This window comes from Flavobacteriales bacterium (assembly GCA_016699575.1).
GTDB lineage: Bacteria > Bacteroidota > Bacteroidia > Flavobacteriales_F > PHOS-HE28 > PHOS-HE28.
The window spans coordinates 345033-402703 of record CP064979.1; the positions used below are offsets into that span (position 1 = coordinate 345033).

Below are 57671 nucleotides of genomic sequence, written 5' to 3' on the forward strand. Positions count from 1 at the left end.
TCAGTTGGCCATCATCGCGGACGGCGGCAGCTCGGTGTTCATCGTCACCGTGCCCTACGAACTGAACGAACACGCGCGCATCGGTACGCCATGCACCATCGAGCTCCCCGATTCCACGCAGGTGCGCGGCACCATCACCACGCGACTTTCCACGGTGGACGCCTTGGCACAGACCCAGGGCTTCGTGGTGAAACCCACCAACGGCGCATCGTTCCCCGAAGGGCTCATCGGTACGGTGCGCTTCAGTGTGCAAGAGCACCCGAACGCACAAGTGGTGCCCGCAACCACGGTGCTGGGCAATGAGGAGATGACTGCGTTCTGGGTGATGCGCTTGATCGATGACAGCACGGCCGTGCGCGTACCCATCGAACGCGGCATCGCTGCGAACGACCAAGTGGAACTGCTCACGCCCACCTTCGATCCGGGCGATCGGCTGCTCCTCACCGGTGGCTATGGCTTGGGAGATACCGCGAGTATAATGTTACCCATTCGTTGAACTTGAGCTGCATAGCATGGTCACGTTGAACGCACGAAAATTGTTGGAAAGGCTCATCCTGTCCGCGCTTGCCCTGTCGGGTCCCGAAGTGCTGTTTGGTCAAGAGAGAGATACGCTTTCGTTCATCCGGTCGAAGCGGCTTTCGGATGCGGATCTGGCCAAGAAGCGGGAAGGAAGGTTCATTACAGGACTTCCTGATGTTTCATCGGACCCGGTTACCGGGGTTGGATTCGGCGTTCGAACCAACATCTATTGGAACGGCACCCGTGACAATCCGCTCTTCGCGCACACGCCCTACTTGATGAAACTGAAGGCCAATGCTGCTTACTACACTTCCAATGCCAGGGAACTCATCCTTGCGTTGGATATCCCCTACTACAAGGGGTCGCGGTGGCGGTTCAAGATCGATGTGAAGGCACAACAGAATCCGACCAATCTCTATTTCGGCTCCACGGCTGCCACGCTCGGCCCGCTGCGGCTTCCATCAACATCGGAAGGGGGTCCCACCTTCGCCACTTATGACGAATTCGACCGTGCGCGCAAAACGCTAAGGCCCGGTGGCCCAGGCGAAGCGGATTTCGTGACCGACGCCTTGTCAAATCGGTTCAGGGAGACCGAGTACATGCTTAACCTGAAGGCGGACTATGCGCTTGGGAACGGCAAATGGCGTGTGATGTCCGGCTATGAGATCCAGCACCTGGGCTATGACACGTTCGAGGGCACGCAAGCGGAAGCTGTCGATCCCGCGACGGGGGAGTCAGTGATGGCTCCGAACGGTACGTCGTTATTGCGCCAGGACTTCGTGCAGGGGGCGATATCGGGCTTGGATGGAGGTCGAGTTTCCATTCTCCAAGCCGCGTTGATCTATGACACGCGGGATCTGGAGCCCGACCCTTCCAATGGGCTCTATTTCGAGATCGCCAATGAGTACGCTGGTAAGTACATCGGTTCGCAATTCGACTTCAACAAGCTCTTCGTTCAAGCGCGCGCCTACCGAAAGCTGCCATGGGGCCGTCGCACCGTTCTTGCTTTCCGTTCAGCAGCCGGCAACATTTTCGGTAGCAACGCGCCGTTCTTCGAATTCCAGGACCAATGGAGTCCGGATGGCAGCGTGAACGCACTGGGAGGAAAGCAGTCGCTGCGCGGATACCGGGCCAATCGATTTCTGGCGCGGTCCCTCTGGTTCGCCAACATTGAACTGCGCATCCGGGTCGCGGAGACGCGCTTCTTGAAGCAACTGTTCGCGTTCAGCATCACACCGTTCTACGACACGGGTACGGTAAGGGATCGCTGGCAGGATCTGAACTTCCGTGATCTGCGATCCTCCTATGGAGGCGGTGTGCGCATCGCTTGGAATCAATCCACCATCATCTCCCTCGACATCGGAGCTTCCCAGGAGGATAGGCTGCTCTATTTCGGTATTGGTCAAGTGTTTTGAGCATGGTATACATGAGCTGCTTTTCCCAAGCGAATGATGTCCCGGTTACTTGGATCCCGCGCAGCGGGATGGTCGTCGTTGTAAATGGATCCTTAACCCAATGAAGGACTTCTTCGTCCGGTACAAGAACCCGGTAGCCGTGGTGTTGGCGCTCATCCTCATGGGCGGCTTGTTCGCGTATTCCCGTTTACAGTCGTCCTTGTTCCCAGAGGTCACCTTTCCCAAGATCAAGGTGATCGCCGACAGTGGCTTGCAACCCGTGGACAAGATGATGGTGACGGTGACGCGCCCACTGGAAGCCGTCATCAAGCGCACGCCGCACCTCAAAAACATCCGCAGTGTCACCAGTCGCGGCAGTTGCGAGATCAGCGCCTTCCTCGATTGGAGCGCCGACGTCGACCTGGGCAAGCAACAGATCACCGCCGCCATCGACCAGGTGCGCAGCGAACTGCCGCCGGGCACCACCATCGCCGTGGAGAAGATGAACCCCTCCATCCTTCCGGTGATGGGCTATGTCATCGGCGGTGGCGGCAAGAGCGACATCGAGTTGGACCTCATCGCCAACTACACCGTGAAACCTTACCTCGCGCAAGTGGATGGCGTGAGCGACGTGCGTGTGATCGGCGGGCGCAAGAAGGAATACCGCATCACCCTGCGTCCCGAACGCATGAGCGCCTTGGGCGTCAATCCCGATGCGATCACCGCTGCATTGGCCCGCACCAACTTCATCAACAGCAACGGCTTCCTCTTCACCAACCACCGTATGTACCTGAGCGTCACCGACGCCACCGTGGGTTCGCTGGACGAGTTGCGGCAATTAGTGATCTCCAACGATGGCAAACGCATCAAGCGCCTGCAAGACCTGGCGGAAGTCGGTATCGCCGAGGAACCGCAATACATCCGCGTCAACGCCAATGGCACCAACGCCGTATTGCTTGCGGTGGTGAAGCAGCCCGCCACCAACCTCATCACCCTTTCCGATGATGTGAAGAAGCGCGTGGACGAGTTGAACAACGGCCTGCTTCCAAAGGGTGTAACACTGTCACCCTACTACGTGCAGTCGGAATTCGTGAGCGAGTCCATCAAGAGCGTGCGCGATAGTTTGCTCATCGGCCTGTTGTTGGCCATTGCCGTAGCGGTGGTCTTCCTGCGATCGTTGCGCTCCAGCCTCGTCCTGCTCATCACCATTCCCATCACATTGGGCCTGTCGCTGGTGGTGATGTACGCGTTCGGCTACACGCTCAACATCATGACCCTAGGTGCGCTCGCTGCTGCCATCGGCCTCATCATCGACGATGCCATCGTGGTGGTGGAACAGATCCACCGCACCCACGAGGAACATCCCGGCAGGCCCACGCGCGAGTTGCTCAGTGGTTCCGTGCGCTACCTGCTTCCCGCCATGGTCGGCAGCTCGCTCAGCACCATCGTCATCTTCCTGCCCTTCATACTGTTGAGCGGCGTGGCGGGCGCGTACTTCCGCGTGCTCGCGGATACCATGATGATCACGCTCGCCTGTTCGTTCGTAGTCACTTGGATCGGCCTGCCTGTAGTCTATCTCCTGCTGCCCGAAGAGCGCAGGTCGAAAAAGGTCGTTGAAGAAGCTCCGGATCCCGAAAGCGAAGACACGGAGCGCAAGCCCGGCGCATGGGTGGGCTGGTTCATCCGCCGTCCGTGGTTGAGCGTGGGCTTCGTGGTGCTCGTCGGTTTCTTCGCGTGGATCGCTTCGCGCCACCTGGAAACCGGCTTCCTCCCTGAAATGGACGAAGGCTCCATCGTGCTGGATTACACCTCACCGCCCGGCACTTCATTGGAAGAGACCGACCGCATGCTGCGCGAAGCGGAGAAGACCTTGGCCGAGGTGCCGGAAGTCGAGAGCTACAGTCGGCGCACCGGCACGCAGATGGGCTTCTTCATCACCGAACCCAACTACGGCGACTACCTCATCCAACTGCGCAAGGACCGCAAACGCACAACCCTCGACGTCATCGACGACATCCGCCGCCGGTATGAAGCATCACAACCCGCCTTGCGCATCGACTTCGGCCAGGTGATCGGCGACATGCTCGGCGACCTCATGAGCAGCACCCAGCCCATCGAGATCAAGGTCTACGGCAACGACCAGCACCGCTTGCAGGCGCTTGCTCGCGAAGTGGCGCACGTTGTGGAACGCACGCCGGGAACAGCGGATGCGTTCGACGGCATCAACATCGCCGGACCGTCGGTGAACGTGGAAAGCAACGATCAAGCCTTGGCGCAGCGCGGTCTTTCACCACAGGACTTGCAAAGCCAATTGCAGACACAGTCCCAAGGCACTCCCATCGGGTCCTTGTTCGAGCGGCAGCAGCTCACACCCGTGCGCATGGTATACCCCAACGCGGCGGGCGCTTCCTTGGACGACCTGCGCGGCGCGCAGCTCTTCCTCCCGGATGGCCGCTTGGTCCGCGCTTCGGAAGTCGCGTCGATCACCGTCGGCCCCGGTGAAGCGGAGATCGAACGCGAGAACCTGCAACTGATGGTGCCTGTGACCGCGCGGCTGGACAACCGCGACCTCGGCAGCGTAATGGCCGACATACAGCGCAGCATTGCGACCGATATACACTTGCCCCAAGGCTACCACATCACCTACGGCGGTGCGTTCCAGGAACAGCAACAGTCCTTCAGTGAACTGCTGGTGATCCTGCTTGTCGCCAGCCTCCTCGTGTTCACCGTCCTGCTCTTCCTCTTCGGGGAATTGCGCGTGGCCTTGCTCATCCTGGTGCTTGCGGTGCTCGGTGTCAGCGGCTGCATCCTGGCGCTCTACCTCACCAATACCGCGCTCAACGTGGGCAGCTACACGGGCATCATCATGATCATCGGCATCATCGCCGAGAACGCCATCTTCACCTACCTCCAGTTCGCGCACAACCGCGAAACGCTGGGCGTGGATGAGGCGCTCACCTTCGCCATCGGCACCCGCCTTCGCCCCAAGTTGATGACCGCCCTCGGTGCCATCATCGCCCTCATGCCCATCGCGCTCGGCATTGGTGCCGGTGCGCAACTGCACCAGCCGTTGGCCATCGCTGTGATCGGTGGCTTCTTGGTGGCGCTACCGCTGTTGCTGCTGGTGTTCCCCAGCATGTTGCGGGTGTTGTTCCGGAAGTAGCGGCTTGTCGAGTAGTGGTTCTACTTCGTGTGCGCCGGGGTTTTCTCCTTCCTCCGAAGTGGAGGCGAACAGTAGCCGGTTGATAATCCACCGAGGTCGAAACGGCTGGACCGATTTATCATTGTGAAGCTCAAATCACACTCGCGCGACATATGATCGATGCACTTAAGATATCGCGCATCCTGAACTCCAAGCATCTCGTCACCGGGTTGAGCCACAACCTCTACCGGTACCCCGCGAGGTTCAGCCCTCGGTTCGTGCGCGAGATCATCGCCAGCCTGAGTCAACCAGGTGATCTGGTCGTGGATCCTTTCGTTGGTGGTGGTACTTCAGCCGTTGAAGCGCTCTCTTCAGGCCGCAACTTCCTTGGCTGCGACATCAATCCGATCGCGGTCTTCGCCTCGAAGGCCAAGGTCACAACGTTCTCTAAAGAGACCCTGTCCGAGGCATTGCGGCTCATCAGTGCGAGGGAAGAGCAAGCCAACAGCGGAGGCTTGGTCCCCAAGCACTACCTGAAAGATGGATACTTAAACAATGTCCCAAGAAGGTTCCAGCGACTGGTCGCACCTATCCTCACCTTGACCGAGGACAACGGGGATCCAGAAGTAGAGTTGTTCATTCGCTCGGTGCTGTTGAAGACCAGCCAATGGGCGCTTGATTGTCGGGAGCATACGCCAACGGGCCGAGCTATTCGTGCCCGCCTTATCCTGGACGCGAATGCCGTCTATGCGGGTGCAAAGGCCTTCACTCAACAATGCGAGTCGAGCGCTTCGCGCTTTGGTGTCGATCCCGTGGCCCAAATACACTTGAGCGCTGCCCAAGAGTTACCCGCCAAATTGCTTGTTACTAGCAGGGAGTTGGTGAAGGCGAAGCTCATCGTCACGTCACCTCCGTACGCAGGCACCCACATTGTCTATCACCAGTGGCAGATCAAGAGTAGAAGGAGGACTCGTGCTCCTTTCTGGCTCATCAATTCAATGGATGGGATGGGAGCACCGTACTACACGTTCGGGGACTACCGGACGCATACGCGGTCGAAGTACTTCGAGGAAGCCCTTGAAGTCTATTCTTCGATGAAGACCATGCTCGATCCCACGGGCACACTGGTGCAGTTGGTCGGCTTCTCGAACCCTAGGGCGCACTTGCCGAGATACTTGGAAATGATGGCGGCGGCGGGCTATGAAGAGGTTACTGATCGCGATTCGCTTGGACGCGCCCACCGCGTTTGGCGCAATGTCCCGAACCGGCGTTGGTACAACAACACGGGTTCGTCACCTGCGAATGGCCGGGAAGTAATGTTGATCCATAGACCTGCATAGCATGTCAGACCAAAGTGCCCTTCTCAAGCGACTTCTCGACGCGACACGATCCAGCGAGATCTTGGCCATCCTAACAGAATTGGGTGACCACCCTGAAAGGGGGATCCGCAGTCCGTTCGGCACTTCTCAGTTCTTCTGGGAGCCATACGACGGGAATGCGTTCAATATGGGATCCATCGGGTTCGGATCCAAGTCCGGTCGCAGCTTGACCGAACGCATCACCAACGCGATCGACGCGTTGATCGATGCTCGGGCATCCGCCGCTCCCATGCCCAAGCCGAACTCGCCACAGGACGCGATGTCAACTTGGTTCGGCCGTCCAGTAACAGGACCCGACAAGGGATTGTACCAATGGGACTACACCAGTGATGGCTACGACCGGAGGATCCATGTGATATTGCAACCGAGCGACCTGCCCGATACACCTACGATAGACATCCTCGATTCCGGAATAGGGATCACGCCTGCTGAGTTCCCCAAGACCATTCTCTCCCTTCAACGCGGTAACAAGATCACGAAGAAATACTTGGCTGGTGCATACGGCCAGGGTGGCGCATCAACCCTTCGCTTCTGTGACTACGTGCTGATCGTATCGCGTTCAGAATCGTCGCCATCCAAAATCGGCTTCACCCTTGTGCGCAACGTGCGCTTGGGCGAAGAGTACAAGGAAGACTGCTACGCGTTCCTTGCTTGGACAGACGCATCGGGTACCACGGCAGTGCTTGAATCGGACGATTCTTCACCGCTCGTGATCAAGACATCGGAGTCGCTCAAGAGGGACTACGTCCTATCCACGGGTACGCTGGTAAGACACTATGGATTCCAGTTGTCCAACACGGCAGGAAAGCTCGCTCCACAGCCAGGCAATCTGTATCACTTCCTGCACTACTCGATGTTCGACCCGCTCTTTCCCTTTAGGATCGTGGACAATCGGGATAGCACCTCAGGTCGGGAGGAACTTGTGCGCGGTAGCCGCAATCGCCTGATGGACTATGCCAAGGCACCTGAAGCGGACGATGAGAATTCCCGGACGCAGTTGAAGCATTACCGCTCGATGGAATGGGTGACTCCGGCGGGTAGCGCGATACCATGCGTGGGCGTGGAGTACTGGGTGATATTCAACTACGAGAAGAAGAAGGAGACCTATCACCTTCGGCCGGACTCGAATGCACTCTTCGTGCAGAAGCGTCATCCGATCGTGTTCACTTTCAATGGCCAGAACCAAGGCGACATTGGGAACTATATCTTCAAACAAGCCAACCGGCCAATGGTGGCGCGGCATGCCATAGTGCATGTTGATGCGTCGCGGGTCGGCAAGGATGTGCGCAAGGGCTTGTTCACCTCAACGCGTGAAGGCTTGATCGAGGACGGACCTGTGGTGAAGAGCATTCTGCAAGAGATCTCTCGCATGATATCAGAGGACGAGGTGCTGGATCGGCTGGAGAAGCAGCTCGAAGAGGCCGTTACGCAAAGGACTTCACAGGAAACCGAGGATGAAGTGCAGAAGCAGATCTCCGCTCTGTTGAAGGAAGCAGGGTACGAATCGACCGAGAAGGCTGAAACGGATACGCCGGGTGCGAATGACGACGGGATAAGGCCGCGCACCCCGCGTCCACCCAAACCACCACAGGAGCCGCTTCCTATTCTGCCCTATCCGGAAGTGTCGTTCGTGAAGATCGTCTATCCCGAGAATGCATTCGAGCTTGAGCTGAACAGTACGGTTTCCGTCCTGGTACACACGGACGCGGATGCACGGATGCACGAGCAACTGAGAGTTCGTTTCGAGCCTGACGTTCTTGATGTAGCCTCAGTTAAGCCGCTCAGCGGCGGTCGTGCTCGTTGGCGTCTCAAAGCCAAACAGGGGTCCACTGCTGGTCAGTCGGGTAACGTAGTTGTCACAATGACACGCTTGGACGGATCGCAGCTTACGGATTCGATCGACTTTGCTCTCATACCGCCGAAGGCGCAACCTGCCCAACAGGGCAAGGGGAAGATCCCACCCTTCGAAGTCTTGCCGGTGAATCCGGAAGATCCGGAGTGGGACACCTTGTGGGACGAGGAAGACTTCAAGGACAAACACGCGGTCGCCTACAAGGCGCTCAAGACACAAGGCAAGATAATCGTTTACTACTCGACGGTCTTCACGCCTCTGGCCCAGACGTTAGCGCGGCTCAAGGTCCAGAGCGAGCACAAGATGAAGTTGTTCACTACCAACTACAAGGTCTGGATTGGTTACCATGCCATTATCCAACTCAAGGGACAGCAGAACGAGGACGCCGCGACCAGTGATGATGGAGTTATTGAACTTGAGCGTGACCATGAGCGTGTTCGGGTTGCCCAGCTCCAATTGAAACAGGCAATGGCTATGACCGAACTTATGCTCAAGGCGAGCAAGGCCCAAGAGGCCGAACGTTAGTGTCCTTTCGGTCGCTATAAATGGCCAAACCGCCGTCGGCGGATTTTTGGTGGCACTACCGCTCTTGCTGCGGGTGCTGTTCAAAGCTGGGAGTTGAATGCAATGTGCGGTCCTTAACAAGCGATAGCAGGTGTGTTCCATGTCTCGACCCGCGATACGGACCGTGCTGACTACATTTGCCCCCGCAATGCGCCGCCTCCTGTTCCTGCTCACACTTGCCGTCTATGGCTTCAGCGCCATGGAACTGCATGAGTGGGTGCGAGTGCCGCAAGTGGTGCTGCACCTGTTGGAGCATCATAGTGATCTGGGCCACCATGATGAGGAGACCAGTGATCATCATGATCACGATGGCGACCACGACCCGTTCGGCAAGGGTTGCCACGGCGAATTCTGCGCGTGCAGCGGCATGATCGCCCTACCTACGGATCAACGGGCGTCGATCGTTTGCCTCCTTCCGCTCACCACCACCTTGGGCGAGGCCAAGCTCCCCATCGCGCTGGGTGCCTTCGCCGGCGGCGTCTGGAACCCTCCCAAAGCCTAAGTTACCACCGCGTGTGGTGATCCCTGCCTGTTCCGCTTGGGCGGATCGGGCCCGCCTGCCGGAGGCAGGCCTGCCTGCGTTCAGCGGGCAATTACTCGCTTCTCGTTCCATACCGAAGTCCTTTTCCGCATGATCGACCGCATCATCACATTCTCCGTCCGCAACAAGCTGATCACCGGCTTGATGCTCCTGGCTCTCATTGGCTGGGGTTCGTATTCCGTCACGCAGTTGCCTATTGACGCGCTGCCCGATGTGACAAACAACCAGGTGCTGGTGAACACCATTGCCCCCAACCTCGCCACGCAGGAGGTGGAGCAGTTCATCACCTTCCCGCTGGAGCAGGCTTTCAAGAACCTGCCCGACGTGGTGGAACTGCGCAGCATTTCGCGCAGCGGCCTCAGCGTTGTCACCGTGGTGTTCAAGGATGAGGTGCCCGTGAATGTCGCGCGGCAGCTCATCGGCGAACGCATCACGCAGGTGCAGGATGCCATACCGCCCGGCTATGGCAGGCCGGAACTCGCACCGCCAACTACTGGCACCGGCGAAATCTACCAGTACACGCTGGCGGTGGACAGCGCCCACAAGGACAAGTACGACCTGTTGGAACTACGCACCCTACAGGACTGGATCGTGCGCAAGCAATTGCTCGGCGTGCAAGGCGTGATCGACGTGAGCAGCTTCGGCGGCCTGCTGAAGCAGTACGAAGTGAGCGTTGATGCGCGGCGATTGGCTGGTGCGGGCCTCACGCTCATCGACGTGTTCACCGCGTTGGAGAACAACAACGGCAACACCGGCGGCAGCTACATTGAGAAAGGGCCGAACATCTACTTCATCCGCGGCGAAGGCATCGTGACCTCCTTGAAGGACATGGAGAATATCGTGGTGAGCGCGCGCGGTGGAAGTCCGGTGCGCATCCGCGATGTGGCCGAAGTAAAGTTCGGTCATGCCGTGCGCTACGGCGCCATGACGCGCAATGGTGAGGGCGAAGCCGTGGGCGGCGTTGTGCTGATGCTGCGCGGCGCGAACGCCTTGGCCACTGTGAACGCGGTGAAGGCACGCATGGAAGATGTACAACGCAGCCTGCCTGAAGGCGTCCATGTGGATGCTTTCGTGGACCGCACCAAGCTCGTGGGCAAGACCATCGGCACGGTGGAGGAGAACCTGATGCTCGGCGCGCTGATCGTGCTCGGCGTGTTGATCCTGATGCTGGGCAACTGGCGCGCGGGCCTGATCGTGGCCAGCGTGATCCCGCTCGCTTTGCTCTTCGCCATCGGCTGTATGGTGATCGCCGGGCAGAGCGCGAACCTGATGAGCATGGGGGCGCTCGATTTCGGCCTCATCGTGGATGGCGCCGTGATCGTGGTCGAAGGTCTCATGTTCGCCCTCCACCAACGCTTCGCCGGTCAGCGCCTTTCACACGCGCACATGGACGACGAGACCATTACCGGTGCGGGCAAGATCATGAAGAGCGCCGTGTTCGGCCAGGTGATCATCCTCATCGTGTACGTGCCCATTTTCGCATTGATCGGCATCGAGGGCAAGATGTTCCGCCCGATGGCCTACACCGTGAGCTTCGCTATCGTAGGTGCGCTGCTGCTCAGCCTCACCTATGTGCCTTGGGCCGCATCGCTCTTCCTCAGCCGCTACATACCGAAGAGCGAAAGCTGGAGCGAGCGCATGATCCATCGGGTGCAGAAATGGTATGCACCGAAACTGACAGGGCTCCTGCGCCATCGGGCGCTGGTGCTGGGCAGTGCCCTTGTATTGCTGGTGGTATCGGTGCTGGTCTTCAACCGCCTTGGTGGTGAATTCATTCCCGAACTGGACGAGGGCGACTTCGCCACCAACGTCACCATACGCCAAGGAAGCAACCTCTCGGAAAGCATCCATGTTGGTGATGAACTTGCCAAGATCCTCCTGAAGGAATTCCCCGAAGTGACGGAGGTCGTGGGTAAGATCGGCGCGAGCGAGATCCCCACCGACCCCATGCCCATCGAAAGCCAGGACCTCATCATCGTGATGAAGAGCAAGGACGAATGGACCACAACCAAGGACCGCGAACACATGGCCGAACTGATGAATGAGAAGATGAGCGTGATCCCCGGCATGAACCTCAGCTTCGAGCAACCCATCCAGATGCGCTTCAACGAACTGATCGCGGGTGTGAAGAGCGACATCGCCGTGAAGATCTACGGCGACGACCTGGACCTCTTGTTCAAGAGCGGCAATGAAGTAGCCGCGCTGATCGGCACCGTGGAAGGCGCCACCGACATCAAGGTGGAACAAGTCGTGGGCATGCCGCAGCTCGTGGTGGACTACGACAGGGAGCGCATCGCGCAATACGGCCTGAACATCGCCGACCTGAACCGCGTGCTGAACACCGCGCTCGCTGGTGGCAAGGCCGGTGTGGTGTACGAAGGTGAACGCCGTTTCGACCTGGTGGTGCGCATGGCCGACATGCGCGACGCCGATGCGGAGAAGGTCAAGAACATCCTGGTGCCGCTACCAAATGGCGCGCAGATGCCCTTGGGCCAACTTGCTGATATCGGCTTCCGCAGTGCACCCGCGCAAGTGAGCCGTGAAGGCGGTGCGCGTCGCATCGTGATCGAGACCAACTCGCGCGGACGGGATATCCAGAGCGTGGCCATGGACATCAAAGCGGCTATCGAGTCCAAATTGGAATTGCCCACCGGCTACTACGTGGAATACGGCGGCACCTTCAAGAACCTGCAGGAGGCCAGTGCGCGCCTCACGCTCACCGTCCCGCTCGCCCTTGCCTTGATCTTCGTGCTGCTCTTCTTCACCTTCGGTTCGTTCAAGGAAGCGCTTATCATCTTCAGCGCCGTCCCGATGGCAGCGGTCGGGGGTATTTTCGCGCTCTCGTTGCGCGGGCTGGACTTCAGCATCAGCGCGGGTGTTGGCTTCATCGCGCTCTTCGGTGTTGCGGTGCTCAACGGCATCGTGCTCATCAGCTACTTCAACCAGTTGCAGAAGGAAGGTATCGACCATGTGACCGATCGCGTGGTGAAAGGCACGCTCGCCCGATTACGCCCCGTGCTGGCGACCGCCGCCGTGGCCTCGCTCGGCTTCCTTCCTATGGCCCTCAGCAACAGCGAAGGCAGCGAAGTGCAACGTCCTCTTGCCACAGTGGTGATCGGAGGCTTGGTCAGTTCCACCTTGCTCACGTTGGTGGTGTTGCCCGTCCTCTATCACCTGGTGTTCTCGCGCAGGCGGAAGAAGGACAGTGGTGGGAGCACACCGTTGGTCGTAGCATCCATCGGTCTGTTCCTGTTGATGGGAACGGTCGCACAAGCACAGGCGCCGGTCCTATCGCTCGACAGTGCCGTGAGTCGCGCCGTGCGCACGCACCCCGCCATGACCGCTGCGGAGCTGAACGTGCAGCAACAGGATGCCTTGCGAAAGACGGCTTTCCAGTTGGATCCGATCACCGCCCAATACCAGCACGGGCAGATCAACAGCGGCTTCCGTGGCGACTACAACCTGCAAGCCACCACTGGCATTCCCTTTCCCACCACCATCGCGCAGCGCGCCAACTTCCTCAAGGAGAGCATGCGCTTGGCAGAAACGGAACAGGTGAGCACGCGCGCTATCGTGAAGGAGAGCGCGGGCGGTGCCTACCTTCAATGGGCCATGGGTGCCGAACAGGTGCGCATCCTGCAACGGCTCGATAGTTCATACGCCGTGCTCGCGGCCTTCGCGGCGCGCAAGTTCGATCTGGGCGAGACCGGTCGCTTGGAGAAAGTCTCAGCGCAAAGCAGCGCCGATGGTGTTCGTGTGCAATTGCGCCAAGCAGAGGGCAACATCACTGCATACGCCGCCGAAGTGGAACGCTGGACCGGTGCACTGGACGGTGCCCAACCCGAAACGACCGCGCTTACTTCCACTGCCCGCGCACCGGATCCCGGCGGTGGTGTCGATCCTATTCTCGCTGCCGAACAACAACGCGCGTTGCTCGCTGAGCAGCAATGGAAACTGGAGCGCAGCCAATGGGCACCGACCTTGCAAGGCGGCGGCTTCTACCAGACGCTGGACGGCGCATCACCTTTCACCGGCTACTTGATCGGTGCGGCGATCCCTATTCCCGGATCGGGTCAAGGCGCGCGTACCAAGGCAGCGCGCTTGCGCAGCGAGATCGCCGTGCAACAGCTCGAAGACCTACGCCGCACCCGCGTGAGCGAAATGGCCCGCACACAAGCGCAACTCGCACAGCTGCGCGCCAGCCTCGCCTACTACGAAAGTACCGGCGCTTCCTTGGCCACCACCCTGCGTAGCGATGCCGAACGCGCGTACCGCGCTGGCGAGATCGGCTATATCGAATTCACCCAAGGCATCGAGCAGGCCTACCGCATCGATACCGAATACCTGCGCGTCCGCTTCGAGCTCGCGCTCACCGTCCTTCACCTCCGTGCCCTTCAGGGCCTCTAAGAACAGATCACAATGAAACAGCATAGCATTTCCAAGCGCGCGATCCTGCGCACCCTTCCTTTCCTGGTAGCCATCGCATTGCTCACCGCCTGCGGTGGCGACGCCAAACCAGCCGTAGCCGCAGAAGAGAAGCATGAAGAGCACGGCGAGGAGCACGGACCCGAAGTGGCACTCACCGCTGAGCAGATCAAGGCCGTAGGGCTCATCACAGGCACCATGGAGCAGCGCGGCCTGAAGACCTCGCTCAAAGCCAACGGCCGCCTCGTGCTCCCACCGGACAAGAGCGCGCAAGTGAGCGTGCTCATCGGCGGCATCGTACGCGACATCCCCGTGCAGGAAGGCCAGCGCGTGGAAAAGGGTCAGGTGCTCGCCACCTTGGAGAACATCGAGTTCCTGCAACTGCAACAAGATTATTTGGAGACCCAAGCGAACCTTATGGTGCTCACCGCCGACCTCAAGCGCCAGCAAGACTTGCACACCGACCAGATCAACGCCACGAAGACTTTGGAACGCGCGCAAGCGGAACTCACCGGGGCGAAAGCACGTGTAGCCACCATGGCAGCGAAGCTCCGCATGTTCGGCACCGATCCCGCGCGACTTTCACCCGAGGCCATCAGTTCCACCTACGCATTGCGTGCGCCTATCAGTGGCAACCTCACCCACATCGCCATCACCCTAGGCCAGTTCGCCGAACCGAACAAGCCCTTGTTCGATGTGGTGGACAATCGCGGCCTGCACATCGACCTCAATGTGTTCGAGCAGGATCTCGCGCGGGTGCAAGTGGGCCAGAAGGTCGTCTTCGGCCACGCGGGCGAACCCGTGGGCCAGCATACCGCCACCATCTTCGGCATGAACAAGGCCTTCGAGAGCGATCAGCAAGCCATCATCGTTCACGCCAAACTGGACGATACCTCCGAGGAGTTGTTGCCCGGAATGTTCATCGAAGCCCTCATCATGACCGACAGCACGCAAGCCTGGAGCCTGCCCAGCGAGGCCGTGGTGAGCAACGGCGATGAGCACTACATCTTCGTGGAGGACGAACCGAATACCTTCAAGCAAGTCGCCGTGCGCATAGGAGCGAGCGAGTTGGGCTACACCGAAGTGGTGTTGCTGGCTGAACTACCGCCCGATGCCAAGGTGGCGATCAAGGGCGCGTACTATCTGCTCAGCGAGTTGACGAAGGGGAGCGGGGAGCATGACCATTGAGAGAGCCGCACACCGCCCGGCGGGTCTTGACCTGCCGGGCGGCACATGCACCAACACGATCAACATGACCGCAACAGGTTACCACAAGGCAATGGCGCAGCGCATCAATGAGCTGTGGAGCAAGGGCGAAGAAGCGCGGATCAATGAGAACCTCGCTTCCATCTGCCGCGCGTTGGACGACTTCCGGCCCCGCATCAAAGCGAATTTTGAACACGGTGCTTTGCTCACCGGCGTGGAAGAATCACAACAACACGGTTCACCGAAACCTCTAACAACACTCCAACTCAACACACCTTCATCATGAACAACCAATGTGCTCCTCGTCGTTCCACGAACGGCGGATCCCTGTCAATGGCCGTTCTTTCCATCTCGTTGTTGCTGGGCACCGCTTCCATGGCGCAGTCCCCGGCACAGCGGGCCCCGCACGGTGGTGCGTTGGTAAAGACCGAAGGCGGCTACTACATCGAAATGCTGGCTGCCGGCGATGCGCTGCACTTCTACGTGTTCGATAAGGCGATGCAAGCGTTGCCGACGGAGGGCATCACCGGTAGCGTGGTTCTACAATTCACCGATAGCACCAGCACGAACGCGGTGCTCGAAGCCCAGCCGAACGGCTACTATCGCATGGTGGTGATGAACTCCAGTGACTTCGTCGCGGTGGCCAACTTCAAGGTGAAAGGATCGGTGCAGTCGGCACAGTTCCCATCCGGTCCGCGTACACGGCGCACGGGCTCGCATCAGCACAACCCTGATGGTAGCCATGTGCATTGATGGCGGAACCGATCAGGATGTTCTCATTTTCCTCCACTCAACTAGACTTCGATGCACGCATCAACGGATGGATCCAACCGACCGCCGGATAGGAGATCGCACAAGGGAAGGGGCTTACTGCTCGTGCTACTTGTCGTGATCGCCTGTTCGATCCCGGAAGCTGCGCTGGCGCACGGCGTCTCCAAGTCCGACGCCTCGTTCCTCACTGGTAATCAGGGTTCGGCTTGGCTCGCGTTCCTCTACCTGGGTGCAAAGCACATGGTGACGGGCTATGATCACCTGCTCTTCCTCGTGGGTGTCATCTTCTTCCTCTACCGCCTGAAGGATGTGGCCATCTACGTGAGCCTCTTCACCGTCGGACACAGCATCACCTTGCTTGCGGGCGTGCTGGGCGGCATCCATGCCAACGCCTACATCGTCGATGCCATCATCGGGCTTTCCGTGGTGTACAAGGCTTTCGACAACATGGGCGGCTTCGAGCGCTTCCTCGGCGTTCAGCCCAACACGAAAGCGGCGGTGGCCATCTTCGGTTTGTTCCACGGCTTCGGGCTCGCTACGAAACTGCAGGAGATCAACCTGTCGCCTGAAGGGCTCGTGACGAACATGCTCAGCTTCAACATCGGCGTGGAGATCGGCCAGTTGTTGGCGCTCTCCGCCATCCTGATCGCGCTTACGGCATGCCGCCGTCACACGAGTTTCCTGCGGCATGCGTTCGTCACCAACACGCTGCTGATGATCGGCGGATTCCTCCTCATCGGTTACCAGCTCACCGGCTACTTCACGCAATAATACCATGAACGAACCCACACAAGCCCATCCCCTGCATCCGAGCAAGGGATCCATTCTCAAGGCCAGCGCCATCGCCCTCGTGGTGGCGCTCGTGATCCTGTTCACAGCCGTACTTCCAGCGGAATACGGCATCGACCCCACCGGCGTGGGAACACGGCTCCACTTCACGCGGATGCACTCGGCGAAAGCGATGCAAGGAGGAAGCACGGACCCGCACCACCCGGAAACGCATGCCTACCAGCAGAAAACGGTGGTCCTCCGCTTCGAACCCGGCCAGGGATTCGAGTACAAATTCCGGATGGGGCCCGGCCAGGTGCTCGTGTATTCATGGAGCGCCACCGGCCCGGTGGAGTACGATTTCCACGGCGAGATCGAGGGCGACAAGTCAGGAGCGTTCACGAGCTACGAAGCGAAAGTCGCAGAGTCCGCCAAGGGGTCCTTCACCGCCGCGTTCGATGGCGCGCACGGCTGGTACTGGTTCAACGCCACGGCCAACCCTGTGACCATCACCCTGAACACCGCCGGGTACTACACGATCAAGGGCGTGATCGGCGCTCCGGAGGATGTGATCGTACGCGATGGACAAGAGCCCACGATACCCGCAGCGCCACAGCCGCACACGCATTCTCATGGGGAGGAGCACCAGCACTGAGGCTTTGGTCATGCCGAAACGCGATTTCCACCGTGCCATGAAGCAACTCATCAATCAGCTATGGTCCAAAGGCGAGGAAGCGCGCATCAATGAGAACCTCGCTTCCATTTGCCGCGAATTGGATCGCTTCATGCCCCGGATCAAGGAGAACGTTGAACATGGGGCTGCTCTCACCGATGAAGAGACCAAGCGCATCCAACAATTGAACGATGCCTACAATGCCAACATCGAGCGGTACAAGCGGTTGAAAGGGTTCAAGTAGTCGCTTCGGTATCGCCAAGAGCATAGCTCGAATAACGTTTCCCAATTCCAGTGACGACGATGGCAGCCACAGCAGTACAAACTCCCGCCCCAGCGAAGACCAACTGGAGCGCCTTGATGACCCGCGAGCGCTGGATCGAGGTCGCGCGCATCGTCCTCACCGGCATCATCATCCTGTTGCACTGGCAGGGTGTACTTCCGCTCTGGTGCTTGTATGTTGCCGTTGCCTTCGGCCTTTATCCGCTTGCCAAGAAGGGCATTCTGGACCTGTTCCGCGAGCGGAAGATCGGCACGGAGATCTTCGTCACCATCGCCACCTTGATCGCGCTCTTCGGCGGCGAAACAATAGCGGGTGCGGTGCTGATGGTGATCATCCTCATCGCGGAGTTCATCGCGGACCTGAACACTGATCGGGCGCGCGCGTCGATCCGTGGCTTGATGGGGTCCGCTCCACGCACGGCCGTGATCCGGCTGTACGGCAAGGAGCGCACCGTGGACATCGATCAGCTCAAGGCGGGTGATATCGTGTTGGTGCGCGCGGGCGAGAAGATCCCCGTGGATGGCGTCGTAGAAGCGGGCGATTCCTCGGTGAACGAAGCATCGATCACGGGCGAAAGTCTTCCGAAGGAGAAGCTCGTCGGAGATCCGGTCTTCGCGGGCACGATCGTGGAGAGTGGCGCGCTGGACGTGCGCACGGAGAAGATCGGCGCCGATACCACCATCGCGCGGATCGTGAAACTGGTGGAAGAAGCGGAAGGCTCGCAGGCCCCCGTGCAGAAACTCACCGATAGGGTCGCGGCCTGGCTCATCCCGATCGTGCTCGTCTTCCTCGTGATCGTATTCATCATCACTCGTGATGTGCGATTGATCGTCACGCTCTTGATCTTCACCTCTCCTGCCGAACTCGGCCTTGCCACACCCATGGTGATGATCGCCGCGATCGCACGGGCCGCACGGAGCGGCATCCTGGTGAAAGGAGGTGCCCACTTGGAAGCGCTGGCGAAAGTGGACGCCATGGTGTTCGACAAGACCGGGACGCTTACGGTGGGCAGGCCAGTCGTCCAAAAGCTGGAGGTGTTCGGGGGTGCGATGGTGGAGAACGAGTTGCTGCGCCTGGCTGCCGCTGCGGACCGGCGCTCGGCGCATCCCTTGGCCAACGCTGTACTTGAACACGCCGCGAAACGGGGCATCAGCTATCCGGAACCTGAAGCGTTCGCCTCCATCCAGGGTCGCGGCGTGGATGCGACCGTGGAGGGCAAGCGCGTGTTGGTGGGTAATGCAGCCCTGCTTGCGGACAACGGAATTACACCGCCGCAAGGCGGCGATGCCGGGATGACGGTCGTGTATGTGGCCGTGAACGGCCAAACGGTCGGGGCATTGCACATTGCCGATGAGATCCGGCCTGGTGCGCGTGAGGCCATCGCCAAATTGCGCGCAACCGGTGTGAAGCACATCGTGATGCTCACCGGCGACAACAAGAGCACGGCCGATGCCATTGCCGCGCAATTGGGGATCGATGAGGTGCGCGCCGAGTTGTTGCCCGAAGCGAAGGTGGAAGCGATCAAGCAATTGAAGCTGCATCCGCACCGCGTAGCGATGATCGGCGACGGCGTGAACGACGCTCCTGCGCTGGCCGTGGCTGACGTGGGCATCGCCATGGGCGGTGGCGGCACACAGGTGGCGCTGGAAGCCGCGGACATCGCCCTGATGACCGACGATCTGAACAAGATCGTGATGGCCCGCGCCATTGCCCGCCGAGCTTACCGCACGATCAAGGAGAACCTGATCGTTGGGGTTGGCGTGGTGCATGTACTGGGCATCACCGCCGCACTGCTGCACTGGATCGGTCCGGTGCAAGCGGCGTTGATCCACTTGGGGCCTGATGTGCTCGTGTTCCTCAACTCTATAAAACTCTTGCATGTACGCATCAAGGCTTAGCTCCAGCAAAGCACCAAGCGCCTTTCATGATCGTGCTGTGCAGCACGACGACGAATAGCGAATATGCCCGGACGCATCCGCGCTGCCTCACAACATCCAACACCGCCATGACCACCGACCCCAAAACCGTCCTGCAGGAATTCGGTATTGAAGTGGACGGCAAGGACCCCGACGGCCAGTACCAGTGGAAGATGCTCTCCCTGAAAGCGGGCAGCGAAGAGCGACAGCGTTTGGAGAAGGCATGGTCGGCGTTCGTGCTGGGGCGCAAGGCGGTGGATGTTCCGAAGCCCGCCAGCGCGAAGACGGGACCGGGTGCACGGGACTGGATCAAAAAGCACTGGATGGTGCTGGTGCCAACCGTGATCGGCATCGGTGTGCTGGGGTGGCTGCTGTTCGATCATCTTGGTCACCACGTCGCGGCGGATCCGAATGCAGCGCAAGAAGCCGCAGCAAGTGAATGGCTACCGAAGTACGAGGCGGTCAAGACCATGCTTGACACGAGCGGTCACCGGAGCGAGCACCACGAAGAATTCGTGCTGTTGGCCGAGGCCACCAAGGCTGCGATCCAGGCCGGGCAGGGCGCGCAGATGTTGGAACGGTTGAACGCCGATCTTACTGCTGAAAGCACTGGGAGCGGGCCACAACGCATTTCGGAACTGGCATCGCATACCGCCCAGTGGAAGATCATTATCCAAGCGCTCGTGATGAACAAGGCAGAATTGCTCGATCACGAAAAGTTCAAGGGGCATCACGAGGGGGAGTTGTAGAAGTCCTTTGTCCATGCCGATAGCAGCGCATTGCATATGAGCACCGAACACGATCACGCTGGCACGCCGGGTACTGAACAAGCACCAAAGGCATGGCGCGCCTATCTGCCCGCCATCACTTCGTTCGTCCTGCTCATCGGCGGCATTGCCATAGACCAGCTTGCGCCGCACTTCTTCCCATCCGAATGGAAACGCTTCGTGTGGTACCTCGCAGCGTACTTGCCTGTGGGCCTACCTGTGCTGATCAAGGCGATCAAAGCCATCGCCAAGGGCGATGTGTTCAGCGAGTTCTTCCTCATGAGCTTGGCCACCATCGGCGCCTTCTTCATCAAGGAATATCCTGAAGGCGTGGCCGTGATGCTCTTCTATGCCGTGGGCGAACTGTTCCAGGATGCCGCCGTGGACCGTGCCAAGCGCAACATACAAGCACTGCTCGACGTGCGTCCTGATACCGCGAACGTGATGCGCGATGGTGTCCCGGTGGAAACGCCCGCCGCCGAGGTGAAAGTCGGTGACACCATCCGCATCCGCGTTGGCGATCGTGTACCGCTGGACGGCAAACTGCTCAGCGATCAAGCCTCCTTCGATACCGCAGCGCTCACCGGCGAAAGCGTGCCGCGCACCATCGTGAAGGACGCAGCGGTACTCGCCGGCATGATCGCCACGGACAAGGTGGTGGACATGGAAGTGACCAAGCCCTTCGGCGAAAGCAGCCTCGCACGCATCCTCGATCTTGTGCAGAACGCCGCGAAGAGCAAGTCGCCAACGGAACTCTTCATCCGCCGCTTCGCACGCATCTACACGCCTATCGTGGTGGCCTTGGCCGTGGGCATCGTGCTGGTGCCCATGCTCATCGTGGATCCGTATGTCTTCAACACATGGCTCTACCGCGCGCTCATCTTCCTGGTGATCTCCTGCCCGTGCGCGCTGGTCATCAGTATTCCGCTGGGCTACTTCGGCGGTATCGGCGCGGCCAGTCGTAAAGGCATCCTGTTGAAGGGCGGCAACTACCTCGATGTGCTCACCAAGGTGAACACCATCGTGATGGACAAGACCGGCACGCTCACCGAAGGCGTGTTCGCCGTGCAGGAGGTGAAGCCCGCTGCGGGCATCACCGAAGGCCACTTGCTTGGTGTGATCAAAGCGATGGAAACGCACGGCACGCACCCCATCGCGCAGGCGGTGCTGAAACATCCGCAGGGCGCCGCCGTGGGCGATGCGATCAACGTGGAAGAGATAAGCGGCCACGGCATGCGCGGCACCGTGGATGGTCAAGAGGTACTTGTGGGCAATACCAAGCTGCTCCGCAAATACGGGGTGAGCTATCCTGCTGAGCTGGACGTGGTCGAAGAGACGATGGTCGTGGCGGCGGTCGGGGACAAGTACGCAGGTGCTCTCACCGTGGCGGACAAGATCAAGAGCGATGCGAAGCAGGCGATCAACGAATTGAAGGCCCAGGGTATCCGCGATATCGTGATGCTCAGCGGCGACAAAGCCGCCATCACGCACCGCGTGGCCGCGGCGCTCGGCATCAACAAAGCTTACGGGGACCTTCTCCCGGAAGACAAAGTGACCAGGATGCAAGACGTAAAGAAGGATCTCACCGCCGTGGTGGCCTTCGTGGGCGACGGCATCAACGATGCACCGGTGCTCGCCCTCAGCGATGTGGGCATCGCCATGGGCGACTTGGGCAGCGATGCGGCAATAGAGACCGCCGACGTGGTCTTGCAGAACGACAAGCCAAGCAGCATCGCGGAGGCCATCCGGATCGGCAAAGCCACCAAGCGCGTGGTGACACAGAACATCGTGCTCGCATTTGGTGTGAAGGCCATTGTACTGGTGCTTGGCGCGGGTGGCTTGGCCACGCTATGGGAAGCCGTCTTTGCCGATGTGTGTGTGGCGCTGGTCGCGATACTGAACGCGAGCAGGATGCGGTAGGAGCTACTTCCACACCAGCACCACCAAGCCTGCCAGGATCAACGACGCCCCCGCTGCAAGCCTCCACGTGAACGGCTCCTTCAGGATCCAGCGATCAGCGCTGGCGCGGTGCATGTCGTGAAGTGCGCTTTGTCGGGCCTGCACTTATGGTGCTATGGTTATCCTCAATATCACTCGGATAATTGTTGAGACAGGGGCTGAAAATACCTCTTCAGTACTCTTCAGAGAGGCCCACAGGAAACCTGCAACTAGCAATATTGCGAAGACTAGCAGAAGCACTTGAACGGCGGTTAGGAGTCCACTAACGCGCTGATGATGAGCCTGCGCAGCAGCAAGAACACGAAGCAGCCTCTCCTGCTTGACCGTCTTCTTCTCCTTCTGATCCGCCTCAAAGTCGTCCAACGCGCTCTTCACGTTCGCGAGCGTCTTGCGCTGATTCAGGATCAGCACGAACACCAAGGCGAAGAAGGCCAGCCCGCCTAACAGCAGGAGTATGTTCTGGAAGGTCCAGCTACCACTCGCATTGAACTTCTCCGCGATGAGGAAGAAGCCTATCGGTACAGCAACCAGCGCCGTTTGAACAGCGGCGAGCACCTGATTCAGATTGCCTACGAACTCCAAGCGCTTCGCTTCAAAGTTCTTCAGCAGATCCTCGAACGAGTACCGCTCGAGATAGAGCGAGTAATCCTCCTGTGCCCTTTCGAGGACAAGCTTTGCGTTCTTCAGGAGCGATCCGAGTCGAGCATCCTTCAGGGTGTCGTGGAAAAGTCGGATCAACGCCTTGCGGAAGAACGTCCATCGCGCATCCGCATCAAGTTGGTCTTCGTGAAGAAATTTGGCAATTGCCGAAAGCTCTACCGGCAACGCGATCGTGTCGGCGCCTTTGAAACCAAGTGTGAACTCGACGACTTGACCTTCAACAACGAAAAAGGCATCATCGGTCCACACAACTCCCTTCTTCCTAAGTATCTGAAGAAGCTCAACGGCTGATCTGTAACCGGCGTCAAGTTGTTGGTCGTCCTCCCATACACTGTAGGTCGATGGAACATCCGCTGGCGATGCTTCAATCAGGGCGTCATAAGTTTCGTAGTAACCCGGAAGGTTGCCCAAGTCGATGACGACTTCATAATCCGCCTCTTCCGACCCGATGACCGTTACCAAGGCCCCGTCCTTTCGCACGGTCTGAATTGCTCCCGTCTCGAGCAAGTGCTGCACATCCTCGCGTAGTTGGGTATTGGAAGCAGCTATCCGAAGCTCACCCCTGAGCAGTCTGCTATCCTCCGTGCACGCAGTGAGTTGTGCTCGGACCCGCTTGAAGATGTCAATGACCTCCGACATGACCTATTGAAGGTCTTCCGATCTCAACTCGATCTCGCGGATGGTGAGTGTCTTCTTCTCCGCGTTGTAGCGCACCCTATTGTTCAGCAGTCGTTTGGCGAAGTTCAGTCGTATGCCGCCACCCTTCTCTGAATAGACCACACGCTCCCATTTCTTCAGGGAACGATGGTCCAAGTGGAACTCCGCCGAGAGCCCTTGTGCATTGGCTCGTTCAAAGAAGGCCTCATGTTGCTCGGGGTCAACGAGCCTAGCAAGCGAATCCAGCTCCAGGGGTTCAGTGCCCCGCTTCTTTGAGTAGACTATTATATCCTGTCGGACCTTCTCTCGATTCTCTTGCTCAAACGCACGCTCCTCCATCCATTCATCTGCTAGGTCTCGGAACTTCTTCGTAGCCTCTGTATTCGAACGTGGCTCGTGCAACCCGATGAAGTCCCGGAAGTAGTTTGAGACTTTCTTCCGTCCTCGGATCAAACTGACGGGCTCAGGTTTGGAATTCTTCCAGTCTGTCAGGTTGATCTGTGCGGTCAAGTCCAACTGTTCCATCTGGAGACTGATCGACTTCGTGAGGCTCAAGGTGGCCGCATCTACTGCTTGACCTTGCTTCTGGCTTAGCATGCAGATAAGCAGTATGTCATGCCCATCCTCAATGAAGCGCACCGCAAAGAAGAATCCCCCGGTCGCCGCCGGGATCTTGTTCATCTGACTTGCCAACAGGTGCGCAGCTTTTTTGGAGAATCCCAAGAAGTCGCCATCCTCGACGTAGGTTCTCAGAAGTGGAGGAAACGGGAATGCGACCGCGTCCGACTCGAACTCACCGAACAGCCGACCTGATTGATGTCGCTTGAACAAGTCCGTCACCTCATCTACGAACGAGGACTCGTCAGCGGCTGGTATTATGGCCTTCTCTCGAAGGCGCTCGGTGGTCAGTGTGTTCTGCTCCTTGCGCAGTTCATGAATGATGAAGCTGATGTCCGTCTTCATTCCTCGTTGGATTTGGATGACGTGTTTGCCGTCATCATCGGTCTGGTAAGGTAGCGCGCCAGCATATCGGTTGTATGGCATTTGCTCGCGCAGGCTCTGCGCCTCGGTTCCGTGCGGTCACCCCTCAACCAAGAGAACCAGGAGTCCAAGGCGTGTGCATTTCTCACTACTTCCACACCAGCACTACCAAGCCCGCCAGGATCAACGACGCCCCCGCTGCAAGCCGCCATGTGAAAGGCTCCTTCAAGATCCAGAACGAAAGCAGCAACGTTACCACGATGCTTGCCTTGTCGATCGTGGCCACCACCGATACGTTCCCATCCTTCATGGCCCGGTAGTAGAACAGCCACGACAGGAACGTGGTCACGCCGGAAAGCCCCAGGAACAAATAGTCCTTCCGCGTCAGCAGGTTCAGCGCATGCACATGCCGGAAAGCGAAAGCGTTCAACCACACCAGCCCGAAGATCAACGAGGTGCGCACCACCAGCGCGGTATCGCCGCTCACGTTCTTCATCCCGAACTTGGCCAGTACGGAAGTGATCCCGGCGAACAGCATCGAGATCAGCGCGTACAGGATAGTGCGGTCCATAGGGCGAAGATCGCGTTGCGCTACCATACGCATGTCGCAGACCTCCGTCGAAGCCCCGGTAACCAGTCCGGGGCTTGTTCGTTCTTGCCCTATCACCCCCAACGCCCCGCACAACGCACTCCTCTTCTCGATGCGCAACCTGAGAGTGGGCTGTGAGGAAGCGGCCGCCTGCCAGCGCCGTGAATCCGCCGCCGAATCGCCGACCGACCCGCGATCCGGACGGAAGATTTGCATCCTGGCGAAGTCCAATAGCATGAGCGCCTTCGCAGTTGTTGTCACCTTGCGGTGCAGCTCGGCCATATTGCCGCCACGCAGCATTTCGGTCTAGCCAATGTTGGGATGGCCATTACACTGCTGCGCGAGCCGTTGTGCTCCCTTTCGGTCAGGGCATCCGGGTGGCCCGCTAAGATCCAGGAAAAGGCAAGCGCCGTTTGACACCTATTTGACACCACTAACAACCACCGCTGAATGAAAGGGTCCCAGAAAATGCTGGGACCCATTACCATTCTAGCGGAGAGGGAGGGATTCGAACCCCCGGTACCCTTGCGGGTACTTCTGTTTTCGAGACAGACCCGATCGGCCACTCTGGCACCTCTCCGGGCCTTCCTTTCGGAAGGGCGGCGAAGATAGATGCCGCCTCCGGGCCGAAGGAGGACTAGTGGGGTGCCGTCGCCAAGGCTGTCTCGCTGTATGCATCGCCTACCAGGTCCTGGTAGAGCATGCTGGCGTTCCCCTCAACACCAACGATGATCTGCGTAACACTAACGGTGCGGAGGCTGCTGCCCCGGCGCATCACGAAGGCCTGCTCCACGTCATCGAGGTGGGGTGTACCATGGAAGGCCCAGAGCTCGGCAGGCGCGGGCACGCCTTCGGCACATAGCACATCAAAACGCCGCTGCCTTTCGGCCCGTACGCTTTCCTCATACAGTGTAGTGCTGCTCCTAATGATGGGTTGCAAAGGGTCCAGTTCAACGAGCGTTCGCGCAGTACCGCTCCATTGCAACATCCAAAGCCCATCCTCGGCGGAACAAAGCAACGTGAAGGGATGCACCCCTACCAATTGACGCTCATCCGGAGCCCAGTGCGGACCGCTGTTGGTCAAAGCCTCCAGCAAGATCATCCCGCGGCTCCGCGCAGGCACGGCAGCGAAGTGCATGATGGCATCGGATCCGTTCAACAGCACGGCTTGACGACCGTTACTGGCAGCGGCGATCCAGGTGGTACCCGTTGCCCCATCGGTTGGGGCCAGCACGGTAACGGCACCAACTTGGCGCAGCATAGGAGGCCCACCGTGCCGCTCCACGGCCTCATCACGGTTGCTCGTAATGACATGGCCACCACCGGCTATTGGAGCGAAGGACACTGTGCACATGGGCACCAAAGGAACAGCCCTTCGGAACGTGCCACCACCAACCTCCCTGAGTTGGTCAAGCCACTTACATGTCCGAACCGCCAATTCGCACTGCCACCCGTCCACGTCGCCCATCCATTGGCATATTGCCGCCCGTACTTAAGAGGCGGACCCAACCCGTAATAACCGGCTTCCGCCCCATCACCCCCCCACAATGGACAGCGATCCTTCAGCTCGGAACGGACACCCAAGCCCCAAAACGGCCGAACTCCCTCCGATCGTTGAGCATTCGAAAAGGCAGTTCGACGAACTACAGCGGCTGGTGCATGCTCTGACAGCAGAGCAATACCGTAAACCCGCTGCAGTGCTGAGCAACGCCAATATCGGCCAGCATATGCGCCACGTACTGGAGTTCTATCTGTGCATTTTGAACGCCGAGCACAACACTGTGGACTACGACGCCCGCAAGCGCGACAAGGCCCTTGAGACCGACCGCGTTGCCGTGCTCGGCACGCTGGACGCGTTGAAGGCATGGATGGAAAGCCTCAGCGACGATGCGGACATGTCCATGATGGTGGACCACAGTACGGACGGGAGTGGCAGCACGCGCATGCGCACTTCGCTCTTCCGCGAACTGGCCTACGCTTTCGACCATGGCATCCACCACTTGGCGCTCTTGCGCATTGCGGTGGAACAGGAACACAGGACGGTGCAACTTCACCCCGACTTCGGTGTGGCCCCAAGCACCATACGCGACCGCAGGAAGCAAAACGCATAGCCGCAATGCGACGGACCAACAGCGAGCATGACGGCTGGGCCGCGGCGATCGCGTGGCCGGAGACCTGGTGCAAACGCGCAGGTGCATGGTACGATGCGGTGATGCGCGCCGTGGCCGTGAACCGCGACGGGTATTACCAAGTGGGCCATGCAGCGCTGCTCGTGCTGCGCAACGGGGATGAAGAACCGATCTACTTCGACATGGGGCGCTATCATGCGCCGGGAGGCACGGCGCGTGTCCGCAGCGCGGTAACGGATCACGAACTGCGTGTGTCGACCAAATGTGTTTGGAGTGCGTCACGGCCGCAGAACCTGCCTTCCATCATGGAAGAACTGGCCAACAACCCCGCATGTCATGGTGCGGGTCCCTTGCATTGGGCTGCCACACCGGTGAACACTGGAGCTGTGATGGCCAAGGCGCAAACCATGCAGTACACCGGCTTCCATACCTACGGGCCCTTCGCGCCGGGTGGCAGCAATTGTAGCCGGTTCGTTTGCACAGCGCTGCTGGCCGGTAGCACGGCACTTCGCACCCGCACCGGCCTGCTTTTCCCTTGGACGCTTTCGCCCACGCCGTTGGCCAACGTGAGGGCTTGCGCACGGACGGGACCAAGCGGCGTAGCGCTTCCTGCCGTAAGCACTGGACCCATTGCGGTTATTGCGTGAAACGCCACAGGACCTTGCCCGCACCGCTGCGCCCGGCGCATGTGCCCGCCGACGCACAATGGCTCGCCGGTGAAGGGGCAGGCTCGTGGTTCGTGCTGCGGTGGAGCGATGGTCTGTTGCATGCGGAACGACTTTCCCCTTGCGGAGACACCGAATGCCAAGGCCTCTACATGCTCAGTTGCGCGGACATGCCGGACCTTTCCGAACGGGTGGAGGTCACCTACCCGAGCCATTGCGCGGTGATCACCGTGCTCCAGTCGGGGCGCTCGTTCACCTACCGGCGTTCGGACCCTAAGGTGAAGTAGCATTGCACCATGCTCGCATCCGGCCGCATCAGCCTCGAACGTTTCCTCCATTTGGTGGTGGTGGCCGTCACCGTCTGGGCGGCCATCTGGGTGCTGAACAGCCTCAGCGCAGTGCTCATCCCGTTCATCCTCGCGCTGATCCTCGATTACATCATCGATCCGCTGGTGGACCGCGTGCAGCGCTTGGTGAAGCACCGCGTGGCGGCCGTGCTGCTCACCATGCTCGCCGTGCTCATCGTGGTGGGCGGCTTGCTGGCCATCGCCATTCCCATGGTGGGCAAGGAGGCCAAGCATTTCGCCGACCTGGTGCGCGAGCAACTGCCCGCTTTGCAAGCCCGAGTGCAACACACGCCATGGCTGCACAATGCGGTGGTGAGCCTCGGCGGCATCGACTATCACAACTACCTTACCACCGATAACCTGATGGCACTGGGCAAAAAGGCCCTGCCGGGGTTCTGGAGCGGTGTGGGCAATGTGTTCGGCTGGCTCTTCGGACTGGTCGCCGTCTTCACCACGTTGCTCTATATGGTGTTCCTGCTGGTTGACGAGGAAGAGCTCGCCGGTAAGTGGAAGACCCTGCTGCCCGAGGATTACCGCGCCCCAATGACAGCATTGGTGCACGACCTGCAACGCGTGATGAACGCCTACTTCCGCGGGCAGTTACAGATAGCCAGCATCCTCACGGTTGTGTACATCATCGGTTTCAACATCATTGGCTTGCCGTTGGCCACGTTGTTGGGCGTGCTGGCTGGTGCGCTCGGGCTCATCCCCTACTTCGGCCTGCTCAGTATCCTGCCGGTGGCCTTCAGCGTTGGCATTTACTGCATGGAGCACCACACCGGGTTCTGGGGCGTGATGGTGTGGGTGGTGGTGGTGTACATCGCCGCGCAAGCGTTGGAGGGCCTTGTGCTCACCCCACGTATACAAGGCAAGAATACGGGTTTGCGACCGGTCGTGATCCTGTTGGCGTTGAGCATATGGGGAAGCGTGCTCGGTCTGGTGGGTTTGCTCCTGGCGTTGCCGCTCACCACGCTCCTGCTGTCCTATTACCGGAGGTTCGTGCTGGGCGAGACCGAGGAGGAAGAAGGACCTGCCGTAACACCACTTTCAGCAGAAGCGACCTCCACTCCCACGGATCCGGCATAGGGCATCCGCACCACTATCGGTCGGTTATGCACATGACGGAGGGCTCGCCGGGGGTGGGCCGGTAGTTTGGCCGGTATGATGAGACCCTACCCCACACCCACCCTCTTGCTCGCGTCCTTGGTCCTTGCCCCGGCACTGAGCGCTCAAACGGCCGATCAGCATCCCAGCGATGTGCCGAACGCCTACTTCAAGTACACCTACATCCTCTGCCCGGGTACGCCTGGCATGAGCCCGCCCGTGAGCAGCCGCGCCTATGGCTACATGGGCCTTGCCGCCTACGAGAGCATTGTTGACGGTGTGCCCGGATGGACCAGCCTGGAAGGCGACCTGCCCGAGCTTGGCACCCTGCCTGCCACCAACCCGGACAGCGTTTACCACTGGCCCACCTGCGCCAACTACGCGCTGTGCTGCATGGCGGACAGCCTGTTCTACAACGGCAATGTGACCGTGCTGGGCGACCTGCACATGATCCGTGACGGCTTTGATGCACAGTTCGCAGGGGAGCCTGCTGATGTTCTAGCGCGCAGCCGCGCCTTCGGAACGGCCATTGCCAACGCTGTGCTGGACATGGCCCGCACGGACGGCGCATACCGGTCGCAGACCACCAACTTCGACCCGAACTACTTCATCCCAGCAGGACCTGGTTTCTGGCAACCTGCTCCCGGCCAGAACGCACTTCAAGCGCACTGGGGAAACAAGCGTCCATTCATGGAGGCCGACACCATGAATGCGCTGATGACCGTGGTGCCCCCGCCCGTGGACAGCGTACCTGGCAGCGCTTGCTACGACGCGGCATTGGAAGTTTACCAACGCTCACAGACCCTTACCGCCACGGACACGCTGACAGCGCGTTACTGGGCCGATGACGTGAAATCGCCGCCCACGCACTATGTGCAGCTCACCGAGCAGCTCATGCGCCGCGAGGGCAAGGACCTGGCCTTCGCAGCGCGGGGATACGCGATCATGACCATGAGCGTGGCCGACGCCTTCGTGGCGTGCTGGCGCTGGAAGTACATGCACAACTGGCACCGCCCCCGGCACTACATCCCGCAGTACATAGATGCGAACTGGATGCCCATCATCAACACACCGCCCTTCCCCGAGTTCACCAGCGGCCACAGCAGCGGCAGCGGTGCCTGGGGCGAGTCGATGAACGAGGTGTTCGGCACCAACTTCGCCTTCACGGACAGCACGCACGGTGCGCTTTTCGGCGGGCCACGCAGCTATCCCAGCTTCGACAGCGCCGCGGCCGAGTGCGCCAACAGCCGTCTTCTCGGTGGCATCCACTACACGTTCTCGAACATCAATGGTCTGGAGAACGGCGCGCTCATAGCTCAGAACATCGTGGCGTTGTTCGATGGCCTCATCACCGCGGTAGAACCCACTGTGGTGGGCGCACCTGCAGACATCCGCTACGATGCCACCAACGGCATGCTCATTCCGGGTGCCAGCGTTGGCACGGAGCACATCCGCGTCGTTGCCGTTGGTAGCGGCATCGTGGTTCGCAACTTCCGCGGCGGTGGTCCTTACGCCTTGGGCCGCCTACCAGCAGGTGCGTATGTGGCCGAGGTGATCGGTGCTGAGCGCACCATCATGCGATTCGTGCACACCGCGCAGTAGTCCTTCTTGTCATTCTCGGCAGAACGCCGTGGCCTGGGTGAATGCGGCCACGGCGTTCTGCTTTACAGGCCGTGTAAGCACCCCCTGAAACAGGTGCAGGTGGAAGTAGAACCACCTAAACTTGATCAGGATGAGAAAGAGCAGATTCACCGAGACGCAGATCATTGCGATGCTGCGCGAGCATGAGGCAGGCAAGAAGGTCTCGGACGTGTGCCGGGAACATGGCGTGAGCCAGCCGACGTTCTACCAGTGGAAGGCCAAGTACAGCGGCCTGGACGCCAACCAGCTCAAGGAGTTCAAGGAGCTGAAGGCCAAGTATGCGCGCCTTGAGAAGATGTACACCGAGGCCCAGATGGACCGCCAGGTGCTCAAGGAGATCATCGAGGGAAAGTTGTAGGCCCGGACGACAAACGAGAGGTCGTGCGCCGACTGGTCGAACAGCGCCAGTACAGCGAACGCCGGGCCTGCAAGCTGTTGAACTTGAGTGCGAGCGTGTATCGCTATGCGCCCAAGGAGAAGAACGATGCGGAAGTGATCGAGCACATGATGCGAGTGGTGGATCAGAACCCCACATGGGGGTTCGGTCTGACCTTCGACCAGATGGTCACTGAGGGGACCGGGGCCAACCACAAGCGGGTGCACAGGCTCTACAAGGAGGCGGACCTGCACTTGCGCAGGCGTACGAAGCGCCGGGTGCCCGAGCGGGTGAAGGACCCGATCGTGCTGCCCATCGGCCCGAACATCACTTGGAGCATGGACTTCATGAGCGATGCGCTGGTGACCGGTCGCAAGTACCGCACTTTCAACGTGATCGATGACTTCAACCGGGAAGCCTTGTGCATAGCGGTCGACACCTCTCTGCCTGCTGCACGCGTGATCCGTGAGCTGGACCAGCTGATCGCCTGGCGTGGTAAGCCCGAACGCCTTCGCATGGACAATGGCCCGGAGTTCATCGCACACGCCATGCAGGAATGGGCCACATCCAACGGGATCGCCTTCACCTACATCCAGCCGGGCATGCCCATGCAGAACGGCTTGGTCGAGCGCTTCAACAAAACGTACCGGACCGAAGTGCTCAATGCGTGGATCTTCGAACGCCTGGACCAAGTACGCACCATCACGCAAGAGTGGATGTGGCGCTATAACAACCAGCGCCCGCACAGGTCGTTGCTGCGCTTATCGCCCCGTGCGTTCCTGTTGAAATGTGGACAACTCCCTGCCCACTACACAGGCTCACGCGCGGACTTCCCCACAGTTCAACAGGACATCCACAACACCACCACACTCAAAAGTACCTTTACAAACCGCTGCGCCTAAAATGGGGGTGCTTACAGCCGTTCGTCGAAGTCCTATTGTTGCATGGCCGCAGGGTAAGAGCTTCGCAGCACATGCGCATTGCCTTTGTTAAAGCCAAGGACTGCTGGTCGTTGCGCCATCAAGTGTTACGCCCGCACCAAACTTTGGAGGATTGCGATTACCCCAACGACCGCAACCCGGACAGTTTCCACTTGGGTGCGTTCGAAGGCAAGCAGTTGGTGGCCGTCAGCTCCTTCTACAAGGAGCGCCAACCCACGGTGCTAGGGCATTTCCAATGGCGCCTGCGCGGCATGGCGGTATTGCCCGATTTCCGTGGGAAGGGCATTGGCCAGCACTTGCTGCGTTTTGCCTTTGATGAGCTGGAGGCCAAAAGGGCCGACGTGCTCTGGTGCCAGGCACGCGAGAAGGCGCTCGGGTTCTATGCGAAGCTCGGCTTCAGCACCAAGGGCGAACCATTCGCGCTGGAAGGCTTCGGTGTGCACCGGATCATGTACCGTCCGCTGATGGGCTCGGCATAGGTCCACACGAACCGCGCTGGGCCTCGGTTCGCACCCCAGAGGGTGCACTTCGCACAATGGGGGCCCGTGCGTCGAAGTGCGGGACGTTTCTTGCGCTCATGCGCAAGTCCCTGCTTCTGATGTTCCTCTTCTCCACCGCTTCGCTCGTTGCACAAGAGGGCACTGACACAACCAAGGTCCGGACTCTGCCGGGCACCGAAGTGAAGCGCATCATCCGCAACGATATCTACCGCTTGGAACCCGTGCAGGGCACCTATCTCTTCAGCGGCCGCAAGAACGAAGTGGTGGCGTTGGCCGAACGTGATGCGGCATTGACCGAAAAGCTCGGCCGCCAGCTCTTCGCGAAGATCCCGGGCGTGTTCGTGTACGACATGGACGGCACCGGCAACCAGATGAACATCTCCACCCGGGGGCTAGACCCGCACCGCGGCTGGGAGTTCAACATCCGTAAGGACGGCATCATCACGAATTCCGACATGTACGGCTACCCGGCCAGCCATTACAACGTACCCATGGAAGCCGTGGAGCGCATTGAACTGTTGCGCGGCACGGCATCGTTGCAGTACGGCGCGCAGTTCGGTGGCATGCTCAACTTCGTGAGCAAACAGGCTGACACCACGCGCTGTTTCGCTTTCGAGAACATCAGCACCGTGGGTTCGTACGGGCTGCTGAGCACCTTCAACCGTGCCAGCGGCAAAATGGGCAAGTGGACCTACAATGTGTGGATGCAACGCAAGGGACTTGATGGCTATCGCGACAATGCGCGCTCCGACTTCCAGTCGCAGAACGTCACCATCGGCTTCATGCCCAACCCGCGCCTGAGCTTCCGGGCAGAGTGGACCCGCTCGGACTACGTTGTGCAGCTGCCCGGTCCACTGAACGATAGCATGTTCCATGCGGACCCGCGCATGAGCATCCGCACTCGGAACTACTACCAGCCTGATATCCATATTCCATCGTTCGTTGTGGAATGGGGGCCGAACGAACGCACTGTAGTGCGCTGGGCCACATCCACCGTGCTCGGCCGCCGCAACAGCGTGCTCTTCGACAGGTCGAGCAACATCGCGGATGCGCTGGACACCACTACGCTGGCCTATGCTCCACGTCAGGTGGACATCGACCAGTTCAACAGCTACACAAGCGAGCTGCGCGTGCGCCGCCACTACACCTTGTTCAACCGCACTAGCACCTGGTCCGGTGGGGTTCAGTACATGAACAACGACCTGCATCGGCGCCAGCAAGGCAAAGGCACCACGGGCACGGACTACGACCTAACCCTCAGCACATCGGGCTTCGGCCGCGACCTGCACTTCCGCACCACCAACCTGGCTGCCTTCCTGGAGAACCGATGGGCCTTCACCGACCGCCTGTCCATGACCACGGGAGCACGGTTGGAAATGGGCAGCAGCGACTTCACCGGTGATATCACCTACTACAGCGATGAAACACTACCCAATACGATCGAGCACAACTTCCCGCTCTTTGCGGTGAGCGCGGAGCACACCTTGGGCCAACGCGCCAACGTCTATGCCGGTTGGTCGCAGGCCTATCGACCGGTCATCCTCAAGGACATCATTCCGGCCACCGTGTATGAAGTGAGCGACAAGGATCTGAAGGACGCTTACGGCGACAACATGGAGATCGGTGTGCGTGGTTTCTCGCGCTGGTTCAAATGGGACGTTAGCGCGTTCCAAGTGCAGTACAACGACCGGCTCGGCACCCTTGCCGAGCAGGACAGCGCTGGCGTCACGATCATCCGCCGCACCAACATCGGCAACTCGGTGACGCGCGGTATGGAGTGCTTCCTGCAGGCGGATGTGCGAGCTGGAGCGAAATGGGGCTTATCGGTGTTCACATCCACCTCGTACATGGACGGTCGCTATCGCGATGCAATCATCCGATCAGGTTCCAACAACGTGGACATCAGCGGCAACCGCATCGAGAGCGTCCCGGAATGGATCAGCCGCAACGGCGCGACCTTCCGCTACAGGGGCTGGCGCCTCAGCGTGCTCTACAGCTATGTAAGCGACTCTTATGCGGATGCGCTGAACACCGAACAGCCCAACGCAACTGGCACGGTGGGCGTGGTGCCTGCGTACGGTGTCCTGGACGTGAACACAACTCTCCATGTGAACGACCACCTGGAACTGAGGGCCAACCTGAACAACCTGCTCGATGAGCAATACTTCACCAAGCGCCCGCAGTTCTATCCGGGCCCGGGCATCTGGCCGTCGGACGGGCGCAACCTCTCCTTCACCGTGGCCATGCGCATCTGAACGGGGGCCGGGTAGCTTCGGCGCCCATGGCCCGTGCTGACCGCTACGTCCTGCTCGCGCTCCTGCTGCTGAACGGCGTGCTGAAGCTGTGCTGGCTGGGCGTGAACGAGCTCAGCGGTGATGAACCCTTCACGGTATTCTGGTCGCAGCAGAAGACGAGTGACCTTCTGGCGATGTTCCGCGATGAGAACAATCCGCCGCTGTACTTCTTCCTTATCAAGTGGTGGAGCGCGGCAACGCCCTACGAAGTGCCATGGCTGCGCGTGCCCAGCGCGGTGTTCAGCGCGCTGGCGGTGTGGCCGCTTTTCCTGCTGGCGCGGAAGCATGCCAGCCTGTGGACGGCCGCCGGGGCCTGCTTGCTCTTAACCTTCTGCAATGAGCACTACACCTACGCGCACGAGGTGCGTGCTTACAGCCTGCTCACGCTGCTCACCATCTCTGGCATGTGGCAGGTGGACCGCATGGCGCGCAACGGTCCGCGTGCGGTGCTGTGGCTCGCCTTGGTGAACACCGCCTTAGTGTACACGCACTTCATGGGATGGGCGGCCATTGGCATCCAGTTCTTGTGCACGCTGCTGGTGCCTGAATGGAGGGCCGGACACAAGCGCTGGTTCAAAGCGACTGCCATTGCATTGGTCCTCTTCCTCCCCTACGGCTGGGTCTTCGCGCAGCGCGTGGGCACCAGTGTGGCGCAGGGCACTTGGCTTACTGCGCCCGCATGGGATGAACCTTACAGCATGTTGTGGCGTTGGAGCAATGCGCCGGTCATCACGGTGGTGTTCATTGCGGTGGTGGTCTTCGGTTTGTGGAAGTCGAATATGAAGGGCACGCTGGAGAGATTGGCTTTGCTGTGGTGCGGTGTGCCTCTGGCGGGCTTGTTCCTGCTGTCGTTCGTGGTGCCGTTGTACTTGGACAGGTACCTGGTGTGGGCGGCACCGGGGTTTGCGCTGTTGGTGGCCACATCGCTGGGAGCCCTAGCGGGGAACCGGAAATTGGTCCGTGGAAGTCTCGCAGTTGCATGCGTCGGCATGTTGCTCACGTTCACACCTTGGAAGGACAACGGTTTGAAGCCGAGTGCCGTGGTGAAGCAGGTGAATGAATGGGCGAGCGCCCCAGAAGCGTTACTCGCGTTCACTCCGGAATGGTACGTGCATACTATGGTGGCTGGCTATGGCGTGACAACTTTCCAAAGTGAAGGCTATCTGGAAAGAACCAAGGCGTTCAGCCAGCGGGGTGTCTCAAGCACCAAAGAATTCGATCCGTCAGCACATGCACGAGAGCGGGATGCGTTCGTGGTGATAGTTGATGCCGGAAACATGCTGAACACTTCCCAACAAGACTTGTCCGCCGAATTGAGAAGCCTCTTCCCGACAGTCGATTCCGTTGAAGCCACCAAAAAGGTGTGGGTGTACCGTTTCCGGAAGTGATGTTGGGTGGCGCTGCAAGCGCCTTTCCCTGGCGAGCGCGTTGCAAACGCGCTCGGGCTTCCGAAAGTAGTCGCGGCAAACCCCGCCCCGCCCGCGCGGCATTCACAACCGTTCATGGATCGGATGGAACTGTTCCAGCACCGATGCCCACTTTCGGCACCGTAAACCAACTACCGAACCAACCGATGGCACGATCGCTCACTTCAGCCCTGGCAGTGGCCCTTTGCTTGGGCGCAACTTCCGCGCAAGCGCAAAAAGCACCGCTCCTGGACAGCACCCCGAAGCCCATCCCCATGGAGGACTTCTTCAAGAACCCGGAGAAGGTGAGCTTCCGCATCAGCCCCAACGGGCAGTACATCAGCTACCGCGCTCCGTGGCGCAACCGCATGAACATCTTCGTACAGAAGTTGGGCGGCGCCGAGGTGACACAAGTGACCAGTGACACGATCCGCGATGTTGGCGGCTACTTCTGGAAAGGCGACCGCCTGATCTACAGCCGCGACATCAATGGTGATGAGAATTTCATCGTCTTCAGCGCGAGCATCGATGGCAAGGACGTGAAGGCGCTGACCCCGCAGAAGGACGTGCGGGCCGGTGTGCTCGATGACCTGCACAACATCGCAGGCATGGAGCAGAGCGTGATGGTGCAGATGAACCAGCGCAACCCGCAGGTTTTCGACCCGTACCTGGTGAACGTGGTGACCGGCGAACTGAAGCCGATGTACGACAACCAGGAGAACTACGAGAGCTGGGTGACCGACCACGCCGGCGTGATCCGCATGGCCACGCGCACCGATGGCGTTGACCAGATCTACTACTACCGAGCCAGTGCCAACGAACCATTCGCGGAGTACATGCGCACGAGCTTCAAGGACAGCTGGGGCCCGCAGATGTTCACCTTCGACAACAAGAACCTTATCGTGAACCACAACCTGGGCGGGCGCGACAAAACCGCGATCGTGGAGTGGGACCTGGCCGCGAAGAAGGAGATGCGCGTCATCCACGAAAACGGCGAATACGACATGAACAATGTGGACTGGAGCCGCAAGCGCAAAGTGCTCACCGTGGCCACATGGACCGGTGCCAAGAGCGAGCGCCATTTCCTGGACACGGAGACCGAAGCCCTCTACACCAAGTTGGGCGCCAACTTCAAGGGCTACGACTTCTGGGTGTACGGCGAGGACGACACGGAAACGAAGATGCTGGTGTGGGCCGGCAGCGACCGCAACCCGGGCAAGTACTACTTCTACGATGCCACCACCGGTAAACTCGAACACCTGAGCACGGCATGTCCCTGGCTGCCCGAGGAACAGATGGCGCAGATGATCCCCATCCAATACACCAGCCGCGACGGCTTGACCATCCATGGCTACTTGACCATTCCGCGCGGTATGGACCCGAAGAACCTGCCGCTGGTGGTGAACCCGCACGGCGGTCCTTGGGCACGCGACGAGTGGGGCTTCAACAGCGAAGTGCAGTTCCTGGCAAACCGGGGCTATGCGGTGCTGCAGATGAACTTCCGCGGTAGCACGGGCTATGGCCGCGCCTTCTGGGAAAAGAGCTTCAAGCAGTGGGGCCGCACCATGCAGAACGACATCACGGACGGCGTGAACTGGTTGGTGAAGGAAGGCACAGTGGACCCCAAGCGGGTGGCCATCTATGGTGGCAGCTACGGCGGCTATGCCACGCTTGCCGGCATCACATACACGCCCGACCTCTATGCCTGCGCGGTTGACTATGTGGGCGTGAGCAACCTGTTCACCTTCATGAACACCATCCCACCGTACTGGGAGCCGTACAAGAAGATGATGTACGAGATGGTGGGCGACCCGAAGGCCGACAGCCTGGCCATGCGCGAGAGCAGCCCGGTGTTCCACATGAACAACGTGAAGTGCCCGCTGTTCATCGCCCAAGGCGCCAACGACCCGCGCGTGAACAAGGACGAGAGCGACCAGGTGGTGGCCGCCCTGAAAAAGCGCGGCGTCAAGGTGGAATACATGGTGAAGGACAACGAGGGCCATGGCTTCCACAACGAAGAGAACCGCTTCGACTTCTATGGTGCGATGGAGAGCTTCCTGGAGAAGCACATCGGCAACGGCTACAAGAGCGCTCCGAAGCGTTCGCAGGCGTTGCCCACCGAATAAGGGCCGCATATCATGCTCAAGGAACGCGGGCCGAACAGCCCGCGTTCCTTGTTCACAGGACCCGTTTCTTTGGACCGATGCAACGCAACGACTGGAAAACGAGGTTGTTCATGGCGGTGGACCGTGCGCATGGGCGGTTCAACAACCGCATCAAGGACCGCTGGCCGTTGCTGAGCGTATGGCTCTACCACAAGCCCCGCTCCCGCTTCCTGCACTACCGGGTGGAGCGCGCGCTCATCGCCGGGAAGCCGTTGAACGTGGGCAAACGGCAGAGCATCGTGCTCTTCACCGTGGCCAAGGCCGCCAGCATGCACGTGCAGAAGATGGTGGGCGAACTGACCAAGGCGCACGGCATGGTGCCCGCCGACTTCAACGCGTACTTCAGCACCAGCAGCGGAAAGTTGTACGACCACTTCCACGACCCGGCCTCGTTGCAGCGGATGTTCAGGCCGCAGGGTTTCTTCTACGGCGCGCTGCGCACGCATTGCGCCATCCCCGGCCCGGAGCGCTTCCGCGTGGTGGTGGTGCTGCGCGACCCGCGCGATGTGCTGACCAGTCAGTACTACAGCCAGGCCTACAGCCACGCGATCATCAATGAGCGCATTGCGCAGCAGCGGAAAAAGGTCCTGTCACAGACCATTGATGAAGCCGTGATGGAGGAGGCTCCCAAACTGCTGAAGATCTACAAAGACTACTTGCGCGAATACAACGGCAAGCCTTGGGCGCACATCACGACCTACGAAAAGATGGTTGCCGATCACGCTGGTTGGCTGCGCGGCATCGCAGCGCACTGTGGATTGGACCAGCACCCGGTCTTGGTGGAGAAGCTGGCGCACGAAGGCCGAAGCGTCAAAGGATCAGGCGACAAGAACCAGCATGTGCGCGTGGCCAAAAGCGGCGACCACAAGAACAAACTGAAGCCGGAGACCGTGGCGGAGCTGGACCGCATGTTCGGACCGATGCTGGCACAAGCACCTTGGGCATGATCTTCGGGTAGCCATGAGCACCGACGAACTGCTGAAACAAGCCTGCATCAAGCACCTCTTGGAAGGGCGCGACCGGCTGCACAAGTGCGTGGGCCTGCTCACGCACGAGCAGCTCTGGCATCGGGCGAACGCCAACACGGTGAGCGTTGGCAACCTCGTACTGCACCTGTGCGGCAATGTGGGCCAGTGGATCAACAGCACGCTCGGTGGCGCAAGCGATCACCGGCATCGCGACGCGGAGTTCGCCGACATGGGTTCGTTGGACAAGCCGGCATTGCTGGCAAGGCTGGATGAAGTGATGGACCTCGCACAGCGCACCATCAGCGGGTTGGGCCAAGAACAGCTTGCGAAGGAATACGCGGTCCAGTGCTACCACGAAACCGGCGTGGCCATCATCGTGCACGTCACCGAGCACTTCAGCTACCACGTGGGCCAAGTGACCCTGCACACCAAGTTGCTGCTGGACGTGGACACCGGCTATTACGCCGGGCAGGACCTGTCGAAGACGAACTGACCCTGTTGCCTACTCGTACGTGAAGCGCTGCACGAACACAGCGTTCCCGTCCGCAAGCCGCATCGCGTAGAGCCCTTTAGCCAGTCGGGGCAGCTGCACGGTGCGCGATCCGTTACCTCCGGCCAATGGGCCACTGGCCACCACCCGGCCTTGCTCGTCGTGCACTTCGTAGGAAACCGCACCCACCAAGCCGGGCGGCACATCAACGTTGAGCATTCCCGTGGTGGGCGATGGCCATAGCCCGAAACCGGTGACGTCCCTTTCCACGACCGCGGCACTGCCGAAGTAAAGCGTGTCGCTGATCGCAGTGCATCCGTTGCCATCAGTGATGAGCACCTGATACTCGCCGTTCACGGTCGGATCGTAGGTCTGGTCCGTGGCGCCGGGGATGTCGTTGCCATTGAAGATCCATTGGTAGTCCGTGGCCACCGTGCTTTCCAGGCTGACCCCGTTGAGGACGATCACCGGTGCTGTTGGTGCAGGCAATTCCGTGAATTGGAGCGTGTCGGCGCGCGCGGTGCAGCTGCTGCCGTAGTCCACCTGTAGGCCCAAAGCGATCGTGCTCGACACGTACACCTGCGGATCAACACTTCCATTGCTCCATTGGTAACCGGTCATGCCGACAGGGCCTTGCGCCAGCACACTGTCCCCTTCGCAGAACTCCGTGGCACTGGCCGTGATGGTCGAGGGGGCTCCGTAAGCCAGCGTTGCGAAACCGTCCACTTTGCCGTACCCGAAATCGACATTGGGAAGGGTACCGGTCCATTGATCGCCGTAGGCGTTGGCTTGAACTGCTGCGATCACTTCGCTGTGCGGCGCGTTCGGGCATTTTTCCAAGTAGAGCGCGGCCACACCCGTTACTACAGGGCTGGCCATGCTGGTGCCGCTGTTGCGCATGTGCAGGCTGTCGGGGTGCATCTTCCAAACGTTGCCGGGCTGGTTCAACATGGCAGCCATGGTGCTCAATGGACCAGGACTGAAGGTGAAGGAACCCGTGGCCCCCACATCGGGCTTCAACAGTCCGGTGCGGGTAGGCCCACTGCTGCTGCCGGGGTCGCGCGAGCCTTCGTCCGGGGTCACGAACACCGTGTCCTGGTGCGCGCCGATGTACCACTCTTCGTTGTGGTAGTTCGCCACGGTGATCACGTTCGGGCTGCAGGCCCAACTGGTAACGATGCTCTGGAGCGAGTCAGGCAATACGTAGTGAACGATCGACGGGAAATCGACCGCGTCCGGCAATCCAGTGGTCACCTGCCCGCTGAGCCAACCCGCGCCACCGATGGCCCAACCGTCGTGTGCACCATTGCCCACGGTCATGAAACGCCAGTAGAGCGTGGAACTGTCCGGCTGGGCCACGTGCACCTCCACATGGTACTGCCCACCGCGCTGCTCGGCGAAGTAGTCCACCACCGCCAGCGTATCGCCGTCAGGGTTCACGATGGGCTCGGTGATCAGCACGCCAGCATTGCTCAGCACATCATGGAAGCTGGTGCGGCCGCGATCAGCGAAACTTCCGCCGGGAAGGTTCGCGCCCAGTGCATACTGCAAGTTGACCATGTCAGCACTGTCGCCCCACACGTCGAAGTACACAGCCGGGTAACCGAGGAAGCTCTGGTTGTTGGTAAGGTACCATGTGAAGGCCGTGTCGCTGTCGCTGTTGGTGCGTGTATGATAGCTGGGCCAGTTGCCGCTGTTGCCCGCTGCGCACACTACCACACGGCCCGGGGCCGCGTTCAGCAGATCGTCGATCATCAGCGCTGCGGCATCCTGGCCATCGTGACTTCCCAAGTAACTGCCGAGGCTCAGGTTCACCACTGCGGGCTTGCCCATGCTCTGGGCTTGTTCGAAGATGTACTGCACACCGTCCACCACGGTGTTCGTCCAATTCGGCATGTTGATGCCATTGCTCACGACCACGATGTCCGCATCCGGCGCCACGCCCTTGCAATTGCCGGTCAATGAACCGTCACCTGCCGCAGCTCCCGTCACCGTGCTTCCGTGACCGAACGTCCCGGGCTGATCCGAAGCCGGGCACTGGAGGTTGTTGATGTGCGCGCTGTCCCAAGCCTGGCCGTAGTTGTAGGGTTGCGGTGTCAGCAACGCATCGAATCCGTAGGTCTGGCCCCAGAACTTCATGATGCGGGCATCGCCGTTGGGCAATTGGAAATCGCCATGGCGCCAGTCGCAGCCTTGGTCGATCACCCCGACCACCACACCGGCACCTGTGTAGCCTTGAACAAGCGGCGCAGCACCTTGATGCACGGGGTTGATGCGGTTGTGCACTCGCGCACTGTCGTTCATGGCAATACCGGGGAAAAGGGAGAACTCAACGCCTTGCACGCAGTCCTGGCCGATCACCACGGCCACGTTCCCTTCAGGGAGCATGGCGCTCACCAACCCGTCCATTCGGTACTTCACCGTTCCATCAAAGGCCCTCACCGCAGCGTCAATGGCGCCTTCGTCGCCGCGCAGGAACAGGTGCACTTGAACGCCGGTGCCTTGCACCCGTTGAAGGTACGTGCGCAGATGCACGTTCATTTTGGTGGGCTGTTGTGCTGCCGAACCAAGAGCAGCACCAAGGGCAATGGCAGTGAGGAGGAAACGCATGTTCAGAAGACGCAACAGGCGGAAGGTCGATGCCCGGGCGCCGAGCGAAATTAGACCCTGCCGTTTGCGGCCCTCATGTCGGTCCAGGTAGGTATCAACGACCGGTTCTTGACTTCCCCGGTACCCGGGTCCAAGTGGTAGCAATAATGCTTCAAACCGTTCGTAAGGATCAACCAGTGCACTTTGAAGACCAAGTTGTACCGTACCGCCTGGTCGAAAGCGGCTTGGTCGATCCGGACTTCCGGCGCCTTGCACTCCACTAGCGCCAGCGGCTGCCCGTGTTCATCGTGCACCACGATGTCCGCCCGCTTGCTCATACCGTTCAGCTTGATCTCGTGCTCGGTGCGCACCAAGCCCAAGGGGCATTGGCGCTCGTGCACGAGGTAGTTGAGGAAATGCTGGCGCACGTTCTCCTCGGGCGTTAGCGCCACCCACAGCTTGCGGCACGGATCGAATACCTCCTCCCCCGTCCCGTGCGAACGCAGCTTCAAGCCGAAGTCAGGAAGTTGGAGCTGCGCTGCCACAGCGCCGAAACTAGCAGCAGCGATTCACTTGGCTTGGAACGGTACCTCGCGCTCCCTTCCGTAGGCCACGTAGCCCGCAATGGCACCCAACACGATGCTGGGGATCAGCATGGCACCCTGGAACAGCATGAGGTGGTAGCCCACTGCGCAGATCATCGCCGTGGCCAAGCCCATGGCAGCATATGAAGTGATCCATGCCTGCATGCGCATGAGGGCGGGCAGGAACACGCCGGCGGCACCAGCGAGCTCGGCGGCACCTATCGCGCGCACCAAGTATTCCGGTACGGCCCCGGGCCAGGTCATGATCGCTGTCAGATCGGCTATGGACATCGTGAGCTTCATGATCCCCGCAGTGCCGAAAGCCACGAACAAGAAACCTTGCAAGGCCCAGAGCAGGGCGTTCTTGCTTTTCCGGCGAGCCAAGTCGCCGTTCACAACGCTTGCAGACTCCATGACGAAGAGGTTTTGGTGAATGCGACGGTTTCACTTCCCCACCACCGGCCGCTCAAAGAACACCGAAAGCTAAGGCGCCGGTGGCCCTGTGCCGACCCCGGCCGGGTGCTGCCGCAGGAAAGTGGTGGGAGCGGCTACCTCAGAGCCCCAACCGCTTCCTCACTTCCATGGGGTCGGCGAAACTGCTGCGCCTGAAAGGATGCGCTTCGGTGTTGAAGACCTGCTCGCCCAGGTCGAAGCGGCCATTGCCCTCTGAGAAGACCAGGTACAGGTACTTCATCGTTTCGGCGAAAAAGAAGGTGGGCATGTAGTCCTTCGGCTCCATCGTGCGCACGTCGGCGATGGAGGTGAACGCGACATCGGTGCGGCAGTGCTGCTTGATATCGGCCCAATAGCGTGCGGCCATCTGCTGGTACTCGGGCTTCCCGATGAAGTGGTACAAGTAGTACGCTGACTCGATGATCTCCGGGTTCAGGTCGTAGTCACCCGCTCGCACCTCGCGTTTGCCGTAATCGTAGGCCGTGGGCTCCAGGCCGCGGATGCGCCAGACATGGTCGTATGTGCGTTGCATACGCTCAGCGCGAGCCGTGTCCCCGCTCAGCACCAGTAGCGCAGGGAGGAAGGCATCGTAGAGCGTGATCACATCGCTCGTGCGCGAGCCATCGTCCATGTTCACACGGCCGTACCAGAGGAGGCTGTCCTGTTGTTCCGGCAGGTGCGTATTCACGGCAGCGATGGCTTCGCTCCAAACACGGCCGATGCTGGTGTCGCCGAAAAGCTGGTAGGTCTTGTAGAGGTACTCGTAGTAGCTATCAACTCCGGCGCAGATGCTGGCGTTGCGGTTCGTCCATTCCCCGGTGCGCACGTTGATGTCCGTGCCCGGCAGACCAAGCTTGGAGCGGCGCTCGTGGATGGCCAGCGTGGCGCGCTTGCCGGCGGCGTAGTACTTCGGGTCCTTGGTGTAGTAGCTGAGGATGCCCAGTTCCAGGATGTTCGTTCCGGCCTCCGCGACATTCACCGTATCGCCGCTGGTCTTGCCGGTGCGCAGGTTCACGTGGTAGGTCGGGATGCCGGTGGGCGTATTGAAGGCGGGCATCAAGCGGTCGGCGAAGTCCACGGTCTTGGCGAGCACCTTGGGGTTGCCGGTCATCTCGTACATGCTCAATAGCCCGCCGAGGATGCGGATGTCCACTTCGAAGACCTTCGCATTGATGTCCTTATCCCAACTGAGTGAATCGACCACGTAGTCCTCGATCTCCTTGGCCTCAGCGTCGAAGCCCATCAGCTTCAGCGTGCTGTACGCATCGATCGGTGAGATGTAGAGCGGGTGCTCGTACCAGTCCTCGGCGCTCTTGGTGAGCGGCTTCAGCGCATCATGGCCCCAGGCGTATTGCTTGTAGGCCTTCCAGCTGCGCAGGGTCTCCTGGCGGACTTCTTCGGCGAGACGGAGGTAGGTGGGGTCGGGCGGAGGTGTGGTGGTTTGCTGCTCTTCGGAAGGTGCGGAGCAAGATGCCAGAAGACCAGCGGAAAGGAGAGCGAGAAGAATGCGCATGGAGCGAAGATGCGGATCGATCGGCGATGCAGACCCCGAAGGGGTCAAAGCGGTTAGAAGCAACAGCAGCAAAGATCTTCGACCCCTTCGGGGTCGAAGCATGTTGAATGTGCCATCGGAATTGGATTCGACCCCGAAGGGGTCGCAGCCGGTGTTCTACATTCACCAAGGCACAAGAGCCATCGCCATGTCCACCTATTTCAAGTTGCACTACCACATCGTGTTCGGCACGAAGAACAGGTTGGCCTGCCTGGACAAGTCGTGGCGGCCGCAGTTATGGGAGTACATGGGCGGGACCATCCGCGGTCTTGATGGTGTGCCGCATGGTGTCGGTGGGTGGATCGACCATGTGCATCTGCTCATCGATCTGAAGCCGACGCACGCGATCCCCGATGTGGTGAGGGAATTGAAGAAGGCATCGACCGAATGGGTGCGCGAGCATGCGGGGTTGAAGACCTTCCAATGGCAGGAAGGGTATGGCGTGTTCACGGTCGGATGGCGGGAGCGCGATGCGATCAAAGCATACATCGCGGGGCAGGAGGACCATCACCGAACGAAGGCGTTCCGCGAGGAATTGATCGACCTGCTGAACGAGGCTGGTGTGGAATTCGACCCGAAATACCTGCCGTGAGGAACACCGGCTGCGACCCCTTCGGGGTCGTGCGGCATTTATTGCTTCGGGCTACAGGCTGTGACCCCTTCGGGGTCATGAATAGCCTGTCCTGTTGGACGATTGATCCGACCCCGAAGGGGTAGCAGCATGTTGCATGGTCCATCCGGTCCGGTTCCGACCCCGAAGGGGTCGCAGCCATGAGCCGGTCGTCAGCGGTGCGCATCGACCCTGAAGGGGTCGTAGCATGTTGCATGGCCCATCAGAATTGGCGCCGACCCCGAAGGGGTCGCAGCTTGTTGAATGTCCTGCCCTAAACGGTCACGACCCCGGAGGGGTCGCAGCCTGTAGCACCGTCAGGTGCGTTGAGCCCCGACCCCGAAGGGGTCGCAGCCGGTGTTCATGCCCACCGACCCGGCCCCACGGGTGTGGCGATCGTGCTGCTGAACCGCCAATTGAACAGCCAGGCCAAATCCTTTGAGCCTGCCTTCGGCAGGCAGGCAGGAAGGCGGCTTTAGTGAGCGCTTGTACAGGGTGCGCTCCGAAACACGCGTGAGGGAGGGGAGCAAGTAGAGCGCCGACCGGGAAAGCCAATCAAAGTCGATCGTCAGCCCTTTGGAAAGTTCTTCAGTCTGCGCCTCATGAACATGTCCGGAGGGAGTCCATTCTCCATGCACAGCATTTCCAGAGGTCTCTGCAATCTGTCCAGAGCATGACGCATGCGATCATGTGTTTCGGGGTCGATGACCTTCCCCGGCTCCATGAGCATATCGCGGTATAACCTGTCATAACCCATCATCAATTCTTCAATTATGCCGGGATGCATTGGCCCGCGCCGAACACCATCTCGCAGGTCTCCCATTCCAGCTCGAATCTCGGCGAGCATCGTAATGATTTCAGCGTAGCTCTTCTCCAGCGGATTGTCGCTTCTCTTGAGCGATTGAAGCTCCATAGCCACGGAGATGGGGTTGTCGACCTCTTCGGGATTCTTCTCGACTGATTTAATCTGCTTTACGATTTCCTCTTTTGCTCGCGCGACGCTGTCAAGGTCACGATGATCGACATGCACAGTTCGGCTCGCAGCAACGTCGAATGGGATCTTCTCAGACGCATTGATGATCTGTACTATGGGCTTCTTCATAGCGTGCCTCAACGCTATCTCATAGAACACATTGGGATTCCATCCGGTCAGGTCGGCGATATCAAGCGGATCCTCGACGATGTGCTGGATTACTTGCGATGTGATTATCCCAGGCTCGGAGATATGGTCAGCTCGCAATGTCGTGTATCCGCAAGCCTCAGCAGAAGGCCCGATAATGTGCTTTAGCACTTGGTCCGAACGCAAGCGTACGTCGGAACCATCAGCGCCAATCGGGGCGATAACGAAACAGGTCTTCTCTCCAGTTGCTTTGGCCATGAGTTGCTGAATTGTCTCCGAATGTACCGAGTGTTGCCTTGTGCGAAGAACTCAGGTCTTGGCAGGATCCGCATTTCGCGTTAGGGACAGCAGCGGGTAGCCCACAGGCGGCTGAGGAACGAAGCCGCCGAGGACTACAAGCGCATGGCCCGACGGCGCGCATTTGGCGCCGGAACGCCCAACCCTTCGACAAGCTCAGAGTGAGCTACGCCACCACCCCTCCATCACCTTTTTCAAACGGCCGTAGCCTTGGCGAAGGCGTTCTTCACCGCCGCTTCCACCTTGCCGAGGAAGGCATCCAGTTCCGCTTCGGTCCAGGTGACGCGGATGTTGAAGCTCACCAGGCGGCTGATGACCGCATCGCTCTTGGGGAACCGCTGGGTCTTGAGGTCCTGCGGCAGGCCGAGCTCGTGCGCGACGAGCTTGTAGGGCATGCGCAGGTCCTTGATGTGGTCCCACTGCTTGATGTAGTGGTACATGTTGTTGAACCAGTACATGGTGCCGATGCCTTGCGCGCCGAGTTCCTTGTGCAGCGCGAAGGCCGCGTCGGCGCTGGGCAGCAGCAGGTGGAAGAAGGTGGCGCTGTCGCCGGCATCGTCGCATTGCTTGCGGAAGGCCAGGCCGGGGATCCTGGAAAGTCGCGCCTGGATGGTGGCCTTGTTCGCGCGCTGCTTCGCCACCATCAGGGGCAGCTTGCGCGATTGCGCGAGGCCGATGGCCGCGTTGATCTCGCCGATGCGGAAGTTGGTGCCGAGGATCGGGTGCTGCTCCATGCCGCGGTTGTCGCCCTCGTGGTTGTGGCCGTGATCGCTCATGTACTCGGCGGTCTTGATCAGCTGTTCATCGTTGCTGATGATCACGCCGCCTTCGCCGCAGGTGGCGATCTTGAAGAAGTCGAAACTGAAGCTGCCCATCTTGCCGAAAAGGCCGAGGTGCTTCCCTTTGTAAGTGGCGCCGAGCGCCTGGGCGGTGTCCTCGATGAGCATGATGTTCTTCTCCTTGCACACAGCGAGGATGCCATCGATGTCGGCCGCGGCACCGCACATGTGGACGAGCAACACGGCCTTGGTCTTCGGTGTGCATGCGTTGCGGATACCCTCCGCGCTGAGGCAGAGCGTCTCGTCGATCTCGGCGAACACGGGGATGGCACCGGCCAGCAGCACCGCTTCGATCGTGGCCACGAAGGTGAACGGCGGCACAATGACGTGGTCGCCGTAACCGACACCACAAGCCGCGAGCATGCTGTTCACCGCCGTACTGCCGCTGCTCACCGCGAGCGCGTGTTTCGCACCGGTGAACTTGGCGATCTCGGCCTCGAACTCCTTCGCCTTCCACTGGCCCTTGCGCTGGGCATCGTGGTTGTAGCGGAAGAGCACGCCCGTGTTCAGGACGTCCATCACTTCCTTCTTCTCGTCCTCGCCAAAAAGTTCGGTGCCGGGCATGGTGCGTTGGAATGGGTTGCGAAGGTATGGCTACCGCAAAGGGCACGAAGAACACAAAGTCACGGCTCGCAACCCGCTGCGGTCTTTGCGTTCTTTGTGGTAGCACATCATGAAGCTCGTCTCCGCGGTCATTGGTTATCTGTGGTGGTTGGGATCGGCCGCCCAAGTGGACCTGCCGGTCTTCGGCAAGCAGGAGGTGATCAACGGATACGCGAAGGATGTGGAGGGTGAGGTCCTCTCCTACTTCAGCGTGTACCCGGAGCATGCCACCACAGCCCTGCTCACCCGCTGTACGGATGGGAAGAAGGCGATCGCCTGGGAGACGGCCGCCGTGCCGCGCTATCCGCAGGATGAGAACATCCAGTACTACTACTTCAGCTGGATCGCGGCGCACAACAGCACCACCAGCGGTGGGGATCGGAGCTTCGATCTGTTCGTAGGGGATCAGAAGGTGCTCACGTTCACAACGCACCATACCACTTCACCGGCAAGCTGGCAGGTGGACACGGTGGACGGGGTCGCGCTCGTCTTCGAGTTCTCGAAAGCCGATCGCCACGGCGATGCGCATGGCTTCGCGCATCTGCGGGTACCGCGGAAGTACATCACGCCCGGAAAGCCGCTGCGGCTGAAGGTGGCGGGCCACGCGCAAAACAGCCCGGATTGGTTCATGACCTTCCGGTACACCTTCGAAGAGAAGGTGGAGGTGGAAGCGTTGCCATTCCTGAACGCTGGTGGTGAGTTCACTACCCAGCCCCTTCAACTTACCGTTATGCACTTCGGTCCTCCTGCGGAGCTTCTAGTGAACATTGGGTCCGAGTACAAGGCCCGTTCATTTCCTATCCGCAACGGACTTCAGACCATCGAAACGCCCATTCGCGCTAAGGTGGACAGTGCTCAGTTCCTGCTCGTTTCAGCACTTCTTGGTAAGCGAAGGATGCTCGATACAGCACTAGTGGTCAATAAGGTCATCCATCGCGACATCCACCTCGTCCACCACAGCCATAACGACATCGGCTACAGCCACCTTCAGACCGAGGTGGAGGTGATCCAGAACAACAACATCTACAAAGCTCTCGACCTCATTGACCGCACGAAGGACTACCCCGAAGACAGCCGCTTCGTGTGGAACGTGGAGAGCCTCTGGGCCGTGGAGAATTTCCTGGGCATCGCCAGCGAAACGGACAAGCAACGCTTCATCGCAGCGGTGAAGGCGGGGAGCATCGCCCTCAGCGCCAACTATGCGAACATCCTCACCGGCCTGTGTACGCCCGAGGAGATGCACTGGATCGTGGAGTACGCCGATTCGCTGCGGAAGTGGTTCGACCTGCCGATCACCATGGCGATGCAGACCGACATCCCCGGCATGAGCTGGAGCATGGTGGACGCCTACTCCGCGCACGGCATCCGCCACCTGAGCCAGGGGCCCAACTACATCCCCGACATGCCCGACGGCGGCGACCGCATCGGCAGCACCCTGCGCGAACAGGGCGACAAGCCCTATTGGTGGAAGAGCACGACGGGTCGCGACAGCATCCTCGTGTGGACGGCCGGTCAGGGCTACGGCGGCTGGCACGGCTTCACCGCTGGTGCGATCAAAGAGCGTGGCACACGGAAGATCGCCGCCTACATGAACGACCTAGCGGCGAAGGGCTATCCCTACGACATGGTGCAGTGGCGCTACAACATCGTGAGCGACAACGGGCCGGTGGACAGCACCCTCAGCGATTTCGTGCGCGACTGGAATGAGAAGTATGCATCACCGCGCTTGATCATTGCCAACGCTGGCACGATGATGCAAGCGTTCGAAACGAAGTACGGCAAGAGCATCCCCACTTGGAGCGGCGACTTCACGCCCTACTGGGAAGATGGCGCGTACAGCACGGCGAAGGAGGAAGGCGATGTGCGTGTGCTCAGCGCGCGGCTCACCAACTTGATCGAAGCGGCGAAGACGTCTTCGTCCCGCCCTAGCGGGATCCTGAACAAGCCCATCGACCCACACATGCTTTATCGCGCCAAGCGCAGCATCGTCATGTGGCACGAACACACCTGGGGCGCCTGGTGCAGCATCAGCGACCCGGATGCACACTTCACCACGGACCAATGGCGGGTGAAGAAAGCGTTCGCGGATAGTGCGGGGTGGTATGTGGACAAACTATGGTCAATGATGGGGTGCGACGAGTCGCCGCCTCCGTCGATTGAGTTCGAAAAGGCTCCTATTGAATCAATCCGTTGGCTGACGGTTCCTGGCCTCGATCCGAATACGATAGACATCGACACAGTTCATTTTGATCTAGTTGAACTTCCACATCCTACATGCACGTGGCTGCGATGCACGATGAACATGCCACCTTCAAGAGAGAAGCGAAGTCAGCATGTATCGATGTCCTTTGACATTTTTGACGCCACCGCCCGCATCGGCATCAGCGATACCTGCGTAACGCCGGAGAGCGGTCGCATTCCGGGATCGAACAACGATTTCTTCTGCGCCCAGCGCTGGATCGATGTGAGCAACGACAGCATGGGTGTCACCATCGTGTGTCCGCAAGGCGCGATCTGGGAGGTGGGCAAGCTGGTGGACGAACGCAAGGTGAACCCCGGCAAGGGCACCAATCCCGAGTACTACAAGGCCTGGAAGACCGAGGCCAAGAGCAGCAGCACCATCTACCTCTACGCCCTCAACAACTACTGGCACACCAACTTCAAGGCCGACCAGGAAGGGCCGATCACCTTCGACCTCTACCTGAAGATGCACGGGCCGTTCAAGCTGGAGGAGGCGCGGAGGTTCGGGTTGGAGATGACGCGGCCGTTGATCACGTGGTAGAAGTGAAGTGCATCTCCACAGAGGCACAGAGGGCACGGAGAAGGTCGATATGAATTCCTCTGTGCCTCTGTGGTGATATTTGAGCCGATGAAGCGCGCACCGATCAGCCATCTCCTCGCGGCCGTGTTGTTGTGGGCCGTTCACACAACCCTGCACGCCCAGGGCTGCAGCGATGCCGGTGTGTGCACCGCCGGGCCGATGGGCCAAATACCGACGGTGGTGGACACCACCACCACCCGACCGAGCCGCCACTACGCCAAGCTGCAAATGGGTGTGGCGTTGGGCGAGCAGTTCGTGCTCATCGTGCAAACGCAAGCGGACTTCGGGCTTGGGATCACCGATCGGCTGTCTTTTCGGCTCACCGTCCCGTACATCGTGGCCACCGGCAACCTCGGCAGCAATCATGGTGTGGGCGACATGATACCGGCGTTCAGCTATCAACTCATCCAACAACAGCGCCGCGACTTGTCCGCTTTCGTTGGCCTGCGTTTGCCCACCGGCAAGAGCGCCCAGGAGGACATCGAAAAGGCCACGTTCGGCCCGACCTCGCATCCGTTGCCCATGCCCTACCAGACGGGCCTCAGCAGCTTCGACCTGCTGATGGGCATGCAGTTCCGGCATGAACGATGGACTTTGGCATTGGCCTACCAGCACATCCTCTCGCAGGACAACCAGAACAGGTTCATGCACGAATTCTGGCAGGACGAGCCGGCCGCGTTGGAGTACTGGGAAGCGTTTGCGTTGGAGCGGGCTGACGATGCCGTCGCGCGGCTTCAGCGCACCTTCATCAGCGGCAACTACGCGTTGCAGCCTGGCCTGCTGGCCATCTACCACATGGACGAGGATTCACGCCTTGAACGGGTGAACGAACCGAACTACTTCGGCGAATTCGAACTGGAACGGCGGGACATCGACGGCACGAGGGGCCTGACAGTGAACGTGACCTTCGATGCGCGGCGCGACCTGAGCGAGCGTTGGGCGCTTGAGGGCGGCCTTGCCGCACCGGTGCACGCGCGGAAAGTCCGGCCCGATGGCCTCACCCGCAATGCGATCCTTCAACTGGGGCTGCGCTACTTGTTCTGATAACCCGGTCGCTCCCCAATTTTCACACGGCAGATACTCCATCATGAAGAAACAATCCCACGGTGGTCTGGTGTACAGCAGTGGCCCAAAAGGCAGCGGTGCACCCGCACCCCAGCAGCAGGACCTGCGCATCCACCTCGACCGGCTGAAGGGCAACAAGGAAGTCACGCGCATCGTGGGCTTCGTGGGCAACGACAAGGCGCTGGACGAACTGGGGCGCGCGCTAAAGAGCAAGTGCGGCGTGGGCGGCAACACCAAGGATGGCGTGATCCTGCTGCAAGGCGACCACCGCGACAAAGTGCTCGCCTACTTGCTGGAGAAGGGCATGAAGGCCAAGAAGGCCGGTGGCTGATCACCGATGGCCAAGAAGAAGACATCAGCACAGGTCCAGCGCTTCACGGCCACCATCGTGAAAAGCGAAGGGAAAGGCGCGTGGAGCTGGATCGAATTCCCGCACGATGTGCACGAGCTCTACGGCACCCGGGCTGCCGTGCGCATCAAAGGCACCCTGAACGGCCTGCCCATCGATCGCGCGCTCATTCCTACCAAGAGCGGCTTCCACGTCATCATCGTGAGCAACGGCCTGCGCAAGAGCCACAAGCTGAAGGACGGCGTGCCGGTGAAGGTGGAAGTGTGGCGCAACGAGGACCAGGACGAAGTCATCGTACCGGAAGACCTGCAGGAGACCCTCGACTTCATGCCCGAGCTCAAGGCCGCTTGGGACAAGATCAGCGCGGGCAAGCGCCGTGGCATCTGCCACTGGGTGGGCAGTGGCAAAACCGTGGAGACGCGTGCGAAGCGCGTGGCCGAGGTACTGCGCCGCTTCGAGACCGGGCACGAGTGGTTCCAGACATCGAGTTCAAGACCGCATGAAAGCCATTGATCTCATCGCCCCGGTGCTCGCGGGTGCGCTTGCAACGCTCGCACTCGCCTGGATCGGGCGGCAGAACTCGGCGCCCCCAGGGGTTCAAGACGGTATGCTCCGGTTCCGCATGCCCAAGGCTTTTGTCGTAGTCGGCTGGGTGAGCATCTCCCTTTCGGCATTCATGGCGGCCGGAGCGGTTTTCCAACTCATCGATGCCTGGCCGTTTGCCTTACTGAGCGTTCTTCTCGCTGCGATGTTCGGTTGGCTTGGCGTACTACTGGTCCGGGATGGCAGGCATCATCAGGCAGCCTGTAACGAGAGCATTCTCGCAGTAGTTGACAGGAACAACGAACTGAAAAGCTACCGTTGGGAGGAACTTCGTTCAGCACGCTTACATCCTGTCAGCAAGATGATCATCCTGACCACGCAGGACGGAACACGAATGTCCGTTAGTGCGTACCTCATCGGCAGTGACGCGCTGTTCAGGATCATGGCCAGGCGAACACGACTCCCCGTGAAGGATCTGGTTGAAAGGGCCCGCGCAATAAGTTGATCGTTTTGCTTCAAGGGGAACTCAAGCACTGGCAAGCGACTTGGGATCCATCGGTGATGAAGATCTGGGGCCCCTGGCGACGTGCTTTGTCAATTCGCTGCGCCGCGTCGAGACCGGGCACGAGTGGTTCAAGTCGAAGGGCTGAGCGTGCGCTTCCAATACCAAGACAATTGAGGTCGCAATACCAGGACAATTTCAAGGCCTGAGGCGTTCGCGCGCACACCTACATTGCGCACCCTTGTTACCGGAACCATGTTGCGCAACCTCCTCCCCTTCCTGATCGGCGCGCCGTTGCTCGTGCACGCCCAGACCACCACCTACACCAACAGCCTTGGCCAAACCGTTGAGGTGAGCCTACCTAGCTCGTTCCGCAAGAGCGCTCCAGCACGTGAGTGGCCCACCATGGAGGAGAAAGACCTGCCCGCACGCGATCGTAAAAAGCAACGCAACGACTTCAACCGGCACCCGGTACTGAACGATGCAGCGCTGCTGGAAGCGGACGGCGCGTTGCAAACAGGCTATGCGAAGAGCGGTGGCCGAGCTCCGCTCCAGAGTTGGAACGGCCAGAACGGTGGCGCCCCGCCGGACCCGACCGGAGCGGCTGGGCCGAACCACTATGTGCAGGCGGTGAACACGAGCTACCGTGTTTACTCCAAAACTGGACAAGGGTTGAGCGGTGCTTTGCAGCTCAGCACGCTTTGGCCGGGCAGCAACAGCAGCGGCGATCCGATCGTGCTGTACGACCGGCATGCGGACCGCTGGTTCATCAGCCAGTTCGACTTCTCCCCGAACCGCATGCTGATCGCCGTGAGCGAAACCAACGACCCACTCGGTTCCTACTACGGTTACGAGTACAACTTCGCCCAATTCCCTGATTACCCGAAGTTCAGCATCTGGTGGGACGGCTACTACTTCACCAGCAACAGCAACAAGACGGCCGTTGCGTTCGAACGCGACAAGATGCTGGCGGGCGACCCGAGCGCACAGATGATCGCGCTCACCGCGCCGAGCAATGGCAGCAACTTCTTCACCAGTGTGCTGCCCGCCGACGCCGATGGGCCGTTGCCTCCGAACGGTACACCCTGCTACTTCTTCAACCTGGAGGACAATGCGTGGGGCAATCCGCAGGACCAGATCCGCGTGTATGAAATGACGACCAACTGGACCAATCCCGGCAGCACGACCGTGGTGAGTTCGCAAACCTTGCAGACGGCCACGTTCAATACGGCGCTCGGTAGCGGTTTCGACAACATTGCCCAGCCTGGCGTGGGGCAGAAACTCGATGCCGTGAGCGAGATCCTCTACTTCCGTGCGCAACACACGCGCTGGACGAACCACAACAGCGTGGTGCTGTGCCACGTGGTGGATGTGGGCGGCGATCAAGCCGGCTTGAGGTGGTACGAACTGCGCGATGCGAACGACGGCAACTGGAGCATTTACCAGCAAGGCACCTACAGCCCCGATGATGGCAACCGCTGGATGGCCAGCATCGCGATGGACGACCAAGGCAACATCGGCATGGGTTACTGCCACAACGATGTTCCGAACAACATCCACGCCGGCCTGCGCTTCACCGGCCGCTGGGCGAACGACCCGCCCGGTGTGATGACGCTGGGCGAGTCCATTGCCATCACCGGAACGGCCGCGCAGACCGGCCTCAACCGTTATGGCGACTACTCGCATATGAGCATCGACCCGGACGGCAGCACCTTCTGGTTCACGGGGGAATACCTCGGCGCCGGAGGCAACAACCGCACACGCATCTTCTCCTTCGACCTGGCCAACAGCATCGGCATCGACGAAAACGCGAGTGAGATGGCCACGAGCGGATTGACCGTTTCCGTGAACGGCGATGCCGCCAATTTGGTGCTGGAAGGATTGAACAACGATGACCTGCTCACGCTATCGCTGGTGGACATGGACGGCCGCACCGTCATGGAACGCGCGGCGAAGCCCGTTGGAAAGCGCCTTGCCGACACCATCATACTGCGCGACCTGTCAAGCGGCGCCTATTTCGTGCGCCTGACGAAGAGCGGGTTCCAAAAGGTGCAACGCATTGTTGTAGCCCGATGAGAGCGATCATCACCCTCGTGGTCGCATCGGCCGCACTGATCGGTTGCCGCAAGCAACAAGCCGCAACGGACGCTCCCCCACCTCCACCACCGGCGGACATCACCGATTTCCAAACCGGTGTGGTGACAACCGCATACGCGGACAATGGTTGTGCGCTGCTGGTCGAGATGGCCAACGCAGAGGGACCCAAGCTGCTCATCCCCATGGGGCTCGATGAGAAGTTCGCGAAGCACGGGTTGAAACTGAAGTTCAAATTCACACCATCGCGCGCGCCGCAGGGTTCGTGCATGGAAGGCCGACCGGCGGTCCTTGAGGAAGTGAGCATCCTGAAGTAAGGCATGGAGGCCAGGACCGCTTCGCCGCCCGGGCAATGCGATGTGGTGGTGATCGGTGCAGGTATGGGCGGTCTCACGGCCGCTGCGCTGCTCTCACGCGCAGGCTTGAGCGTGCAGGTGTTGGAGATGGACGCGCGGCCGGGCGGCTACCTCGCAGGCTTCCGCCGCAAGGATTTCCGGTTCGACAGCGCTATCCACTGGCTGAACCAGCTCGGGCCGAAGGGCATTGTCACGCGGGTGTTCCAAGCCATCGGCAGTGATCATCCGAAGGCGGCAGCGCAAACCCTCATCAAACGCTACAAAGGGCGTTCGTTCGACTACCTGCTCACCAACAGGCCCGATGATCTGAAGGCGCAACTCATCCGCGATTTCCCTGCCGATCGCAGCGGCATCGAACGCTTCTTCCGCGACGCCGAACGATTGGGAAGGGCTTTCGATGGCATGGGCAGCTTCTTCCGAACGGAGGAATCGATGCTCCACTGTGAACGCCCTCTCCACATGATGAAGAAGTTGCGGTTCGCATTGCCCTTCATCCCCCACTTGCGCTACAGCGGCAGCACAGGCATCGATAAGGGGCTGCGCAAGTACTTCAGCGACGCACGCCTGCGCACGGTGTTCGCCAGCGAGATGGACATCCTCAGTTGCCTGGTGCCTGTGGCATGGGCGTACTACGGCGACTACCAGATGCCGCCCATCGGCGGTAGCCAAGTGATGCCGGAATGGTTGTGCCATGTCATTGAGAAGTTGGGCAATACTGTTCACTACCACTGCCGTGTGACGGAAGTACAAGTGAACGATGGGCGCGCCGTTGGCGTGCGGCTGGCGCTACGTGGCGTGGAGCGCGAGATCCGCTGCAAGGCCGTGGTGGCTGCCTGCGATGTGGAAGCGCTCTACGAACGGATGCTGCCTTCCGCGGCCGTGCCGGAAAAGCTGAAAGCCAAGCTGCGCGAAGCCGAGCTCTATCCGAGCAGCATCACCGTGTCGCTGGGGCTCGATAAACCGGCGCAGGAACTGGGCTTCGGCGAGGAGATGATCTTCCTGTGCGATGAGTCCGTGCCGCGTGAGCGTCAATGCAGCGGCCAGCCGGAAGAGAGCGGCATCAGCATCCTGGCTCCATCACTTCGCGACCCATCGCTTGCCCCGGCCGGCTTGGGCACGCTCACACTGTACATCCCAGCCGACTTCGATCTGCACGCGCAGTGGCGAACATCGGAGGGCGCAGAACGCGGGGATGCGTACGAAGCGCTGAAGAAGGACTACG

The 57671-nt window shown here is 60.0% G+C and carries 48 protein-coding genes and 1 tRNA gene (2 of these 49 cut by a window edge); 38 read left to right on the top strand and 11 right to left on the bottom strand.

The window, feature by feature from the left end; translation table 11 throughout:
- The 16 genes from IPJ76_01550 to cadA (IPJ76_01625) all read left to right on the top strand — a co-directional run.
- Positions 1 to 496, top strand: partial view of an HlyD family efflux transporter periplasmic adaptor subunit gene (locus IPJ76_01550; GenBank protein QQR86938.1) — the 3' portion only. Its footprint begins 431 nt before the window's first position; 496 of the gene's 927 nt are visible here — the last part of the coding sequence; the start codon falls outside the window, past its left edge; the stop codon is at positions 494 to 496.
- A 16-nt stretch (positions 497 to 512) separates the two neighbouring features.
- Positions 513 to 1934 carry a BamA/TamA family outer membrane protein gene (locus IPJ76_01555; GenBank protein QQR86939.1) on the top strand — a complete coding sequence of 474 codons (1422 nt, stop codon included), beginning with the start codon at positions 513 to 515 and terminating at the stop codon, positions 1932 to 1934.
- A gap of 100 nt (positions 1935 to 2034) precedes the next feature.
- The gene (locus IPJ76_01560) at positions 2035 to 5076 is read left to right on the top strand and encodes an efflux RND transporter permease subunit (protein ID QQR86940.1); all 3042 of its coding nucleotides are present in this window, start codon (positions 2035 to 2037) and stop codon (positions 5074 to 5076) included.
- A 152-nt stretch (positions 5077 to 5228) separates the two neighbouring features.
- Positions 5229 to 6395 carry a site-specific DNA-methyltransferase gene (locus IPJ76_01565; protein ID QQR86941.1) on the top strand — a complete coding sequence of 389 codons (1167 nt, stop codon included), beginning with the start codon at positions 5229 to 5231 and terminating at the stop codon, positions 6393 to 6395.
- Positions 6396 to 6456: 61 nt separating this feature from the next.
- Complete coding sequence (locus IPJ76_01570) at positions 6457 to 8811, top strand: ATP-binding protein (GenBank protein ID QQR86942.1); 2355 nt, start codon at positions 6457 to 6459, stop codon at positions 8809 to 8811.
- A 187-nt stretch (positions 8812 to 8998) separates the two neighbouring features.
- Positions 8999 to 9352 carry a hypothetical protein gene (locus IPJ76_01575; GenBank protein ID QQR86943.1) on the top strand — a complete coding sequence of 118 codons (354 nt, stop codon included), beginning with the start codon at positions 8999 to 9001 and terminating at the stop codon, positions 9350 to 9352.
- Positions 9353 to 9481: 129 nt separating this feature from the next.
- Positions 9482 to 13798: a CusA/CzcA family heavy metal efflux RND transporter gene (locus IPJ76_01580; protein ID QQR86944.1), complete on the top strand. Its 4317-nt coding sequence runs from the start codon at positions 9482 to 9484 to the stop codon at positions 13796 to 13798.
- Positions 13799 to 13810: 12 nt separating this feature from the next.
- Positions 13811 to 15004: an efflux RND transporter periplasmic adaptor subunit gene (locus IPJ76_01585; GenBank protein QQR86945.1), complete on the top strand. Its 1194-nt coding sequence runs from the start codon at positions 13811 to 13813 to the stop codon at positions 15002 to 15004.
- Positions 15005 to 15095: 91 nt separating this feature from the next.
- A complete protein-coding gene (locus tag IPJ76_01590; protein QQR86946.1) occupies positions 15096 to 15308 on the top strand; it encodes a hypothetical protein in 213 nt (70 codons plus the stop codon).
- Between the two features lie 47 nt (positions 15309 to 15355).
- On the top strand, positions 15356 to 15775 hold the full coding sequence (locus IPJ76_01595; protein QQR86947.1) for a hypothetical protein: 420 nt from the start codon (positions 15356 to 15358) through the stop codon (positions 15773 to 15775).
- Between the two features lie 51 nt (positions 15776 to 15826).
- A complete protein-coding gene (locus IPJ76_01600) occupies positions 15827 to 16564 on the top strand; it encodes a HupE/UreJ family protein (protein QQR86948.1) in 738 nt (245 codons plus the stop codon).
- Between the two features lie 4 nt (positions 16565 to 16568).
- The gene (locus IPJ76_01605; GenBank protein QQR86949.1) at positions 16569 to 17216 is read left to right on the top strand and encodes a hypothetical protein; all 648 of its coding nucleotides are present in this window, start codon (positions 16569 to 16571) and stop codon (positions 17214 to 17216) included.
- Positions 17217 to 17253: 37 nt separating this feature from the next.
- A complete protein-coding gene (locus IPJ76_01610) occupies positions 17254 to 17478 on the top strand; it encodes a hypothetical protein (protein QQR86950.1) in 225 nt (74 codons plus the stop codon).
- 59 nt (positions 17479 to 17537) lie between these two features.
- Entirely contained in the window at positions 17538 to 19415 is a 1878-nt protein-coding gene (gene cadA, locus IPJ76_01615; protein ID QQR86951.1) for a cadmium-translocating P-type ATPase, read from the top strand.
- A gap of 107 nt (positions 19416 to 19522) precedes the next feature.
- Positions 19523 to 20182: a hypothetical protein gene (locus IPJ76_01620; GenBank protein ID QQR86952.1), complete on the top strand. Its 660-nt coding sequence runs from the start codon at positions 19523 to 19525 to the stop codon at positions 20180 to 20182.
- 36 nt (positions 20183 to 20218) lie between these two features.
- A complete protein-coding gene (gene cadA / locus IPJ76_01625) occupies positions 20219 to 22120 on the top strand; it encodes a cadmium-translocating P-type ATPase (protein QQR86953.1) in 1902 nt (633 codons plus the stop codon).
- Between the two features lie 144 nt (positions 22121 to 22264).
- Here cadA (IPJ76_01625) and IPJ76_01630 read toward each other — a convergent pair whose 3' ends face one another.
- The 5 genes from IPJ76_01630 to IPJ76_01650 all read right to left on the bottom strand — a co-directional run bounded on the left by IPJ76_01630 (position 22265) and on the right by IPJ76_01650 (position 26400).
- Positions 22265 to 23458, bottom strand: coding sequence for a hypothetical protein (locus IPJ76_01630; GenBank protein QQR86954.1), 1194 nt, complete (start codon positions 23456 to 23458; stop codon positions 22265 to 22267).
- 3 nt (positions 23459 to 23461) lie between these two features.
- Complete coding sequence (locus IPJ76_01635) at positions 23462 to 24439, bottom strand: nucleoid-associated protein (protein QQR86955.1); 978 nt, start codon at positions 24437 to 24439, stop codon at positions 23462 to 23464.
- A 166-nt stretch (positions 24440 to 24605) separates the two neighbouring features.
- On the bottom strand, positions 24606 to 25028 hold the full coding sequence (locus IPJ76_01640; GenBank protein ID QQR86956.1) for an EamA family transporter: 423 nt from the start codon (positions 25026 to 25028) through the stop codon (positions 24606 to 24608).
- Between the two features lie 511 nt (positions 25029 to 25539).
- Positions 25540 to 25626, bottom strand: a tRNA-Ser gene (locus IPJ76_01645).
- 57 nt (positions 25627 to 25683) lie between these two features.
- The gene (locus tag IPJ76_01650) at positions 25684 to 26400 is read right to left on the bottom strand and encodes an NRDE family protein (protein ID QQR86957.1); all 717 of its coding nucleotides are present in this window, start codon (positions 26398 to 26400) and stop codon (positions 25684 to 25686) included.
- 193 nt (positions 26401 to 26593) lie between these two features.
- On the opposite strand from IPJ76_01650, the gene IPJ76_01655 reads away from it, so the two are divergent.
- From IPJ76_01655 to IPJ76_01715, 13 genes are all read left to right on the top strand, one after another.
- Positions 26594 to 27157, top strand: a complete 564-nt coding sequence (locus IPJ76_01655) for a hypothetical protein (protein ID QQR86958.1) — start codon at positions 26594 to 26596, stop codon at positions 27155 to 27157.
- A 5-nt stretch (positions 27158 to 27162) separates the two neighbouring features.
- The gene (locus IPJ76_01660; protein QQR86959.1) at positions 27163 to 27822 is read left to right on the top strand and encodes a hypothetical protein; all 660 of its coding nucleotides are present in this window, start codon (positions 27163 to 27165) and stop codon (positions 27820 to 27822) included.
- A complete protein-coding gene (locus IPJ76_01665) occupies positions 27819 to 28127 on the top strand; it encodes a hypothetical protein (protein ID QQR86960.1) in 309 nt (102 codons plus the stop codon). Before IPJ76_01660 ends, IPJ76_01665 begins: the two co-directional genes overlap by 4 nt.
- Positions 28128 to 28136: 9 nt before the next feature.
- On the top strand, positions 28137 to 29273 hold the full coding sequence (locus IPJ76_01670) for an AI-2E family transporter (protein QQR86961.1): 1137 nt from the start codon (positions 28137 to 28139) through the stop codon (positions 29271 to 29273).
- A 75-nt stretch (positions 29274 to 29348) separates the two neighbouring features.
- Positions 29349 to 30893, top strand: a complete 1545-nt coding sequence (locus IPJ76_01675; protein ID QQR86962.1) for a vanadium-dependent haloperoxidase — start codon at positions 29349 to 29351, stop codon at positions 30891 to 30893.
- A 130-nt stretch (positions 30894 to 31023) separates the two neighbouring features.
- Complete coding sequence (locus tag IPJ76_01680; GenBank protein ID QQR86963.1) at positions 31024 to 31290, top strand: transposase; 267 nt, start codon at positions 31024 to 31026, stop codon at positions 31288 to 31290.
- 23 nt (positions 31291 to 31313) lie between these two features.
- Entirely contained in the window at positions 31314 to 32210 is an 897-nt protein-coding gene (locus IPJ76_01685) for an IS3 family transposase (protein QQR86964.1), read from the top strand.
- Between the two features lie 71 nt (positions 32211 to 32281).
- Positions 32282 to 32728 carry a GNAT family N-acetyltransferase gene (locus IPJ76_01690; protein ID QQR86965.1) on the top strand — a complete coding sequence of 149 codons (447 nt, stop codon included), beginning with the start codon at positions 32282 to 32284 and terminating at the stop codon, positions 32726 to 32728.
- Between the two features lie 56 nt (positions 32729 to 32784).
- A complete protein-coding gene (locus IPJ76_01695) occupies positions 32785 to 35004 on the top strand; it encodes a TonB-dependent receptor (protein QQR86966.1) in 2220 nt (739 codons plus the stop codon).
- Between the two features lie 26 nt (positions 35005 to 35030).
- The gene (locus IPJ76_01700) at positions 35031 to 36431 is read left to right on the top strand and encodes a glycosyltransferase family 39 protein (GenBank protein ID QQR86967.1); all 1401 of its coding nucleotides are present in this window, start codon (positions 35031 to 35033) and stop codon (positions 36429 to 36431) included.
- Between the two features lie 185 nt (positions 36432 to 36616).
- The gene (locus IPJ76_01705) at positions 36617 to 38575 is read left to right on the top strand and encodes a S9 family peptidase (GenBank protein ID QQR86968.1); all 1959 of its coding nucleotides are present in this window, start codon (positions 36617 to 36619) and stop codon (positions 38573 to 38575) included.
- A 77-nt stretch (positions 38576 to 38652) separates the two neighbouring features.
- Entirely contained in the window at positions 38653 to 39561 is a 909-nt protein-coding gene (locus IPJ76_01710; protein QQR86969.1) for a sulfotransferase domain-containing protein, read from the top strand.
- Positions 39562 to 39574: 13 nt separating this feature from the next.
- The gene (locus IPJ76_01715; protein QQR86970.1) at positions 39575 to 40075 is read left to right on the top strand and encodes a DUF1572 family protein; all 501 of its coding nucleotides are present in this window, start codon (positions 39575 to 39577) and stop codon (positions 40073 to 40075) included.
- A 9-nt stretch (positions 40076 to 40084) separates the two neighbouring features.
- Here the strand turns inward: IPJ76_01715 and IPJ76_01720 are convergent, their stop codons facing one another.
- The 4 genes from IPJ76_01720 to IPJ76_01735 form a co-directional block, all read right to left on the bottom strand.
- Entirely contained in the window at positions 40085 to 42682 is a 2598-nt protein-coding gene (locus IPJ76_01720) for a S8 family peptidase (protein QQR86971.1), read from the bottom strand.
- A 50-nt stretch (positions 42683 to 42732) separates the two neighbouring features.
- Positions 42733 to 43206: a type I restriction enzyme HsdR N-terminal domain-containing protein gene (locus tag IPJ76_01725; GenBank protein QQR86972.1), complete on the bottom strand. Its 474-nt coding sequence runs from the start codon at positions 43204 to 43206 to the stop codon at positions 42733 to 42735.
- 24 nt (positions 43207 to 43230) lie between these two features.
- A complete protein-coding gene (locus tag IPJ76_01730; protein QQR86973.1) occupies positions 43231 to 43659 on the bottom strand; it encodes a DoxX family protein in 429 nt (142 codons plus the stop codon).
- 139 nt (positions 43660 to 43798) lie between these two features.
- Positions 43799 to 45211 carry a glycoside hydrolase family 47 protein gene (locus IPJ76_01735; protein QQR86974.1) on the bottom strand — a complete coding sequence of 471 codons (1413 nt, stop codon included), beginning with the start codon at positions 45209 to 45211 and terminating at the stop codon, positions 43799 to 43801.
- Between the two features lie 187 nt (positions 45212 to 45398).
- Between IPJ76_01735 and tnpA the strand changes: the two genes are divergently transcribed.
- Positions 45399 to 45842: an IS200/IS605 family transposase gene (gene tnpA / locus IPJ76_01740; GenBank protein ID QQR86975.1), complete on the top strand. Its 444-nt coding sequence runs from the start codon at positions 45399 to 45401 to the stop codon at positions 45840 to 45842.
- 586 nt (positions 45843 to 46428) lie between these two features.
- On the opposite strand, the gene IPJ76_01745 is transcribed toward tnpA, so the two are convergent.
- Positions 46429 to 47238: a hypothetical protein gene (locus IPJ76_01745; protein QQR86976.1), complete on the bottom strand. Its 810-nt coding sequence runs from the start codon at positions 47236 to 47238 to the stop codon at positions 46429 to 46431.
- 233 nt (positions 47239 to 47471) lie between these two features.
- A complete protein-coding gene (locus IPJ76_01750; GenBank protein QQR86977.1) occupies positions 47472 to 48680 on the bottom strand; it encodes a DegT/DnrJ/EryC1/StrS family aminotransferase in 1209 nt (402 codons plus the stop codon).
- 109 nt (positions 48681 to 48789) lie between these two features.
- Between IPJ76_01750 and IPJ76_01755 the strand changes: the two genes are divergently transcribed.
- The 8 genes from IPJ76_01755 to IPJ76_01790 all read left to right on the top strand — a co-directional run.
- Positions 48790 to 51501: a hypothetical protein gene (locus tag IPJ76_01755; GenBank protein ID QQR86978.1), complete on the top strand. Its 2712-nt coding sequence runs from the start codon at positions 48790 to 48792 to the stop codon at positions 51499 to 51501.
- 87 nt (positions 51502 to 51588) lie between these two features.
- The gene (locus IPJ76_01760) at positions 51589 to 52584 is read left to right on the top strand and encodes a hypothetical protein (protein QQR86979.1); all 996 of its coding nucleotides are present in this window, start codon (positions 51589 to 51591) and stop codon (positions 52582 to 52584) included.
- Positions 52585 to 52627: 43 nt separating this feature from the next.
- Complete coding sequence (locus IPJ76_01765; protein ID QQR86980.1) at positions 52628 to 52936, top strand: translation initiation factor; 309 nt, start codon at positions 52628 to 52630, stop codon at positions 52934 to 52936.
- A gap of 6 nt (positions 52937 to 52942) precedes the next feature.
- A complete protein-coding gene (locus IPJ76_01770) occupies positions 52943 to 53467 on the top strand; it encodes a DUF1905 domain-containing protein (protein ID QQR86981.1) in 525 nt (174 codons plus the stop codon).
- Complete coding sequence (locus IPJ76_01775) at positions 53454 to 54002, top strand: hypothetical protein (protein QQR86982.1); 549 nt, start codon at positions 53454 to 53456, stop codon at positions 54000 to 54002. The genes IPJ76_01770 and IPJ76_01775 overlap by 14 nt, the downstream gene beginning before the upstream one ends.
- A 252-nt stretch (positions 54003 to 54254) precedes the next feature.
- Positions 54255 to 56075: a T9SS type A sorting domain-containing protein gene (locus tag IPJ76_01780; GenBank protein QQR86983.1), complete on the top strand. Its 1821-nt coding sequence runs from the start codon at positions 54255 to 54257 to the stop codon at positions 56073 to 56075.
- Positions 56072 to 56410: a hypothetical protein gene (locus tag IPJ76_01785; protein ID QQR86984.1), complete on the top strand. Its 339-nt coding sequence runs from the start codon at positions 56072 to 56074 to the stop codon at positions 56408 to 56410. The genes IPJ76_01780 and IPJ76_01785 overlap by 4 nt, the downstream gene beginning before the upstream one ends.
- A 3-nt stretch (positions 56411 to 56413) precedes the next feature.
- On the top strand, positions 56414 to 57671 hold the 5' portion of the coding sequence (locus IPJ76_01790) for an NAD(P)/FAD-dependent oxidoreductase (GenBank protein QQR86985.1). It continues 443 nt past the right edge of the window; the window shows 1258 of its 1701 coding nt (coding positions 1-1258); its start codon is at positions 56414 to 56416; the stop codon falls past the right edge of the window.

What these genes read in the sequence shown, in the direction of transcription:
- IPJ76_01555 (QQR86939.1), top strand. Translation starts at nt 513, where the DNA reads ATGGTCACGTTGAACGCACGAAAATTGTTGGAAAGGCTCATCCTGTCC.
- IPJ76_01560 (QQR86940.1), top strand. Translation starts at nt 2,035, where the DNA reads ATGAAGGACTTCTTCGTCCGGTACAAGAACCCGGTAGCCGTGGTGTTG.
- IPJ76_01565 (QQR86941.1), top strand. Translation starts at nt 5,229, where the DNA reads ATGATCGATGCACTTAAGATATCGCGCATCCTGAACTCCAAGCATCTC.
- IPJ76_01575 (QQR86943.1), top strand. Translation starts at nt 8,999, where the DNA reads ATGCGCCGCCTCCTGTTCCTGCTCACACTTGCCGTCTATGGCTTCAGC.
- IPJ76_01580 (QQR86944.1), top strand. Translation starts at nt 9,482, where the DNA reads ATGATCGACCGCATCATCACATTCTCCGTCCGCAACAAGCTGATCACC.
- IPJ76_01585 (QQR86945.1), top strand. Translation starts at nt 13,811, where the DNA reads ATGAAACAGCATAGCATTTCCAAGCGCGCGATCCTGCGCACCCTTCCT.
- IPJ76_01590 (QQR86946.1), top strand. Translation starts at nt 15,096, where the DNA reads ATGGCGCAGCGCATCAATGAGCTGTGGAGCAAGGGCGAAGAAGCGCGG.
- IPJ76_01595 (QQR86947.1), top strand. Translation starts at nt 15,356, where the DNA reads ATGGCCGTTCTTTCCATCTCGTTGTTGCTGGGCACCGCTTCCATGGCG.
- IPJ76_01600 (QQR86948.1), top strand. Translation starts at nt 15,827, where the DNA reads ATGCACGCATCAACGGATGGATCCAACCGACCGCCGGATAGGAGATCG.
- IPJ76_01605 (QQR86949.1), top strand. Translation starts at nt 16,569, where the DNA reads ATGAACGAACCCACACAAGCCCATCCCCTGCATCCGAGCAAGGGATCC.
- IPJ76_01610 (QQR86950.1), top strand. Translation starts at nt 17,254, where the DNA reads ATGAAGCAACTCATCAATCAGCTATGGTCCAAAGGCGAGGAAGCGCGC.
- cadA (QQR86951.1), top strand. Translation starts at nt 17,538, where the DNA reads ATGGCAGCCACAGCAGTACAAACTCCCGCCCCAGCGAAGACCAACTGG.
- IPJ76_01620 (QQR86952.1), top strand. Translation starts at nt 19,523, where the DNA reads ATGACCACCGACCCCAAAACCGTCCTGCAGGAATTCGGTATTGAAGTG.
- cadA (QQR86953.1), top strand. Translation starts at nt 20,219, where the DNA reads ATGAGCACCGAACACGATCACGCTGGCACGCCGGGTACTGAACAAGCA.
- IPJ76_01630 (QQR86954.1), bottom strand. Translation starts at nt 23,458, where the DNA reads ATGTCGGAGGTCATTGACATCTTCAAGCGGGTCCGAGCACAACTCACT.
- IPJ76_01635 (QQR86955.1), bottom strand. Translation starts at nt 24,439, where the DNA reads ATGAAGACGGACATCAGCTTCATCATTCATGAACTGCGCAAGGAGCAG.
- IPJ76_01640 (QQR86956.1), bottom strand. Translation starts at nt 25,028, where the DNA reads ATGGACCGCACTATCCTGTACGCGCTGATCTCGATGCTGTTCGCCGGG.
- IPJ76_01650 (QQR86957.1), bottom strand. Translation starts at nt 26,400, where the DNA reads ATGTGCACAGTGTCCTTCGCTCCAATAGCCGGTGGTGGCCATGTCATT.
- IPJ76_01655 (QQR86958.1), top strand. Translation starts at nt 26,594, where the DNA reads ATGGACAGCGATCCTTCAGCTCGGAACGGACACCCAAGCCCCAAAACG.
- IPJ76_01660 (QQR86959.1), top strand. Translation starts at nt 27,163, where the DNA reads ATGCGACGGACCAACAGCGAGCATGACGGCTGGGCCGCGGCGATCGCG.
- IPJ76_01670 (QQR86961.1), top strand. Translation starts at nt 28,137, where the DNA reads ATGCTCGCATCCGGCCGCATCAGCCTCGAACGTTTCCTCCATTTGGTG.
- IPJ76_01675 (QQR86962.1), top strand. Translation starts at nt 29,349, where the DNA reads ATGATGAGACCCTACCCCACACCCACCCTCTTGCTCGCGTCCTTGGTC.
- IPJ76_01680 (QQR86963.1), top strand. Translation starts at nt 31,024, where the DNA reads ATGAGAAAGAGCAGATTCACCGAGACGCAGATCATTGCGATGCTGCGC.
- IPJ76_01690 (QQR86965.1), top strand. Translation starts at nt 32,282, where the DNA reads ATGCGCATTGCCTTTGTTAAAGCCAAGGACTGCTGGTCGTTGCGCCAT.
- IPJ76_01695 (QQR86966.1), top strand. Translation starts at nt 32,785, where the DNA reads ATGGGGGCCCGTGCGTCGAAGTGCGGGACGTTTCTTGCGCTCATGCGC.
- IPJ76_01700 (QQR86967.1), top strand. Translation starts at nt 35,031, where the DNA reads ATGGCCCGTGCTGACCGCTACGTCCTGCTCGCGCTCCTGCTGCTGAAC.
- IPJ76_01705 (QQR86968.1), top strand. Translation starts at nt 36,617, where the DNA reads ATGGCACGATCGCTCACTTCAGCCCTGGCAGTGGCCCTTTGCTTGGGC.
- IPJ76_01710 (QQR86969.1), top strand. Translation starts at nt 38,653, where the DNA reads ATGCAACGCAACGACTGGAAAACGAGGTTGTTCATGGCGGTGGACCGT.
- IPJ76_01715 (QQR86970.1), top strand. Translation starts at nt 39,575, where the DNA reads ATGAGCACCGACGAACTGCTGAAACAAGCCTGCATCAAGCACCTCTTG.
- IPJ76_01720 (QQR86971.1), bottom strand. Translation starts at nt 42,682, where the DNA reads ATGCGTTTCCTCCTCACTGCCATTGCCCTTGGTGCTGCTCTTGGTTCG.
- IPJ76_01730 (QQR86973.1), bottom strand. Translation starts at nt 43,659, where the DNA reads ATGGAGTCTGCAAGCGTTGTGAACGGCGACTTGGCTCGCCGGAAAAGC.
- IPJ76_01735 (QQR86974.1), bottom strand. Translation starts at nt 45,211, where the DNA reads ATGCGCATTCTTCTCGCTCTCCTTTCCGCTGGTCTTCTGGCATCTTGC.
- tnpA (QQR86975.1), top strand. Translation starts at nt 45,399, where the DNA reads ATGTCCACCTATTTCAAGTTGCACTACCACATCGTGTTCGGCACGAAG.
- IPJ76_01745 (QQR86976.1), bottom strand. Translation starts at nt 47,238, where the DNA reads ATGGCCAAAGCAACTGGAGAGAAGACCTGTTTCGTTATCGCCCCGATT.
- IPJ76_01750 (QQR86977.1), bottom strand. Translation starts at nt 48,680, where the DNA reads ATGCCCGGCACCGAACTTTTTGGCGAGGACGAGAAGAAGGAAGTGATG.
- IPJ76_01755 (QQR86978.1), top strand. Translation starts at nt 48,790, where the DNA reads ATGAAGCTCGTCTCCGCGGTCATTGGTTATCTGTGGTGGTTGGGATCG.
- IPJ76_01760 (QQR86979.1), top strand. Translation starts at nt 51,589, where the DNA reads ATGAAGCGCGCACCGATCAGCCATCTCCTCGCGGCCGTGTTGTTGTGG.
- IPJ76_01765 (QQR86980.1), top strand. Translation starts at nt 52,628, where the DNA reads ATGAAGAAACAATCCCACGGTGGTCTGGTGTACAGCAGTGGCCCAAAA.
- IPJ76_01770 (QQR86981.1), top strand. Translation starts at nt 52,943, where the DNA reads ATGGCCAAGAAGAAGACATCAGCACAGGTCCAGCGCTTCACGGCCACC.
- IPJ76_01775 (QQR86982.1), top strand. Translation starts at nt 53,454, where the DNA reads ATGAAAGCCATTGATCTCATCGCCCCGGTGCTCGCGGGTGCGCTTGCA.
- IPJ76_01780 (QQR86983.1), top strand. Translation starts at nt 54,255, where the DNA reads ATGTTGCGCAACCTCCTCCCCTTCCTGATCGGCGCGCCGTTGCTCGTG.
- IPJ76_01785 (QQR86984.1), top strand. Translation starts at nt 56,072, where the DNA reads ATGAGAGCGATCATCACCCTCGTGGTCGCATCGGCCGCACTGATCGGT.